Raw genomic sequence first — 57,671 nt, forward strand, 5'->3', positions numbered from 1 at the left:
GCAGAGGATATCCGGACAGGGTATTTGCCCGCACCCGCCACCAGCCCCGCGAAACCATGAAAAACGGGCCGGCGAAACGCCGGCCCGTACCGTTGCAGGGGCCTGAAACCGCTTATTCCCGCCGCACATCCAGCAGTTCGTGCAGCTGATTCAGCGTGGAATCGTCCTTGACCACGTGCTGCAGCCATTCTTCCAGACTCATCTCGGCCCAGCGCGCCGCGCGTTCGGCCAATAAGGCCACCGGGCTGTGCGGTTCGTTGCTGCGGAAGTAACGAGCGACTTCGCTCAACATCAGCACCGCTTCCTGGCGGCTGCGAATCTGGCCGTTGAAGGCGACGGGGGCCGTCGAAGCGGCGGGGGTGGGCGCGCTATAGCTTTGGGTCACGGCTTTTCTTTCCACGGCGGGTTCGACGGGAGCCGGCGCAACGCCGGCCGGCGCGGTTTGTTGACGGTAACGCAACACCAGATCCTGGCAGGCGTAGATGCCGTTGCGGATATCCGCCAGGCTGGGCGCTTCGCCGCCGAAGCGCTGGTCCACTTGCTCGTCCAGCGCTTCATAGCGGCCCAGCGCCTCTACCAGCGCTTCGGCCTGGCTCTGGAACCAAGCGTGGCCGGACAGGTTGGCGTTCTTTTCAAACTCGTCGCCGGAGAGCTTGCCCTCGGCGATGGCGGCGGCCTTGGCGTCGGCGTCTTTCAAGCCCAGGTTTTCCACGTCGCGCGATTGCTGCCAGTCGTTCCAGCCGTAAGCGCCGAACTCGGGCTTCAGCAACGGCACGTTGCGGATGGCCAGCCCCAGTTGCTGGTTCAGCCATTCCAGCTTGCCGACGCGTTCGTCCAGATCGTGCGGGTCCAGTTCCGGATAGCCGCTCTCCCAGTATTGACGCAGCCAGCCGTCCAGCGCGGCCAGGCCCAGGGCCAGACCGGAGATCCCGTTGGCCTGGACCTGGGCTTCCGCGTACCAGGCCAGCAGTTGCAGGTCTTTGCTGCTTTGACGCAACGCGTCTTCGCACAGGCGAATGACTTTGGGCCATTCCGCCGTTTTGAGGGTTTGCTCCCAATCGCCTTGCGACAAGCCCGGGTCGTCGCTGCGGCGGGCCTCGCGAATCTGGTCGAAGAGAGTGGAGTAAGCCAGGTCCTCGCCCGCCGGCGATGAACCGGGGATGGGAGCCAGCAGCTGCTCCACGGTTTGTTCGATGTTTTCCATGCTTGTGTGGCTTCTATATATAGAGAGGTTGCGATCAGCCCTTGCCGACTTCCGGCATGGTGGAGATCAGCGAGGCGCCGCAGCTGACTTTATGGCCTTCCAAGGCCACCGGCTTGCCGCCCACCACCCAGGTGGGGTCGCCTTCCACGATGGTGCAGTTGACGTGCCCTTGCTGCGGGCAGGTGACGGAGTCGCCCAGGCAGGCGACCTGCTTGCCGAACAAGGTGGTGCTGGAGGCGGCGCTGACGACGTTGCCGCCATGATCGGTGGGGTCGCCCAATCGGATCACGCGTTTCATGCGGTAGTCTCCTTGCGCGGCGGCCTGGCCATGGCCAGCGCCACGTGGTCGTTGCTGAATTGAGTGAGGACGGCCGGCGCGGCCAGCCGCGCGCTGTGGCTGACGACGGCGGCGGCCAGCATGGCGTCGGCGGCGACGCCGACGTCGCCCCAGTCCCGCGCCAGATTGCTGGCCTCCTCGATGGGGTGCAGTTCCACCTTGTGCCGGCTCAAGGCGCTGGCGATGGCCGCCAGGCGCACGCCGCCGCCGTCGACGTCGCCGCTGTTGTGGGTCAGCCAGGCCAGCTTGGCCGCCTGGTCGTTTTCCGGCTTGGCCTCCTCCGGGCTGAACGGGTAGTCCAGCAGCGCGGCGTTGACCAGGGCGTTGTCCAGCACCGCTTGCAGCTGGCGCGCCAATTGCAGCGCGCGCTCCTCCTGCACCGCGACGGCGCTGGACTGGCCCACCTGGGCCAGCACCGGCAACTGGGCCAGCCCGGCCTGATGACGGGCCGGCACCATGCCCCAGCTGCCGCTGGAACGGCTGAAGTCCTTTTCCCAGTAAGGCTGGTAAGGATCGGCGCCCTCGGCCACGGCGACCGGGCCGAGCTCGGGCTCCGGCAGCTGCTCGCGCAGGAACAGCAAAGCCGCCACCGCCAAGCCGGACTTGCCCAAGCGGCGTCGGCGCGCCGTCGCCGCGGCGTCCTGCGAGTCGTCTTCGTCGGCGCCTTGCAGCAGGAGCGGCGCATCGGCGCCGAGCACGATCACGCCCGGCAGTTCCGGCTCCTGTTGCAGCAGCTGCCGCGCGCGGTCCGCCACCGTGCCGGTGCCGGCCCCCGCCAGGAAGCGCGCCTCCGGCGTCGGCCAATCGTCTTCCAGCGTGTCGGCCATCGCCTCCGTCTGCCATTCCTTGGCCGCGGCGATCTGCTCGATGCCGGACTCGCTGGGCAGCACTTCCATCATCAACGGCAGCCAGGCCGCGCCGGGCGCGACCGCGTAGAGCTCCCGCAACGCCTCGACCACATGCGGCCGCAAGACTTGCAGCGCCTCGTCGGCGTCGATGTCCGCCGCGTCCAGGCACGACCACAGGCAGCCATCCGGCGCTTCAACTAGCCAGCTCGGCTCGCCGTTGGCCGGGACGGCGCGCGCCCACAGCCAGCGGCAGTCCACCGCCGCCTGGCGTTCGCGCAATTCTGCCAGATGCCGTTCGCGGGCGGCGTCGCGCGCGGACTGGCGCTCGGCCTCCGCCGCGGCCTCCTGGTCCGCCTCTTCCTGCTTGGCGCGCTTTTCCTTCAGATAGCCCCACAGCTTGACGCCGGCGCTAAGCAGCATAGGCGGCCCCAGGTGCAGCAGCAGGATGGCCGACGGGCTGATGCGCTGCCAGCTTTGCGGCAACACCAGCCACAGCAGCCCCCACCAGGCGACGGTGCTGACGCCGAACAGGCCCAACATTTTCCACATGGACGCGATTCCTCAGCTCAGCCGCACTTTGACCTGCTCGCCCTTGAGCGAAACGGCGATCTTCTTCACCGGCTTGCCGCTGGCCATGCGCGCCAGCAGATCGCTGGAGATCTGCGCCAGCAGGGTGCGGGTCAGGATGGCGTCGGCGTTGCGCGCGCCGCTGTCCACGTCCAGGCAGCGCGCCGCCATCTGTTCCGCCAGTTCCTCCGGGAACTCCACTTGCGCGCCGTGGTTGTCGGCGATGCGCTGACGAATCTTGTTCAGTTTGAGGCCGACGATGGCGCGCAGCACTTCATCGCTGATAGGCAGATAGGGCACGATGGTCAGGCGGCCGAGGAAGGCCGGCTTGAACACGCTTTGCAGCGTGGGCCGCAGGATCTCCACCAGGTCTTCCGGCGTCGGGTCGCGGGTTTCGCCCTCGACGGTGACGCCGTGCTCGCAGGCGCGCATCACCAGATCGGTGCCTGCGTTGGAGGTCAGCAGGATGATGGTGTTCTTGAAATCGACCTCGCGGCCTTCGCTGTCTTCCAGCAAGCCTTTGTCGAAGACCTGGAAGAACAGCTCCATCACGTCCGGATGGGCTTTCTCCACCTCGTCCAGCAGCAGTACCGAGTAGGGCTTGCGCCGCACCGCCTCGGTCAGCACCCCGCCTTCGCCGTAGCCGACGTAGCCCGGCGGCGAGCCCTTGAGGCCGGACACGCTGTGCGCTTCCTGATATTCCGACATATTGATGGTGATCAGATTGCGCTCGCCGCCGTACAGAGCCTCGGCCAGCGCCAGCGCGGTTTCGGTCTTGCCCACGCCGGACGGCCCCACCAGCAGGAACACGCCCTTGGGCTTGCCCGGGTCTTCCAGATTGGCCTTGGCGATCTGCACCCGCTCGGCGATCTGCTCCAAGGCGTGGTCCTGACCGATGACGCGCGCGCCCAGCAGCGAGGCCAGCTTCTGCACCTGCTCCAGCTCATTGCTGACCATACGGCCCAGCGGGATGCCGGTCCAGCCGGAAATCACGTCGGCGATCACACTCTCGTCCACGCACTCGAAAGCCAGCGGCTGGTGCTTCTGCAATTCGCGCAGCGCCTTGCGCTTGGTCTGCAGCGGGCTCAGCTTCTTGCTCTTGGCCGGCTTGGCCTCGGCCTGCTGCTGTTTCAGCTCGTCGATTTCCGCGATCAGCTTTTGCTGCTCGTCCCAGGCGGCGTGCAGCTTCTCCAGGTCCGCCTGCAGTTCGGCGCGCCGGGCTTCCAGTTCGGCAATGCGTTCGGCGTGGCCTTCTTCGCGCTGCAGCGCGGTCACTTCGCGGTCGATATTGTCTATCAGCACCGACACGTCCTCGATCGGGCCCGGCTTGCCGGCGCGCGACAAGGCGACGCGGGCGCAGGCGGTGTCGAGCACGCTGATGGCCTTGTCCGGCAGCTGGCGGCCGGCGATGTAGCGGCTGGACAGATGCACGGCGGCGGCCACCGCCTCGTTGAGGATTTCCACCTTGTGGTGCTCGGCCATCGCCGGGGTCAGGCCGCGCACCATCTGCACGGCGATTTCCGGCGCCGGCTCCTCCACCTTCACCACCTGGAAGCGGCGCGCCAGCGCGGCGTCTTTTTCAAAGTACTTCTTGTACTCGGCCCAGGTCGTCGCCGCGATGGTGCGCAGCTCGCCGCGCGCCAACGCCGGTTTCAACAGGTTGGCCGCGTCGTTCTGGCCGGCCGCGCCGCCGGCGCCGATCAAGGTGTGAGCCTCGTCGATGAACAGGATGATGGGCACCGGGCTGGCCTTGACCTCGTCTATCACCTGGCGCAAGCGGTTCTCGAACTCGCCCTTGACGCTGGCGCCGGCCTGCAACAGGCCCAGGTCCAGCGTGCGCAGGGTGACGCCGGCCAGCACCGGCGGCACTTCGCCGTGCACGATCTTGCGCGCCAGGCCTTCCACCACCGCGGTCTTGCCCACGCCCGGCTCGCCGGTGAGGATGGGGTTGTTCTGCCGGCGGCGCATCAGGATGTCTATCATCTGACGGATTTCGACGTCGCGGCCCAGGATGGGATCGATCTTGCCGGCCTTGGCCTGGGCGGTCAGGTCTATCGTGTATTTGTCCAGCGCCGGGCTGCCGCGCTTGCCGGCCGCGGGCGCGGCCATCGCCGGCGCGGCGTCCTCGCTCGCCGCCGGCGCGTTGGCCGAGGCCTCGCCGCCGTGCTGGCGCAAGGCGGCGTAAGCGCCCTGCAGCCGGCCGGCGTCCTGGCGCGCCAAGGCGGCGGAGCCGGATTGCAGCGCGCCGCGCAGCGCCTCGTCCTGCCACAGCGCCAGCAGCAGGTCCAAAGTGGACACGTCGGCCTGCCCTTGCTCCGCGCTGGCCAGCAGCCAGGCCTTCTCCAGCCACTTGGGCAGCCAGGCGGACAGCACCGGGTTGCGGGTGTTGCCGCTGCGGAAGGCGTCCAGCGCGGCTTCCAGCTCGCGCTCTATGCGCGGCAGGTCCGCGCCCAACGCATGCAGCGCCGCCAGCGCGGCGTTATTGTCCTGGTCGAACATCGCCAGCAGCGCGTGTTCGATCTCGATTTCAAAATGCGTGCGCGCCAGCGCGCGGCTGGCCGCCTGCTCAATCGCCTGGCGGGCGGTGGGGGTCAGCCTGTCGATCAGGGCTTTCAGGGATACGGACATATCGTTCCAATACGCTCAAAATGAAAAGTCGATTCCGCCCGCGCCGCTCAATGCAGCAGCGCGTAGCGCATGTCTTCCGGGTCTTGTTTCTGCGGGCCCAGCCAGCAATTGCCGCCCAGGCGCAAATCCGCCGGGCCGCCCAGCTGCGCCGCCGGCACGTCGCGCTTGTCCAGCACCAGGCTGACGTCCGCCGCCAGATTGTGGCCGACGGCGAATTGCAGCAGCGCCTGCAAGGCCTGCGCGCCGGGGCCGCCGGGCAGCAGGGCCTCGAACTGGGCGCGGCGCATGCTGCCCAGCCGCAGCTGCAGCTTGGTCTGGCGGTCCCAGACTCGGGAACCGGCGAACAAGGACACGCCCAGCTCGCTCTCGCTGTCGCCCAGCCGGCTTTGTTCCGCCGCCGGCACCTGCATCCACTGGCCGACGAACTGCTCCAGCGCGGCGTCCACGCCGAAAAAGCCCTGGATCAGCGTTTCCAGCGCCTGCGCCGACAAGGGCTTCTGGCTGAGCAGGCCGGCGTAATAGATGAACAGGTTTTCGTCCAGGCTCGCGTCCGGCCCCATCTGCTTGCGCAGCTGCGACAGGCCCAGGCCGCCCAGGTCCAGCAGATTGCGGGTGAAACCGTCGCGCTCGCCGGCCTCCACTTCCAGCCAATAGCGGTATTTGCGCCAGGCGCCGAAGAACAAGGCGGTGGCGCGATGGCTGAAGATGTCCAGGAAGGCGTGCAGCGATCCGTCCTTGTACTGCTGGCGACGCTCCAGCAGCAACTCGGTGTAACTGGTGGGCAAGGCGCCGCTGGGCCCGGTCAGCCCGATGAAGCTGACCGTCATTTCGTCGGTGGCGTCCAGCTGCTCCGGCTCCTTGGCCGGCTGATAACGGCTCAGTTCGCTGGGCGGGAAGGACAGCGAGGCCAGCGAGCGGAAACGCAGGCTGGCCGGCAGCCGGCCGCGGCGCTCGCCGCGCTTGCGCGCGGACAGGCCCAGGATGCGCACCGCCTGGAAGAAGCCGAACTGGCTGGCGTCGCGCGCCAGCTCCAGCTTCAGATCACGAGGGCTTCGCCGGCTCGGGCTGGCCATGAGGCAACCTCCTCGTCTTGTTGAACCGCATGCACCCGCAGGCGGGTGAAACTATTGGGCGCGCAATACAGCGCGAAGAAACGCTCCAGCACCGCGGCGAACAGATAGACGCTGCCGCCGACGTAGTAATCCGGGTCCAGCGTCAGGCGGATTTCGCTGCCGCGCACGAAGCCGCTGAAATCGCGGCCGGACACGCGGGTCACCGCCGGCTGGCTTTCAATCCCCACCACGCCCTGGATCTGGCGCACATTCACCGGGGAATCGGTCAGGTTGTACAAGGCCAGCATTTCCTGCAAGGCGGCGCAGCCGGAATCCACGATGGACATGTAGTTCAGCGACAGATGCGACACCAGCCGCCATTGCACCGCGCGGCCCAGCGGGCAGCGCTGGCTGGCGCTGGGCTTGCGCAGCAGGCGCACGCGCTTGACCACGGAATGGCCGGGCAGGGAAAAATCCGTCCGCTGGGTGGACTGGCTGCCGCCAAACGGAATCTGTTCCGGCAGATCGCGGTTGCTGCACAGCAGCTCCAGGCTCAGCACCTCGGTGGCCGGCCGCACCGCGTTGAACTCCAGGTCCGCCAGATGCAGCTCCAGATCGGTGCCCTTGTCGCTCTGGCGCGGCGACGGCTCCCGGCTGGCGTGCCAATAAAAGCGCGGCGCCTTCTTTTCGCTGCCGTGGCGTATCGCGTAAAACGGCGGCACCTCCTCGCTGCTTTCGCCGTCGCCGGATTTCTCCACCCTCACCACGCGCTTGATCTGGATCGCCTCGTAAGCCTGCTGCTTGCGCGCGTCCACCAGCACCGGATAGCTGGCTTTCTGGTGGGTGACGCGGATGGGCTCGCCCGGCTGGGTGAACAGATTGACGATGGGGGTGCAGCCCAGCTTCAGGTGCTGGGCCTGCAACTGGGTCTGCAGCCGGTTGTGGCGCTCGCTGTCCGGGTATTCGTCCAGCAGCAAGCGCAGCACCAGCTTCTCGCCGTCCAGCCGCGCCGCCGCCTTGTCCAGCTGCAGCAGATCGACGAACAGGAATTTGTCCGGATAGCAGAAGTACTCGGTCAGCAGCCGATAGCCCATGAAGGAGCGCTCGTCGTAGTCCAGCAGGCCCTCGTCGCGGCCGAAGCCCACCGCCCGCAGGCTGCTCGCCGGCAGTTTGCGCGTGCGCGCCGGGTCTTCGCTGCCGTCGCCCACGCTGACGCCCTGGACATTGGACAGCAGCATCTCGTACAGCAAGTGCATCAGCGCCGGTTCGCCGTCCAGGAAGAAGCGCAGCGATTGCAGGCCGATGGCGTTGACCGCCAGGCCGCCGTGGGTGTGGAACTCCAGCGTCAGCACCGCCGCCGCGTCCGGCGCCAGCTGGCGCAGATAGGGCGAGCCGCTGGTCAGCTCCAGCTTGGCCTCGGTCAGCGACAGCGGATACAGATCCACCGGATAAGCGCTGCGGAATTTGCACACCACGCCCTGCATCGCCGGCGCGTGCACCGGCTGGCCGCGCTCCACCCGGTAGCGCTTGGCGATCTCCGGCCGCTGCGGATCGCATTCGAACTGTACGATGGTGGCCGAGGGAATCGGCTGCAGATAGTGCGGATACAGCACATTGAGGAAGCTGGCGGCCACCTCCGGATATTCGTCGTCCAACTTCTTGTGGATGCGCGCGGCCAGGAAGGCGAAGGACTCGATCAGCCGTTCGGTGTGCGGGTCTTCACACTGGTCGCCTTCCATTTGCAGGCGGCCGGCGATCTTGGGATAGCGGCGCGCGAACTCGCCGGACAGCTGGCGCAGGTGTCCGAGTTCGCGTTCGTAATACGGCAATAAGGATTCAAGCATTAAGGCTCACGCGCAATTCATCAAATATTCATTTCAGCAGGCGAGCGCCGCCCGCCCTGTTTTAGTGTTTGTGCCCGGCCAAGTCTTCAGCCGCCCCAATACCGCAGCGGCAAACGCCAGTCCAGGCCATGCCGCCAGGCGTAGTACAGCCACAAGCCCACGGCGGTATACAGCAGCGGCAGCAGGTTGTAAGCCAGCAGTTCCAGCCAGGAACGCAGTTCCGACTCCCCGCTCGCTTGTCGGATCGCCTTGGGGAAGCGGCCCTCGTAGCTCAACAGCAGCGAGGCGTAATGACCCAGGCCCCAGATCACGAACACCGGCGTCAACGCCAGGCGCAACCACAAGAAGCTGCGCCCCAGATCGAAACCGCCCGGCAGGCTCAGTCGCGACACCGTCCACATGCTGCTCAAGGGATTCGGCCACTTGCTGCGCAGCCGCTTCGGCGCCGGCACCGCGTCCGCGCCGTCCTCCATGAAGCGGCGGATATATTCCCAGAACGACAGCAAATGCTGGTAGTCCCGGCTCGGCAAACCAATGAAAGCGCCATCCACGCCCAGCGGGCTGTGCGGATTGTCGGTAGACTCCGCCCGCGCCGCCAGCACCAGCATGCCGCCTATGCCCTGGTGATTCGGCATGTCCTTGGGCAGGCCAACATCAATCATGTCCCAATCGTAGGCTTTGACCCCGCCCAAAAAACCGGGCCGCAATAAATAAACTTTGCGCGTTTGACGGTTGAAGCGCACCACCAGTCGGCGCATGGTAAAAGCTTCCAGACGCCAAACCTTTAGTAAGTAGCGAAAAAAAATGAACCAAATAAGTGGGACAATGCACACCAAGACGGTTAGAGGAAAAAACAAATCCGCATCATAATAAGAGGCCCGACCACTCGCATCGACCCCTGTTATGGCTTCCCTTAAAATAGCAATCAAAAAATCAGCGCCACCAACAAGATAAAGGCAAACTACTCCCATAAGAAATGTAATCAGCCCTCTCTTTTCATCATTGTAAGTACAAAGATCCAAATAGGTTTTCGTTTTTCGATAGAGAGAACCATTATCATCCAATAACTCAGACCGGCTCTCTTTCACATCAATTTCACGGAAATCCGGGTCATAGCGTACACCCCGCGCCAGCATTTTCTTGGCGTCGTCCTTATTTTCTTCGGCAATGTCTTTCTGGATATCGTCAAACCAGGAGCCTGGCTTATGCTTGCGCCGTCCCATCGCCAGCGACCATTCCAAAAAATACATAAGCCTCTCTTCCTGTTTTCAAACCGCCATCATCATCCGGCTTTGCCTATAGCCCCAAATAAGACAGCGGCAAACGCCAGTCCAGACCGTGTCGCCAGGCGTAGTACAGCCACAAGCCCACGGCGGTATACAGCAGCGGCAGCAGGTTGTAAGCCAGCAGTTCCAGCCAGGAACGCAGTTCCGACTCCCCGCTCGCTTGCCGGATCGCCTTGGGGAAGCGGCCCTCGTAGCTCAACAGCAGCGAGGCGTAATGGCCCAGGCCCCAGATCACGAACACCGGCGTCAACGCCAGGCGTAGCCACAAAAAGCTGCGCCCCAGATCGAAACCGCCCGGCAGGCTCAGCCGCGACACCGTCCACATGCTGGTCAAGGGGTTGGGCCACTTGCTGCGCAGCCGCTTCGGCGCCGGCACCGCGTCCGCGCCGTCCTCCATGAAGCGGCGAATATATTCCCAGAACGACAGCAAATGCTGGTAGTCCCGGCTCGGCAAGCCCAGGAAGGCGCCATCCACGCCAAAATCCCGATAAGGATTTTCGTTTTCTTCCGTCTTAACCGCCAATACCAGCATGCCGCCTATACCCTCATGATTCGGCATATTTTTTGGCAAAATGGCGTCAACTTCCTCCCAGTCATAAGCTTTGACCCCGCCCAAAAAACCAGGTCGCAACAAATAGACTTTGCGCGTTTCTCTATTGAATCGCACCATCAATCGGCGCACAGTAAAAGCCTCTAAACGCCAAGCCTTTATTAAATAACGAAAAAAAACAAAATACAACAATGGAACAACGACACTAAATGCTACCAAAGGAAAAATCAAACTAGAGAGAGAAACGACCTCTCCACTCTCATCAAGTCCTGTTACAGCTTGCCGCAAAATAAAAACCAAAAAATCAACTCCACCTATAAGATAAAGACAAACTACTCCCATAAGTAAAGTGATCAAACCTCGTTTATCATCGTTGTAAGTACAAACATCCAAGTAAGCCTTTGTCTTACGGTAGATAGATCCATTGTCATCCACCACCTCTGAACGGCTTTCATGGATATCCGACTCTTTCGCCGTCCGCAAATGCCCTAGGCCTTGAGCGAACAGTTTTTTCTCATGTTTTTTTTCACGCTCGGCATTCTTCTTTTGTTGCTCATCCCATATCGATCCAGGTTTGTAGCGCTTGTGGTCCAAGACCACCATCCATTCCATCAGATACATCTCACTTTACCTCCAAGACGGCAGCATCCAAAGCCGCACCCTCTTCCACCGCGCTACCAAAACCCGCGGCCTTTCTATCCTTGCGCAGGCAGGATTTGTCACACCAGCTTTCCAACGCATTATCGCTAAACAACCAGATCGCCACAGTCAAACCTATGCCTACCACAGTGAATAAACGTGCGCCACGCAGTAGCAATAAGGCAATACGCTCCCCTGCCGCAAATTTGCTGACATTAAGCATCCCTTGCAATAAAGTCCGACCAAAATCACTTGTTGCACGTTTGAGCAACCACTCCAAAAATGGCCCAGAGGCTCCTAAGGCAATTCCGACACCAACCACGGCTCCAGAAGTGGAGACAATACCTCTAAGGAAATACACGGTTGCCAAATTAATATTTTTGGACTTTGCATCGTTAGCATTATCAAAGTCTACAATCGCACCAATTACACCCGCCACCGTACCCAAGCCGCCGGAAGCCAGCTTCAAGGCGCCGACGCCCACCTTGCTACCGCTGATCAGCGCCGGGTTGCGGCTCTCGCCTATCTTCTCGCAGACGCTGCCGGTCAGCTCCAGCATCACCGCGCCCAGGCCCAAGGCGGCCGCAGTCAGCTCCCAGGCCTCGCGCTGCGCCGGCTTTTCCCCCAGCTTGCCGGCCTTCATCATCACATTCATCATTTCCAGCATCGCCACCACCGAGCCGAAACGCAGGCCGTTCATGCTGTTGGATTTGCTGGCCGCGGTCAGCAGCTTATTGATCTGATTGCGCTGGGCCTTGGCCGCCGCCACGCTCTTGGCATCGAAGGCGTTGGGATTGGGGTAGGCCGCCGCCAGATCCTTGTTCATGATCTTGCCCAGCGACAGCGACAGCAGCCGGTGGACCACGCCGGCGCGCAGCACCTGCTTGTCCAGCAGCTTGCCGCCCGGCATCCGCGCCAGCCCGGCGTGGCCCAGTTGCAACAGCAGCAGGTTGACGCCGCCCAGGTGGGCGGTGCTGACGCCGCTGACATGGGCGACGGTTTCCAGCTTCTCGGCCAGGTCCTTGACCTTGGACCAGACATCGCTGATGCCCTTGCCGGCCTCCTGTATTTTTTCATACGGGGACAGCGCGTCGCTGAGCCCGCCTTTCGCCACATAGGCCTCGGTCGCGGTCTTATAGTTCAGCATTGCGGCTTTGAACACCATCGCGCTGGGCTTCAGGTCTTTTTGCTCGACCTGCTTGATCAGCCATTCCTGACCAATGTCGCAGCTATTGAGGCCGTGCACGCAAAAACCGACCTGCCCGGCGAAAGCGACGCCGCTCTCAAAGTGCTGGTCATCGTAAAACCCCAGGGTGTCGTGCAATAGCGGCGCGTTCAGCCACTGCATCAAGTCTTGCGCCCGCTCCTGGTTTTTCTGGTCGCAAACGTCGCCCAGCGCCTCGAAGCTCTTGAGCACCGCGTTGTAGGACGACTTGGGCCACAAACGCTTGCCATATTTCTCCCAAGCACCATCCCCTATACCCTTGGCGTACTTGCGCCGCCATTCCTGCTTTTTGCTTTCGTACTCTTCCCGGTTCTTGTAGATACTGTCATACGGGATGCCTCTCAAATCTGGAGCCCGGAACTTTGGGTTGTTTTTCGCCTCCTTGGCCAAGTCATCCAGGGCCACCCCCAGTTTGGGTTCGCGCCGACTGATGGCGCCGTTGCGCACCTGCTCCTCCGCAGCGTTGACCGAGCGGATGATGGCCATCAGTTGCTCGTTCTTGTAATTGGCGAACACGGTGCTCTCCGCCGCCATCACCGTGCAGAGCCGGGCGATGGACAGATTGCGCCAGCTGTTCAGTTCCTGGGCCAGACCCAGCGGGTCGTGCAGGACGATGGCCATGCCCTTTTTATTGAGCAGTTCCACGCCCAGGTTTTTCAGCCGCCCGGTATAGGGGTAAGGCTCATTCTTGACCAGCTTGGCTTCCGCGCCGAAGAAGGGGTGCATGTGGTTGTTGAAGCGCGGGGCCAGCTTGCGCTCGCCGCCTTCGATGGAGCGGAATTCCACCACCTTGGAGCGCAGGTCGCCCGGCTGCAGCGCATGCGGCTGCGTCACGGCCTTGGCCTGGAATTTTTGCAGCTTGTTATGCAGCTTGCTGTCGGATTCGATCTTGCTCAGCGCGGCCTTGGACAGCGGGTCCGGCAGGAACAGCACGCGGAATTCGCTGACATCCTGCGCTTTCTCGATGGAGATCATCGAGGCGTTGATGTCGTCGCCCTTGGTGGTGCAGGTAAACGGCGGGGGCTGCACCGCGTCGCCCAAGGCGATTCTGGCGATGTAGCCCTGGTGATTGACCGCCCAGGCGCTCTCCCATTTGAGTTTGCCCGAACGCTTGGTCATCACATACAGATAACCTTGGCGCAGCATGCGGACGGTGTAGGCGGCGGTGCGCAGCTTCTTGTCCGCCACGCCCTGGCCCAGGGTGCCGCTGAGTTCCGGAAACTCGGCGTGCCCTTCCTCGCTCGCCGCCACCGCATAGCGCAGCGGCAGCAGCATCAGCCCGGTCTTGCCGCAAAATTTGTTACCGCAGGGGGTTTTAGTGCTCACTTGATTGATTCCAGGTTTTCCGACGCTGCCTTGCGCCAACTTGCCTCAGGCCTTAAACCGACGATATTGGCCGCCGACATCACGCAAACGGCTGCTGCCTTGCTTTGTTCCAAAACTCCGCGCCGGCGAACAGCAGCCACTCCGTCAACGCCGGGGCTCTGTCTTGCCGGTACTGCTCCAGCTCCGCCGCCACGTCCGGATAGCGCTCTTCGCAGTCCCTTCCCAACAACCACCACAGCGCGACGCAGCCCGCGGCTTCATCCTCGGTGTCCACCCAGGGCAAGGCCGCGGCTTCGCGCAGCCAGCTCAGCGCGAGCGGGAAGTCCGGCCACTGCGCCGTCACCGTGTCGGGGTGCAGTTCGCTCAAACCCGCCACCGTGCGCAACAGCTTGTGGTAATGCGCGGCCCAGTCCAGCCGCGCCCAGTGCTCGGCGCGCAGCGACACCGCGCTGGCGCGGCCCTTGGCTTCGTCTATCGCCATATGCCGATACGCGGCCGGATGGGCCGGATAGCACCAATGATCGATAGGCCCCAGCAACTGATTCTTGTCCTCGCCGCTCAGGCTCTGGTCCAACAGGCTCGTAATCCTGGGGTCGTAGTAACGCAGATGATGTTGCCGTCCATCGGGATGCGGCTGGGCAAACAGGCGCTTCAAATGCCTAGCCACCTGCTCCGCCGGCTGCGCGGACCGAAGCCAGGCGCTGACCATGACGGCGCCGCCCTTGCGCAGCGAGTCGCCGATGTCGTCGGTCCCCCGACTTAGCCAGGCCTGGCGCTCCTCCGGTCCAAAGTCCACGGTTTGCGCCAGGTCTATCAGCAGCGGCGCCTGTTCCGGCGCATGGGCAAAAAACGCGTCGTTCAACACCGTGACCGCGGGCTCCGGAAAACAGGCCGCCAACTGCTCCGACGCCAGCGGGTCGCCCAGAGTCCGGTCCAACAGCAGATACCAGCCTTCCGGCGCATCCGCCTGCAAAATTTCATGCAAAGCCTGCATAGTTCCAATCTCTCATCCTGGCCGCAACGCTCAATCCGGATACGGCGCGCTCGCCGCGCCGGCGTGCGCGGCGTCCGCTGCCTGGTAGTTGCAGGGTTGCGGAGGTTTGAACGAAGGGGTGGGCAGACTGGTGCTGGCCGGCCCGCTCCAATCGTGGCTTCCGCCCTTGAAGCTGACCGTACCCGGCGCATGCAGCTCTATCTTGCCGTCCTTGATCCGCACATAAGCGCCGCCGCTGGTCAGCAGAATCTCCTTCTTGCCGTTCCACAGTTGCTGGCCCTTGATAGCGGTGATCTTGACGTCCTGGTCGCCGGTGACTTCTATGCTGTCGCTCTGCGCCTGCAGCTGCACCTTGCCCTTGGCGGCAATCAGCTTCAGCGCAATCTGGTCCTTGACCCCGGTGACGAACAGGCTGATGTGCTGGCCCACGTTATGGAGCCAGCGTCGGCCGCTGGTCTGGTTGGTGTCGCGCTGCGCCACCAGATCCAGGTTGGTGCCCGCCGCCAGAGTCTGGCTTTGCTGGCTCAGGCTGGCGATGCCGGCCGGGGCGGACAGCACAATCAAGGGCTGCTGGCCGGCTTGGTCTTTTGCGGTCTTGCCGTCTTTGTCGGTGTTGGAGCCGGCTTCCCAGGCTTTCAGCGCGGCGGCCTGATGTTGCAGGTGGCCTTCGGTTTTCTTGGCGGCTTTGGCGTTGTCCGGGCCAATTTCTTCCGGACCGGTTTCCATGGTGTCGGCCTGCTGGCCGGTGGCGGTGTCGCCCAGGCTCTGGCTCAGACCCAAGGCCGCGTCCAGCTGGCTTTGCGCCTGTTCGCGCGCCAGTTGCTTGCCGGAAGCGCTGTTCTGCGCTTCGGTGCTCAGCAGCAGGCCGTGGCCGGCGCGGATGGCGCCGTGGCTGTCTGTCCGCAGTTCGAAGCCGTCGCCGCGCGCTTCGGCCTTGCCGTTGCTGCGCGGGTGGGTCAGGAAGCCCTGGTTGAGCTGGGTTTTGCCGGGTTCGGAACTGAGTTTGGCTCTGACTTCGCCCGGGGTGTCGTCGAACAGCAGTTCGTTGTACTGGCCGCCCTGGTGTTCCTTGGATTTGATGCCGGACAGGGTTTTATTCGCCGGCAGCGCGCCGGCGCCGCTGAAGTCCGGCGTCGGGTGGCTGCCGTTGTAGAGCACGCCGGTGATCACCGGGCGGTCGATATCGCCTTCGATGAAGTCGACCAGCACTTCCTGGCCGATGCGCGGGATGAATTGGTGGCCCCAGCCGGCGCCGGCGCTGGGCATCACCACGCGCAGCCAGCAGGAGGATTTGTCGTCCATGCCCGCGCCTATGCTGGGGTGTTCGTCCATCCGTTGCCAGTGGAACTGCACCTTGATGCGGCCGTGCTGATCGGTGTGGACTTCCTCTCCTTGGGGGCCGACCACGGTGGCGGTCTGCACGCCGCGAGACTTGGGCTTGGCCAGTTCGGTGTGGGCATAGGCCGGGGTCAGCGGCACGCCGCGACGTTGGGCGTCGAAGTCGGCGCGGAAGGGTTGTGCGTCTTTTTTCTCACCCGCCAATGCTTTGAGGTCAGCCGGCAGGTTGTTGCGCGCGCTTAAGCTTTGGCGGGTGACGACGAATTCGCGCTGTTCGCTGCTGTCGCCGTCGTGGGCCGGGTGCTCGTCCAGGCGAAACCACTGGCCGGCGGCCAGGCCGCGCACGCTGCCGCCGCCGCTGAATTGTTTGGCGTTCAGATCATGCGCTTGCTGGCGCAGCTGGGCGTAGTGGCTGAGCTGGTCGGCGTCGCCGGCGTAGTACAGCGATTGTGGGTCGTAGTCGTGCAAGGAGGATTGCAGCGCCTTGCCGTTCTGGCCCTGGTCGATGCGGCTGTCGTCGCCGCTGTGCTGGGTGCTGACGGGCTGGTAGTCGAAGCTGGCCAGCGCCACCGCGCCGGGGACGATCTGGCGCTGGGCGTTCCACTCGGTCAGGCCGTCTTCGGCCTCGGTGGCGTCGCTGCGGTGGAAGCGCACCCGCTCGACGCCGGCCGGCGGCAGGCTATAGGGGTCGTCGAAGGCGACCAACTGCACTTGTGGTACCTCGCCATCGAGGTGATCGAAGCGCCAGGCATAGCCCTCTTCGTGCAGCAGCCTCACGATGAAGTCGTAATCGGATTCGCGGTATTGCAGACAGTAGCTGCGCGGCGTTGCCGCGCCGGTCTTGAAGTCCAGCGTCTGGACGCGGGCGAACACCGGGTTGGCTTGCTGATGCTCGGCCAGGATCTGTTTGACGATGTCCGGCACCGTCAGGTCCTGGAACACCCGCGAGCTGACGCGATGCCGCAGCAGCGCGAACGGCGGCTCTATGGTCAGCTGGTAGCGGCTGAAGCCGCCGTCCGAGCCCAGGCTTTCCACTTTCGATACCACGCCGCAACGCAGGCTCTCCGCGCCGGCGGCGTCGAGGATGCCGAGCCGGGCCGGCAGGCCGAGCAGGGTCTTGAGTTCGATCGCGCCGTCCGGTGACAGACAGGTGAGCTGGTAGGCGTAAGGCCGGGACACGCCTTCTTCGCCGGCCAGGCTGAGGGGCAGCAATTGCTCGGCCGCCACGCTGCCGTCGCCCAGGCTGAGGGTGAGCAGGCGCTGGTCCTGGTTGAAGGCGGAGGCGAAGCTGGCGAGCAGGGTGCTGAGGTCCATGGCGTTAACCTAATTCAAATCGACTGCGCAATTGGCGAGTCCTTAAGCAAACCCCGCGCTGCCACACCGGGTTTGCTTAAACACCCGAAAACGCCCGGCGGCCCGCTGACGCGGGGCGGCCAGGCGCCGGAATTCAGTTGGCGATCAGACGCACCGCGTGCAGCTGGCGCTCGGTGTCGTAACGCACGGTGATTTTATTGGCCGGCACGCCGGCGTCGGTCAGGAACTGCTTGACGGCGATGGCGCGGGTTTGCGCGGCGGCGCGGGCGTTGCCGATGTCGCCGCGGTAGCAGTGGCCGCGCACCAGGATGGATTTGGCGGTCTTGAGCTTGGGCAGCAGCAATTGCAATTGAGCCTCGCCCACCGGGGACAGTTTGGGGCTCATTTTTTCAAACGGGATCAGGTTGGGGTCTATGGCCATATTGGCGGCCACGGCCTTGTCCAGCGCGGCCTTTTCTTCCGCCGCCTTGATCACGGCGGGGTCGTTGGAGGCTTGTTGAGCGTTAGGATTGGTCTTGCAGCCCACCAGCGACAAGGCGAGCGCGGCGACCATCAGCAAACGTTTCATAGCATTACTTCCCGGATTGACTTTAAACATGGGCAAAGAACAGCCGGGAAACCGCTGCGCCGGGCCGGCGCGCGGCAGTTTCCCGGATGCCTAAAACCCGCCCGGAAGACGGGCGGGTCAGCTTTACAGCACCGCTAGGGAATTAGGCGATCGCCTTGTTGGCGGTCAGGTCCCAACCGGAGCTGACGTTGCCGCTGGTGCCGCCACCTTCGCGCTTCTGCTGGGTGTAGGTCCACTTGATCTTGCCGTAAGTGAAGCTCACTTTTTCGCTGGGGAAGCCGCTGTCGTTGGCGGAACCGTGCGGCTCAACCTTGGCGATCAGGACTTGTTCCATCTTGATCTCCATGTACTTCACCTTGTCGCCACCGGCACGGCACAGTTCGATGGTGATTTCCTTGATGTGCTGGCCCTTGCAGCAGGCTTCGTAAATCTTCGGGCTGGCTTTGTCCAGGAAGTGGGTGATTTCGTAAGCGCCGTGGTTCACGCGCTCGGCGGTGGCGCCGCCGGCGGAGCTGGCAGTGGCTTGCGCCGGCTGTTCCAGCTTGTGGGCAAAGGATTGGATCTCGATCCAGTCGGCGTGCTTCTCGTCGCTGCTTTCGCCAGGAATACCGTCAATTTTCAGGAATGCATCAAAAGCCATTTACTTCTCCTTAAACAAAGGTCAAAAATCGGAGGGCGCTCCCTCCCATTCCAAAAGACGCCCGCCTCCGCCGCCGCGCCGGAACGCGGCGGGCAAACGCGGACTCTCCAGCTTTAACCCGCCGGCTGCGGCAGTTCCGCCACCAGACGCAGGGAAATGGTCAGTTCATCCAGCTGGAAATGCGGCCGCAGGAAGGCGGCGGCGCGATAGACGCCCGGTTTGCCCGGCACTTCCACCACGTCGACGCGCGCTTCGCGCAGCGGGTATTTGGCTTTGGCTTCCTGACTGGCGGAGTCGTCCAGCAGCACGTATTGCGCCAGCCAGGTGTTCAGGAAGTCCTGCACGTTCTGGCGCGAGGCGAAGCTGCCGATCTTGTCGCGCATGATGGATTTCATGTAATGCGCGATGCGCGACACCGCGAAGATGTAGGGCAGCTGGGTGGACAGGCGCGCGTTGGCGTTGGCCGAGTCGGTGTTGTAGGTCTTGGCCTTCTGCACCGATTGGCCGCCGAAGAAGGCCGCGTAGTCGGTGTTCTTGCAGTGCACCAGCGAGATGAAGCCCAGATCGGACAGCAGTTTTTCGGTGCGGTCGGTGATCGCCACTTCGGTGGGGCATTTGAGCGCCACTTCGCCGTCGTCGGTCCTGAAGGTGTGGGCCGGCAGGCCTTCCACCAGGCCGCCGCCTTCCACGCCGCGGATGGCCGCCAGCCAGCCGTATTGGGCGAAGGCGGAGGTCAGACGCGCGGCGTAGGCGTAGGAGGCGTTGGTCCACAGGTATTTCTCGTGGGTGCTGCCGTCCACGTTTTCCTCGAAGTCGAATTCCTCCACCGGCACGTTGTCGCGGCCGTAAGGCAGACGGCCCAGCACGTGCGGCAACACCAGGCCGACGTAGCGGGAGTCTTCGGATTCGCGGAAGGATTTCCACTTGGCGTATTCGACGGTGTCGAAGATCTTGGCCAGATCGCGCGGCTTGCCCACGTCGGTGAAGCTTTCCAGGCCGAACAGGCCGGAGGCGGCCGCGGTGATCAGCGGCGCGTGCGCGGAGGCGGCCACGTGGGACAGCTCGTCCAGCAGGTAGAAGTCTTCCGGGTGGCGGGTAAATTCGTAATCGCCCACCAGGCCGGCGTAAGGCGCGCCGCCGAAGGTGCCGTATTCCTCTTCGTAGATTTTCTTGAACAAGGCGCTCTGGTCGAATTCCGGCGCCGCCTTGAAGTCCTTGACCAGGTCTTTCTTGGAGGCGTTGAGCACCTTGATCTTGAGCATGGTGCTGGTTTCGGACTCCATCACCAGGTATTTCAGGCCGCGCCAGGAGGCTTCCAGCTTCTGGAAGTCGTTGTGGTGCATGATCTCGTTCAGCTGGGAGGAGATCAGCGCGTCGATCTCGGCGATGCGCGCGTCTATGCTGGCGGACAGATCGCGCGATACGCTGACGCTGCCTTCCAGCACCTGGTCGACCAGTTCGCCGATCAGATCGCGGGTGTGGCCCTTCTCGTTGTCGTTGGTGGCGACGCGGCTTTGCTCGATGATGGAGTCGAGCAGGCTGCCGGCGGCCGCCGGCGCTGCGGCCGCGCCGGCCTCAAGTTGTTGTTCTGCGCTCATCTATCACTCTCCCGCTTTGTCCGGATGCGCAGCCTGGCTGATCGCCTTCAGCTTTTCGGTATCGCGCACCACTTCGTCCAACAGTTCTTCCAGCTTGTCGTTGCCCGCCATCTTGTTGCGCAGGTCGGCCAGGCGCTTGCGCGCGTCCAGCAGCTTTTTCAGCGGCTCGACCTGACCCACCACGTTCTGCGGCTCGAAATCCGCCAGCTCTTCGAAGTTCAGTTCCATCGCCAGCTGGCTGCCGTCGTCCTTCAGCTTGTTGTCCACCTTGATGGCCAGACGCGGCGCCATGCCCTTGAGCACTTCGTCGAAGTTGTCGCGGTCGATCTGAACGAACTTGCGTTCCTTCATCTTGGGCAGCGGTTCCTTGCTGTGGCCGGAGTAATCGCCCAGCACGCCCAGCACGAAGGGCAGCTCCTTGGTTTCGATGGCGTCGCCGATTTCAACGTCGTAAGTGATCTGCACGCGCGGCGGGCGTACCCGCGACAGTTTTTTCTGTGTGCTTTCTTTGGCCATGATGGTTCTCTCTCAAGTTCACAAAGCTCTGATGGGAGCGGCCTGCGCGAATGGCCGGCCGTTCCGGTGTTACGCCACTACTCAGGCCACGCTGCGCGACAGGCTGGACGCCACCTCGCGCAGCTGCGCCACCGAAATGGACGGATCGTTCAGCCTCCGCCCCAGGATGTAGGCCGCTTCGGCATAGGCCTGGTGGCTGCGCCACGGCGCCTGCGGCTCTGCCACGTCTACGATGAAACGGGCGTCCAGCTGCCCGCCCCAGCACTGCGCGACGATCTGCTCGTTCAAGTCTCCCGGCAGCAGCGCCAGGAAACGTCCTTCCGGCCGATGGATCAGCAGGCATTGCTCCGCCTGCCCGGCCTGGCCGGCGGTGGCCGCCTGGTACAGCGACAGCCAGGTGGCCGCGGTCAGCATGTCTTCGCCGTCGCAGTCAGGCAGCGGCAGCAGATAGGTCTGCGCGGTCAGGCTGCCCTGGAACTTGCGCAACAGCTGGTGATGGAAGGTGAAGGCCAGCAGCACCGTTTCCAGGTCCGGCAGGCCGCGGCTGCTCAGCAGCCGGCCCAGATGGGAGGCCGGGGTCACGCTCAGATGCCGCTCCAGCAGTTGCTGCGCCAGTTCCAGGTCCGCCACCGAGGAGATGCCGAACAGCGATTGCTCTTCTAGGAACTGGCGGCAGGCCAGCATTTCCACCGCGTTGTCGATGGCGCTGCTCAATTGCTCCTTCAGGCCGGAGAAGAACAGCTCGTTGGCCAGCATCAGTACGGACAGCGGCGGCAAGGCCGCGTCGCAAGGCATCAGCGAGGCCGCCACCAAGGGGTAATTGCGGCCGCTTTCGTCGCGGCTGGGCTGCATCACGCCCAGCGACAGCCACATCTGGTCCCGGCTGCGCAGCACGAAGCTGGTGCCCGGCATCGCGCGGTAGCGCTCCACCGCTTCCGGCCCGGCTTCCAGCCCGCCCAGGCTTTGCGCCAGCAGCTGGTCCAGCTGGGTGGCCGCCGGGTGGGTGGCGTTGACGCGGACGAAGTCGCCGCGGCGCGGCAATTTGCCGAAAATGCAGAATTGCGGGGGCGTTTCCTGCGCCCGCTTGAAATTGAACGCCATGACTGTGTCTCCCTTATAGCGTCACGCGCTCAGGCAAGGTCAGCTTGTAAAGCTTGTTCAGTTGCAGCGGATTGACGCCGCCAACCATGCGGAAATTGAATTTCACCGTCTGCGCCTCGCCGTCGGGCTTGCGCAGGTTCCAGGTGAGCTGGGCGGAGTCCGGGCTGTCCTGGCTGACCTTGGCGCTGGACAGCAAGCGCATCAGGCCCATGCGGCCCGGCTGATTGCCCACCACGCTGCTGGCGCCGCTGTAGGACACCACCTGGATGCGGGCGCCGGCGTTCTGGCCGTTGCCCGGCCAGGTGAACGGCTGCCAGGCCTGCGGGCCGTTGCGGTAGCGCAATTCCTGGCCGTCCACCTCGAACACGATTTCGGACAGGCCCGGCGTCGGCGTCGGCTGCAGTTCGAAACGGGTGTTCTCGCCGTCCTGCAACTGGGCGTTGGCCAGCGCGGACAGGCTGCTGACGCTGGACAGGAAGGCCGGGTTGAACTTGACCCCCATATTGCCCCAGGCGCGCGGCACCAATTGGTCGCCCTTCTTCTGCACCAGGCCGTTCAGGTATTTGTTGATGAATTTGTCCAGCGTGCCGTCGTTGGCTTTGACGAAGCGGCTGATCTCCGCCACCGAGGCGCTGTTGCTGGAGTCCGCAAACGGGTATTTGCCGGCCAGCTGCTTCCACTGCGGCAGCACCTCGTTGACCCAGGCTTGGTTGATATCGTTGGCCACCGGCCCCAGCAGGGCGTTGTAGGACTGGGTCAGCGGGCGCACCAGCATCGGGCGCACCATCTCGCCGGTTTCCGGCGTGACCTGGCTCAGCAGGGTGTTGTCGACGAAGGAGGCGGTGTCGCCCAGCTCGGAACCGGAACCGCCCAGGGTCGCCTGCAAGGCGGCGCGGGCTTGCGGGCCGGGTTCGTCGGTGCTGGAGATCGCCGCCAGCTTGGCTTTCAGCTTGGCCAATTGGTCCAGGTAGGCGTTGATCGGCGGGTTCTCGCCCTTGACCAGTTGCGCCACGCCGGCGAACTGACGGCCCACTTCGCCGTACAGCTTGGCCTTGTCCGCCTGGGCCGGCGCGCTGCCGCCCTTGAGGAATTCAGCGGTTTTTTCCAGCATCGACTGCTTGGCGTTTTCCAGCGAGCGGTTCAGCTCCGACGGGTTGTCCCAGGCGGTTTCCATCGCCGCGCGCGCCAGCACCAGCTTGATCGGCGAGCTTTGCTTGTCGGACAGCCTCGCCATCGCGGACGCGGACTGGGCCGGATTGGTGAAGTCGCGGGTGGTGACGCCGATCAGGAATTTCTTCCAGGCGGCGGCGTATTGGCCGCGGTACAGGGCTTCCAGCGCGGCGCGGTTTTTCTCCACGTCGCCGTCTCGTCCCAGATTGTCCTGGGTGGACGAGGCCAGCACCCAGTCGTCGCTGCGGATTTCGCCCTTGCTGGCTTCGTCGATCGCGGCTTTGACGTAACCGTTCCAGGCTTCGCGGGTGTAGGCGCCCTCCACCATCTGGCTGCCGGCCATCACGTCCAGATCCCGGTTGTCCAGAATCCGCGCCACGGTCAGCGGCGCGAAGCGGGTGTTGGCGCGCGCCTTGATTTCATTGAACACCCGCTCTTGCGCGGACAGGCGCTTGAAGGAGCCGCGCAGCACGTCGCGCGCCTCGCCCACCACCTTGGCGTTGTTGTCGATCAGCGGCAGGTCCGCTTCCTTGATCTGGCTGACGTAGAAAGCCACCAGCTTCTCGGCCACCGCCATCACTTCTTCCACCGAGTACTGGCCGCGCTGGCTTTCCAGATAGGGCCGCCAGTAGCGCGGCAGCTGGTCGATCAGATGCGCCTCGTCCATGCGCTTCTGCTCGTGCAGCATCAGATAGGTTTTCAGCGCGTTGTAGCTGGCGTCCAGCTGCTGCGGGTTGCGCTGCGGAGCGGCTGCCGCCTCGCCTTGCGCGGCGGAGGCTTCCAGCTTGGCGGTGGTGGCGCGTTGCGGCCAGTCCAGCGCGCTCAGCTTGATATTGGGCAGGCCGCCGCGCGGCGCGTGCTTTTTAGGCTTGGGCTTGAACGGCGCGGGCGCCGGCGCCGCCGGCTTGGGCGGCTCGCTCACCACCGGGGCGGGCGTCGGAGCCGGCGGCTCCGGCTTCAGCGCCACCAGCGTGGTTTCCAGATTGCGCTGCACCGGGCGCAGCATCACTTCCTTCAGCCCGGCGAAATATTCGCGGCGCAGCTGCGGCTCCAGCTCCTTGCCCTGGTACAGGCCCAGGCCCACTTGCCACGGCGCGCCGTTTTTGCGGTAGGACTGCAACTCTTCCAGGCGCTTCTGCAAGATCTGCAGCGAGCGCAGCTTGTCGTACAGCTGGCCGCTGGCGGCCAGCTTTTGCGCCTGCGCGCGCTCGGCCTTCACCTCGTCCAGCAGGTGCTGGTTGCCGATGAAGGACCAGGTCCAGAAGCTGGCCAGCGCGGCCAGCGACAACACCCCGGCGGCCATGCCGAACAAACGCCAGCGGCTGCCGCTGGGCTTGGTCTGCCGCGAAATCAGATGTTGATCCTGGAACAGCACGTCGCGGAACAGATTGCGCAGGAAGTAGCTGTAGGACGCCGGCGCCTGCTTCATCTCCTGGCCGCCCTGGCTCAGGTCGAACTGGCCTTGCACGCGGTTGGCGGCCACGATGCGCGGCACGCCCTCTTGCAGCGCGCTGGTGAAATAGAAACCGCGCAGCAGAGGCCGCGCGTGGTAGGGGTCTTCTTCGTGCAGCAGCTTGACGAACTTGACCACCGCCTCTTTCAGGCCGTGGAATTCGATCGGGAAAGCGAAGTGCGCCGGCTTGGCCTGATCGCCGCGGTACTGGATCAGCTTTTCCTCGCCGGCCTGCACCAGGCCGCGGTACAGCAGTTCGAACTGCTGGCCGGTCACATTGGCCACGTCGAAGCCGGTGCCCTGGTCCGCGCTCAGTGTCGCGCCCCAGACCCTGGCGCGGTCTTCGTCGCTGGCGTCCTGGAAGAACTGGGCGAAGCCGCCCAAGAGGTCCAGCTTGGTGAACACCAGATAGATGGGCACCAGGAGGCCGAAGGTGTTGCACACCTCGTGGATGCGCTCGCGGATCTGGCGCGCGTACAGGGTGAAGCCTTCGCTATGGTGCTGCGCCAGTTCCGGCAGGCTGATCGCGATCAGAATGCCGTTGACCGGCGCCTTGGCGCGGTGCTTTTTCAGCAGCTTGAGGAATTCCAGCCACTCCACCCGGTCCTCGCTCTGAGTCGCGTAGCGGCCGGCGGTGTCCAGCAGCACGCCCTCGGTGGAGAAGAACCAGTCGCAGTTGCGGGTGCCGCCCACGCCCTGGATGCCGCTCTTGTCGCTGAACGGGAAGGTCAGGCCGGATTGCAGGATGGCCGAGCTCTTGCCCGCAGCCGGATGGCCGATGATCATGTACCAGGGCAGCTCGTACAGCGCGGCGCTGCCGCTGGCGGTGCCCAGCTTGGATTTCTTCAGGGTGTCGATGGCGCCCAGCAGCCGCTGGCGCAGCAGGGTGACCTCGGCGCGCTTGTCGGAGCTGGCGTTGATCACCGCCTCGTCCGCCTGCTTGCGCAGCATGCGCTCCAGCAAACCGCCGGCGCGGCGCGCCAAGACCTGGCCCACCAGCAGGGTCAGCACCCATAACAACATGACGCCGATAATCCAGCCCAAACGGGCTTCCAGCGACTCCAGGCCCAACCACGGTCCCAGGAACCAGATCAAAGCGATCAGGATCAGGAACCCGATTGCCGAAGCCACTTTGGCGTGACGCAGCCAACCTTTCATAAACACCCACCACCTTCTTGAAAACCGTTATTTTTTGAGCAGGGATTTCAGCGAGCCTGAGCGCTCGATATGCCCGAAATCCTTGAAACTCCAGTTGCCGCCCCAAGTCAGGCCGGCCGCCGTCGCCTCTTCCCCCAGCGCGTTGTAAGCCTGCATCGCCCAGGGATCGCGTTCCGATATCACTACCTTGCCTTCGCGGATGGGCGCCAAGTCCACCGCCAGGCCGTATTGGTGCTTGCTCTGTCCGCCCTTGGCCTTGGTCACCAGCGTGGTCTGGCCGGCCAGCGAGTCCTGGCGCTCCGGGCTGCGGTAGCCTTCCAGCAGCACCATGGGGAAGCCCCTGGCCTTCATTTTTTCCATCACCCGCAGCACCACCTGCACAAACTCGGGATTCAGCTTGCTCCAGTCCCGATCCGCATGTCCCAGGCTGGGCCGCTCCGCTATGACATTGACAAAAGCTTCAGGTGGAAGCGGTGGCGGAGGCACCAGTTTTTCTTCCAACAGCGTTTGCTTAATTCTTATGCCTTGAGCATACTCCGCCGCCTCGAACTCCGGGCTGCGGTGAAAACGGTTCAGTTTCAGCGTGATCGCCACCGCCAACGCCACCAGCAGCAGCGACACCACCGGCAGCCACACCCGCCAGTAACGCGCGGCGGCGCTGGGCGCGCGGCGCGTCACGCGCAAAAAAGCGGCGCTTGCCGCCGGCTTTTCAGTCAGTTTCTCAGGCCCTGCGGCCGTGGCTCCGGCCAAAGCCTCCGCTCCGGACAGAACGGGCTTTGGCGAGCGGCTTCCTTCCAAAATGCGAGGCTGTCCCAAGAAGAATTTCCAGCCCAACCAGGACAGGAGCAAAACGATGCCAAGCACCAAGACCGGCAAGATATAGTTCAAATGCATTTTGACGCGAGACGATAAATGACATTACAATTTAAATCAATAGCTTGAGCTACCCGATCTCGGATTTTCGCTACCGTGTGCAAATCAATTTGCGGCGGGGCATGCATTCCAATTAAACCAAAAATTTGGGATACTTTCGATAGCAGATAGTCACAAATCCAATCGTTAGGAACCGCCGTCATGATGAAAAAACGCCCCAGCTGGCAACGGGCCCGCTCCCTATTTTACGCCATTGCCATAGCCTCTCTGACCGCTTGTTCCAGCACCAAGACCATAGACATCAAAGCTGAGGGCAGCCCGTCGCTAAACCGCGACGCCAAAGGCAAACCGCTGTCCGTGGTGGTGCATGTCTACCAGCTGAAAAACCAGCAGGCTTTCAACCGCCTGACCATGGAGGCGCTGTCCAGCGGCAAACCTGAATCAGAACTGCTGGGCGACAGTCTGATCAACAGCAAAGAACTGACCTTTTTGCCAGGTGGTAAAGTGACGCTGGAAGACGTCACCATTGAAAAAGACGCTCAGTTCATCGGCGTCGTCGGCTTTTTCCGCCGCCCGGACGCCCACTTCTGGCGCCTGCTGTACGACGCCGACGCCGTCCGCAGCAAAGACCTGAGCTTCCGCGCCGCGGACTGCCACCTGGAAGCCATCAAACCCAAAGCGTTGACCATGCCCGGCCAGCCAGCGTCCGCCAAGGCGGACTGCGCAGCCAGCCGAAACTGAGGCCCGCCGCGGCGCCGGGCAACGCTGAAAATTAACAAACTCTTTTGCATGACAAGGGCGGCGCTCTTGCTGCAAAATGTCGCGCATTTTAGCGATCGTGTACACAGTTTGAACAGGGTGTTATTACCGGATGCGGACAGTCTTGGCCATGACGTGGCTCAAAGCCCGTTCGCTCCTTCGCCCACCGCGGCCTGGCCCGGCTGACAAGCCGATGAATTTTCAGGCGCAATTGAAATTGACGTAGGTATCCAGACAAGGTGTATCAGTAATGCAACAAGCCAAACGAGTGCTCTGGGGCGAAGGCATGTTCCTGCGCCCGCAGCACTTTCAGCAGCAAACCCTCTTGCTGGAACAGCATGTCGCCGCGCGGCAGCAACTGAGCCAGCGTCACAGCTGGGGCCTGCAGCACATCGCCTTGGACGAACAGGCGCTCAAGGGCGGCACCGTCCGCATCGACGGCCTGTCCATCCTGTTCCGCGACGGCACGCTGTACCAGGCGCCGGCCAGCGCGCCGCTGCCGCTGTCCCGCGACCTGAACACCTTGCCGCAAGCCGGCATCAAGACCACGCTTTACGCCTGTCTCGCCCATATGCAGCCCTACGGCGGCAACACCCGGAACGGCGAAGCCATGTCCCGCCCCGCCCGCTTTCAAAGCGCCAGCGCGGAAGTGGCCGACCTCTACACCCAGGCGCTGGACGCCGACCTGTCCACGCTGGAGTTGGACGTGCGGCTGATGATCGAAGAGGAAAACCGCGACGGCTACGACGCCATTCCGCTGTGCCGGCTGGAGAAAGACGCCACCGGCCAGTGGGCGCTGGGCGGCGGCTTCATCCCGCCGCTGGCCACCGTGGAAGGCTCGCGCGAGGTCAGCCACATGCTGCGCCGCCTGCTGGACATCCTGCTGGTCAAGAACCAGGCGCTGTCCGGCGGCCAGCGCGAACGCGCCAAGAACGTGATGGAGTACAGCTCCAGCGACATCAGCTCCTTCTGGCTGCTGCACACCGTCAACCGCAACTTCGCCAAGCTGCGCCACCTGTCGCTGTCCAGCCCGCTGCACCCGGAAGAGCTGTACCTGGCGCTGGCCGAATTCTGCGGCGAACTGCAAACCTTCTCCACCCATTACACCCTGTCCGACATCCCGGCCTATCGCCACGACGACCTGCACGCCGTGCTGGCGGCGCTGGACACGCAGATCCGCGAACTGCTGGAAACCGTGATCTCCTCGCGCTACGCCATCATCCCGCTGCATTCGCCCAAGCCGTCCTTCTACATCGGCCGGCTGGAAAGCGACCGCCTGCTGGAAAACGTCGATTACTACCTGTCGGTGCAGAGCGAGTTGCCGGCCAGCCAGATCATCGACAGCGTGCCGCTGAAGATGAAAATCGGCGCGCCGGACGACGTGGAGAAAATCCTCAACTCCGCGATGCGCGGCGTGGCGCTCAGCCATGCGGCGCAAACCCCGTCCGCCATTCCGGTGCGGGTGGGCAACCACTATTTCGCGCTGGAACCGCATGGCGAGATCTTCGGCCGCATGCTGCAATCGCGCAGCATCTGCATCTATATGCCGCAGACGCTCTCCAATCTGACGCTTGAACTGATCGCCGTATTCCGCTGAGGCCGCCATGAACCAAACCGCCGCAACCCTACAAGAACGCCCGCTGGCCGTGGCCTCCGCCTCGGCCCCCACCCTGCGCGAAATGCTGGAAGACGGCATCTACCTGCTGTTCCTGCTGCGGGACGGCAACGCCCCCAGCAGCGCGGTGGAGTTCAACCGCCGCGTCGACCAGTTCCTGAACCAGTACGAGCGCAACGCGCGCAACTTCGGCAAGGACCAGAACGCCATCAACCACTCCAAGTACGCGTTTTGCGCGCTGATGGACGAGATCATCCTGTCCTCGGAGTTCGACATCCGCGACGAGTGGGAGCGCATGCCGCTGCAACTGCGCTTGTTCGGCGAGCACCTGGCCGGCGAAGGCTTCTTCAACCGCCTGGAGCAGCTGCGTTTGGACCCGGCCGCCCATATCGAGCCGCTGGAAGTGTTCTACACCTGCCTGCTGCTGGGCTTCCAGGGCAAATACCTGCTGGAAGGCCAGGAAAAGCTGGGCTATCTGACCCACAAGCTGGGCCAGGAAATCCAGCAAGTGCGCGGCGGCAAGGCCGAGTTCGCGCCCAACTGGCAGCTGCCGCAACGCTTCCAGGCCTTTGTCCGCCATGAACTGCCGCTGTGGCTGTACTTCGCGCTGCTGGCGGTGGTGGGCGCCGGCATCTTCGTCGCCTACCGCTGGCTGCTGTCCAACCAGCTCCAATCCATCTTCGGCCTGTAAGCATGCAGAGCAGCCGCCACGCCCAGATCCTGCCGTCGGTGCTGGACCGGCTGCTGGACGACCAGCCGGACAACAGCCACGGCGCGGAAACCATGTTGTACGAACTGCCGCAGATCAAGCGCTCGTTGGCGCGGGATCTGGAAGCGCTGCTGAACACCCGGCTCGCGCCGCTGCAGGAACTGTTCGACATGTACCCGCAAGCGCACGACAGCATGCTGAGCTTCGGCATTCCGGACCTGTCCGGCATCAGCCTGCTCAACCCGCAAGACCGGGAACTGCTGCGCGAACAGCTGCGCCGCGCCATCGAAGTGCACGAGCCGCGGCTGTCCCGCGTGCGGGTGAATCTGGACGCACCGCGCGAGATGGAACGCCACCTGCGCTTCCGCGTCGACGCGGTGCTGAAAGTGCATCCGCACCGGCCGCCGGTCACCTTCGACGCCACCCTGCAACTCTCCTCCAACGTTTACAAGGTACAAGGCTGACCCAGCCTGACAGCGCCCTATGGACCTCAGCACCCTGCTCGCCAGCTTCGCCTCTGCCTTCAACCAGGACCAGCGCCTGCTCACCCTCAGCCTGGGCGACGGCAGCGTGGCGGCCGAGCAATTGCTGCCCCTCAGCCTGGCCGGCGAGGAAGGCGTGTCCCGGCCTTACGCCTACCAGCTCACCTGTCTGTCTCCGGACGGCGCGATCGAACTCAAGACCCTGCTCGGCCTGCCGGCCCGGCTCGGCATCCTCGACGCCGCCGGCGCGGAGAGTCTGCGCTGCGGCGTGGTATCGAAAGTGGAAAGCCTGGGCTCGGACGGCGGTTTCAGTCGCTACCAGCTGACCATAGAGCCGCCGTTCGCGCTGTTGCGGCATCGCGTCAGCTCGCGGGTGTTCCAGGACCTGACGGTACCGGACATCGTCAAACAGATCCTGGCCGAGCATCAGCAGGCCAACCCGGTGTTCGCCCGCGTCCAGACGCTGGACTTCAAGACCGGCGCGGCAACCCCGCGCAGCTACTGTCTGCAATACCGCGAGAGCGATTACGACTTCATCGTGCGTCTGCTGCACGAAGAGGGCTATGCCTGGCGCTTCGATCACCTCGATGGCGAGGTACCACAAGTGCAGTTGGTCGCCTTCGACGACCCCTATAGCCTGCCGCCGGCGACGGTCGAGCGCGTGCGTTTCCACCGCAGCGACGCCACCGAGGCCGAAGACGGCCTGACCGAGTGGAACGCCCAGCGCCAGATCGTCCCCGGCGCGGTGGCGCTGGCCAGCTTCGACTACCAGCCCGTCAGCACCCAGCACAGCGGCGACGACAGCCGCATCGACCAGGGCCAGAACGGCAAGGCGCTGCAGTCTTCTTTGCACGACTACGACCCGCAGTCGCTGTACTACGCCGGCGACGCCGACCAGCTCAGCCACTACGCCCAGCTGCGCCAGCAGGCGCATGACCTGAACGCCAAACAATTCAGCGGCGGCGGCTCGGTGCGCGGCCTGGCCGCTGGCCAGTGGTTCCGCCTGGACGAGCACCCGGCCCACGACGGCGACAGCAGCGAGCAGCGCGAATTCGTCGTTACCCGTCAAAGCTTAAGCGCGCGCAACAACCTGCCAGCGGATCTGAAAGCCTTCCAAGACGGCAAAGAGGCGCAACCGTTCCGCGCCGACTTCGACGCCCAACGCCGCGGCGTGCCGCTGACCCCGGCCTATGCCCACACCGAGCTGGCCAAGCCCAAGTCCCGCGGCGTGCAGACTGCCACCGTGGTCGGCCCCCAAGGTGAAGAGGTGCATACCGATCAGCACGGCCGCATCAAGGTGCAATTCCACTGGCAACGGATGGACGAGCACCCGAGCATAGGCGCCAACCTCGACGACAAATCCTCCTGCTGGTTGCGGGTGGTGATGCCCAGCGCCGGCGCCGGCTGGGGCCACCAATTCATCCCGCGCATCGGCCAGGAAGTGCTGGTCGACTTCATCGAAGGCGATATCGACCGCCCGGTGATCACCGGCGTGCTCTACAACGGCAGCCACCCGACGCCGGACTTCAGCGGCGCCGGCGCGCTGCCGGCGAATAAAACCCTGTCCGGCATCAAGTCCAAGGAACACCAGGGCGGCCAGTACAACGAACTGCTGTTCGACGACACCCCCGGCGAAGTCAGAGCCAAACTCAGTTCCGAACCCGGCAAGACCCAGCTTAACCAGGGCTTCCTGACCCACCCGCGCAGCAACGGCAAGGCCGAAGCGCGCGGCGACGGCTTCGAACTCAGAACCGACAGCCACGGCGCCATCCGCGCCGGCCATGGCCTGCTGCTGAGCACCGAAGCGCAGAACGGCGCTGGGGGCAAGCAACTGGCGCGCGAACAGGCGCAAAGCCAGCTGGACGCGGCCCTGGGCCTGAGCCAGAGCCTGGGCGAAACCGCCACCGGCCAGCAGGCCGACACCATGGAAACCGGGCCGGAAGAAATTGGCGCGGACAACGCCAAAGCCGCCAAGAAAACCGAAGGCCACCTACAACACCAGGCCGCCGCGCTGAAAGCCTGGGAAGCCGGCTCCAACACCGACAAAGACGGCAAGACCGCAAAAGACCAAGCCGGCCAGCAACCGCTGATCGTGCTGTCCGCGCCGGCGGGCATCGCCAGCCTGAGCCAGCAAAGCCAGACCGTGGCGGCGGGCACCAATCTGGACCTGGTGGCGCAACGCGACACCAACCAGACCAGCGGCCGGCGCTGGCTCCATAACGTGGGCCAACACATCAGCCTGTTCGTCACTGGGGTCAAGGACCAGATCGCGCTGAAGCTGATCGCCGCCAAAGGCAAGATCCAGGTGCAGGCGCAGAGCGACAGCATTGAAGTCACCGCGGACAAGGACGTGACCGTCACCGCCTGCAAGGGCAAGGTGGAAATCGCCGCCGGCCAGGAAATCCTGCTCACCAGCGGCGGCGGCTATATCCGGCTCAAGGGCGGCAATATCGAAGTGCACTGCCCGGGCGAAGTCAGCGTCAAAGGCGCCAGCCACGCGCTCACCGGCCCCGCCAGCCTCAGCACGCCCACGCCCACCTTCAACAAGCCGGGCATGGGCAATCTGCAAGTAATCCATGAATTCGCCAACGGCTACTCCATGAATCAGGGCAAATTCGTGGTCACCGACGCGCTGGGCGTCAAACACCACGGCGTGCTGGACGAGGCCGGCAAGGCCATGGTCAACGGCCTGCCCACCGGGCCGGCACAAGTGCAGTTCCTGGGCCGCCCGCACAAAGACAAGGCCGACATCTTCCCCTTTGTGCCGCAGCCGGAAGTGGCGCTGCAGCAGGCCGGCGAGGCCGTCAAACAGCAGGCGATGCAGCAACTGGGCAGCACGCTGGGCAAAGTCAGCCCTCAGCTGCAAAACACCTTGGGCCAAGCCCAAGCCATGGCCGCGCAAGCGCAACAGGCGCTGGCCTTGGCGCGCAATCCGCAAAGCGCCATCCCCGCGCTGGCCGAACGCGCCGGCGGCATGCTGCCCAAGCTGCCTGGCCTACCCGGTCTGCTCAAAGTTTAATCAGCCCCATTATCGATATTTTCAGAGTTGAATTGTCATGACCGCACCTGTCGCTGTTCTCGATGCAACCCCGGCCAACGCGGCCAAAGCGCTGGCCCAAACCGGCCAGTCTTTTGATAAATGGCTGCAAGACATCAGCGGCGGTTACCTGACGGTTGAATCGCTAAAAACCCTGGGCACCGCCATTCCGGTGGTGGGCAACCTGATCTCGGTCGGCGACGTCGTGGTGGACGTCATGGACATGAGCGAGAAAAGCCGCAAGCGCCAGGAAGTGGACATCTTTGACTGGATGTTCCTGGGCGTGGACCTGATAGGCGTGGTGCCGGCCGCCGGCAGCATGTTCAAACTCAGCACCCGCCCCACCTTGAAACTGTGCGCCACCAGCCTGCGCCGCGCCGGCAAGGATATCGCCAAGGATGCGATTGAAGGCGCGCTGGTGGGGCAATTGATCACCCTGCTGCCGGACCGCTTCCGCAACACCCCGGCCAAGTGGGTGGATTATGTGGAAACGCATATCGACAGCAATCTGCAGAAATGCAGCGCGGAAGGCGCCAAGTACCTGAAAGAACTGGCGGACCTGCTGATCAGCGTCGGCGACGGCAAGTTCGGCCAGTTCGCCGCCAAACACACCTCGGCCAAGCCCGTCGCCTACAACCTGGAAAAAACCAACTCCGGCTTCTGGGGCACCATCGCCGCCCATATGGACGCGCTGAACAAGGCCGCCGACGGCGCCAAGAAACAGGCGGTGGCCGGCATGGCCGTCACCGCCGCCCATGCAGTGGACAAACTCACCGGCAAATCCCCTGCCCTGCGCGCGCAAATGCGCGCCATTGGCCTATCGCTGGCCAAATGGGCCGGCGAACTCAAGGCCAAGCTGGAAAAAATGCTGGCGGAGAAGCTGAAACCGATGCTGGCCAAACTGCGCAAGGCCTTCATCGACCACATCGCGGCCAAAAGCACCGCGGTCAAACAAGGCCTCAGCAAGGTGAGCAAGAAGGTACAGCAAGTGCCCAAGGAGGTAATGAGCCGCTTCAAGGGCGGGGGCAAGGGAGGCAAATGCAATTACCGCTCCAAACATTCCATCAACTACCTCAACGGCGTGGAAACGCTGATCCATACCGACTTCAGCCTGCCCGGCGTACTGCCGATACAGTGGGACCGCGTCTACCGTTCCGACTTTGCCGCCAACGACGCCGCCGGTCCGCTGGGCGCGCGCTGGGCGATGCCTTACGGCATGCGCTTTGAACGAGACGGCGACGCGCTCAAATACTACGACGACGCGGGCCGCGAGCTGGAATACGCGCTGCCGCCGGTGGGCGAATCCCTGAAAGACGAGCTGGAAGGCCACACCCTGACCACGCTGTCCGACACCCTGCTCTCGCTCAGCTTCGGCCACGACCTGGTGCAGCTCTACGAACGGCACGGCCAGCAATACCTGCTGGCGCTGATCAAGGACCGCGCCGGCAACAGCATCGCGATGAACTTCCGCGACGGCCGCCTCAGCCAGCTGGTCAGCAGCGCCGGCTACGTGGTGGGCCTGGCGCATGACAAGCACGGCCGCATCAGCCGCATCAGCCTGCAAGACCCAGAAACCGGCCTGCCGCTGCGCGAGCTGGCGCAATACCAGTACAGCGATATCGCGGCGCTGGCCGGCGACGCCGGCGACCTGCTCGCCGCCAACGATGAAAACGGCCAAAGCTGGAACTACCAATACCGCCGCCACCTGATTACCCGCTACACCGACCGCACCGCTCGCGGCATCGCCCTGGAATGGGACGGCGACGGCCCCAACGCCCGCGCCGTGCGCGAATACGCCGACGACGGCAGCCTGGACATCCGCCTGGCCTGGGACGACAACATCGACCTCACCTACGTCACCGACGCCTACGGCCGCACCACCGAATACTATTTCGACGAAGCCGGCTATCCCTACCGCATCATCTTCCCGGACCACAAGGAAGAATGGCTCAACTACGACGCCAAGAAGCGGCTGATCAGCCACATCCACCCGGACGGCTCCCAGGACAGCTACGAATACGACGCCCAGGGCAATATGGTGCTGCACGAGCGCCGCGACGGCAGCGACGTCGCCTTCGCCTACGACGCCCAGGACAATCTGCTGGAGATCACCGATCCGCTGGGCGAAAAATGGCTGCGCGCTTATGACGACAAGGGCCAGCTGATCGAGGAAACCGACCCGCTGGGCCACAAGACCAAATACGCCTACAACGAGCAAGGCCTGCCGGTGGCCATCACCGACGCCAAGGGCGGCAAGAAGCAGATTGCCTACCGCCCGGACGGCCTGCTGCAGAGCTATACCGACTGCTCCGGCAGCGCCACCCAATGGCAGTACGACGAACGCGGCCGCGCGCAGCTGATCGTCGACGCCATGGGCAGCGCCACCCGCTATCAATACGCGGCCAACGGCACGCTGCAAGCCATCGTCCAGCCGGACGGCCAGACCATCCAGCTGGAACACGACGCCGAAGCGCGCCTGCTCAAACTGACCGACCCGCTGGACCGCGCCACCCATTACGACTACGACAAGGCCGGCCGGCTGCAAACCCGCACCGACGCCAACGGCCACAGCCTGGCCTACAAATACGACAAGCTGGGCCGGCTGACCGCGCTGCGCAATGAAAACCACCGCCAGTATCTGTTCGAATACGACGCCGGCGGCCAGCTGATTTCGGAAACCGGCTTTGACGGCAGCGCCACCCGCTACCACTACAACGCCGCCGGCCAGCTGGAAAAACAACAGGAAGGCGATGTCGCCACCCTCTACCGTTACGACCGCGCCGGCCGCCTGATCGAGCGCAGCGCGCCGGGCAGCCTGGAAAGCTTCGGCTACGACCCCGCCGGGCGGCTGTACCAGGCCAAGAACCGCTACGCCAGCCTGCGCTGGATCTACGATCCGGTAGGCAATGTCATAGAAGAACACCACGGCTACAGCGTGGCCGGCGTCAAGGAAACCTACCGCTGGCAACATGAACACGACCCGCTGGGCAACCGTGTCGCCAGCGTGCGCCCGGACGGCCGCCGCGTGGACATCCTCAGCTACGGCAGCGGCCACGTGCACGGCCTGCTGTTCGGCCAGCGCGACATCGTCAACCTGGAGCGCGACAAGCTGCACCGCGAAACCCAGCGCGTGCTGGGCAATGCGCTGCAACAGCACCAGAGCTACGACAAGGCCGGCCGCCTGGCCAGCCAGCGGCTGATGGGCGCCACCCAGTGGAACCGCCAATACCAGTACGACGTCGCCGGCCAGCTCACCGGCATCGCGGACAGCCGCGCCGGCCAGCTCAATTATCGCTACGACCCGGTGGGCCGCCTGCTGGAAGCCGCCACCCCCAAGGGCGTGGAAAGCTTCCGCTTCGACCCGGCCGGCAACCTGCTGGACAACGCCCCGGCCGCCGACGGCCACCAGGACAACAGCCTGCTGGGCAACCTGCTCAGCCAGTACGCCGGCCGCCACTACCGCTACGACAGCCGCGGCAATCTGGTGGAAAAACGCGTCAACGGCGCGCTCACCAAGCTGGAGTGGGACAGCCACAACCGCCTGTCCCGCCTGACCGCGCCGGACGGCCAGAACACCGACTACCACTACGACCCGCTGGGCCGCCGCATCGCCAAAACCCAGGCCGGCCAGACCACGCTTTACGGCTGGGACGGCGACGTGCTGGCCTTCGAAACCCGCGACGAACAAGCGGTGCACTACCTGTTTGAACCGGACAGCTTCGTGCCGCTGGCCCAAGTCCACACCGAAGCCGTGCGCGGCGTCAAAGTGCCGCGCTGGAGCCAGCACCGCCCCTACGACTCGGACCTGGACCCGTTGCGCAAACCGGCGCCGGAACCCAGCGAACCGACGGCGGTGTACTACTACCACACCGACCACCTGGGTACCCCGCAGGCGCTGACCGACGAACAAGGCGCGTTGGCGCTGGAGATGGACTACCAGGCCTGGGGACAAGCGCGCGAAATCATCGCCGACGCCGCCAACAAGGCCGGCATCCGCAATCCCTTCCGCTTCCAGGGCCAGTATCAGGACGAGGAATCCGGACTGCACTACAACCGTTATCGCTACTATGACCCAGAAATTGGACGCTTTATTTCGCGGGACCCGATTGGGTTGATGGGCGGACTAAATTTACATACGTACACGGAGAATCCAATATTATGGACAGACCCGCTAGGCTTAAACCGTAAGTCCCAACCTAATTCGGCCGCAGTTGCCGCGGACAAGGCAAGAGATGACGCGGGGAAAAAGTACGGCCGTAAGCATGCAACATACATAGGAGGACATAAAGATGATCAAGTTACAGCAGGCCGATCAAGTAATCCGATGGGTTGTGCAGAAGACGATGTAAGCAGGCAATTGGGAGATGACTCAAACATGAGTAACGCCTATGGGTGGAGAAGGAATAAAACCACTGGAGAGTTGGAGTGGACTCGCATACCCGTATGTGTTCGATGCCAGTCAAAATATAACAAATCTCAATTCCCTGAAGATGTAACTTTTGACCCTAATGGAGCTTGGAGCAAATGAAAACTCTCGTCGAAATGGAAATCAAAAGAATTCCATGGTCTAGTCTAAGAGAGATCGACGGCAACGCCACAAACATTGAATTCGCTTTACTAAACCTGCTTAACTGTACATCCGCAGAAGAAGCCGAAAACATATACTGGCAACTTGAAAACAGAATAGTTGTTCAAGGCCAGCTTTTTCAAGCCGCTGAATTTGTAGTCCCTGTTATTATCGCTGCGTTATTTGAAAACAAAGCCCGATACATAAAAATTAGCCTACTTGATCTGTTATATCAAATTATTACAGGAGTCCCGCATGAAGACGAAATAAAACAAGGGAATATCAATTTAACGGAAAAATGTATAAAAAGTGCGAGAGAAGGGATTTTCGTTTTATACCACGAGCTAATCAATGGCGAAAAAGAATGCGCAAAAGACATTATAGAGATAATTGACACAGACAGGAGCAGAGTTGATTATTTTTTAGATGAAAATTTTGAAGTTTAACTGCCACACTGAACAAATAAAATCCATCAAAAGAACTCAGAAAAATCAAGAGTTAAACCACTCTTCTACTTACCTTAAAAGTACCGGCCAAAATAGTTATTAGCTTTAAGCTAGAAACACATGTAGATGCCACCTGCGGCAATAGATATTTCTTGAAAATCGCCCCCAGGCATGCAAAGCAAACCCGCGTGAAACCCAGCGAATCCACAGCAGGGAACTACTACCACGTCGAGCACCTGACAAAGCCAGTAGGCACAACATGACATATAGCATATACGAACTTATTTTTCTCATAAGCTCAGACTGCTTCAATCAACACATATTTAACAGCCAAAGCACGCACACTGCTGAGGCAATACAGAAAATAGCACGGAATATAACCCCACTCATCATGGAGGGTGGCGAAGACTATTTCGACGATGTCGATTTTTCAAAAAAACAAATTGATTTTATTGAAAATAAATTCACCTCCGAATTAGAAAATAACATCAACGACAAAGCAGCGACATCAAAAGTATATATTTTAAAAAACATTATTGACAATGAAAACGAATACAGAAGAATCGCTGAGAACACTCTAATCAGCATTTGCGCCCACATCTATTGGCTCAACACCTCGAACCTAACACAAGCAATCAGTAACTCCCTTTTTAACACGATAGAAAAAGTAGAATCGTTAGGACTAACAACCACAACACCTCCACAGTTAGACTGGAGTACCATTAAAGACATATGGAACGCCTCAGAAACACCATGGGACAGTTATTTAAAAAAAATAACATCTGAGGTGCCCGACTCTCTCTGCAGCGCCTTCAATTACTTAACAAACAATGATACCCAGTTGGATTTTCTTATCCAATGGAAAGAACACTTAAGTGAAAAGGAGTTCAGCGAATTAAAAACCTTTTTAGCCGTCGAAGGCGAACAAGAACTCAAAGACATCAATTCAAAAGCCTTTGAAGAATATAAAAAAATAATTTCACTCATATAATTCAATTCAACTCAATGAATTTTCATACATCAGCCAGGCCGTAACAAGTAGAAGATTTGGCATTTATTCTTAGAAACCGGTTCAACCCAGCGGACGCCTGCAATGACAAGCTTTAATTTGCATGACCAAAGCGGGACTCTAATCGGCAGCATTATCACAACATCCCTCGACGGGAAGCTCATACTGGGAGCCCTCACACCCAGCCCGTATTTCTCATTGTACAAAAACCTATTCAACGCATTTGAGCACGCAGCAAACAATCAGCTTTTTTCCGACATCAACCGATTGGAAAATGAAATACAAGAGCACAATTTTTACTTGATCGGCCCACTACAAAAACTGGATAGAGTGGGAATAACAGACTTGTAGATCATGGGCAATGACGTGAGTTTTCGATTAAAAACCCAAGCACCTTAAAGGTGCCTCGACTACATGAGTTGATGGCCCTACGAACCACAAGGATGTGGAATTTCGTCGCACGCCACCCAAGTGCCCCCAAAGCCCCATCCGGGGCTTTGGTCGTTTGGGAGAGTTAAGCCAATTCCTGCATTTGCACCGTGGTCTGCTGCAAGCGGCGGGCAAAGGGTTCCAGCAGGCAATACATCTGCTCGCACTCCAGCGTGTCCAGGTTGAATTGGTCCAGCATGGCCGCCAACGCGCTCAAAGCGCTGCTGACCTGACCGAGTTCTAGGTAGATCAGATAGACGCTGTGATGGAAGTGCTCACCGTATTCGTCAAGCTGCTGCAACAGCCGGTCAATCGGATTTAGTGAAGCATTCTGCTAACGTAAGGTTTACAGCAATGAGATGTGGATGGCTTGAGTAGCGCCGGTCATGGTAACTCCTTAGAATGGCAATGTGCCTCACTCTCATAAATATTACAGGCCTCCGAGGAAATCATGAATCTAATAAACCAAATTACTCACAATAAGTTTCTAACAGAGCTATTTCCTTCAGGCCTTACAGACCCTGTTTTAATTGGTCAAATCAATCTAGACCTTGGTGGCAAACTATATTTAAACATACACACCAGGCAAAAACCTGAAATAGAAGTTTTAAAATGGGGAACCTGGGGAAAAGACTACAACACAATTGTTGTAAAGCTATATACTAGGGCAAGAAAGAATTTTCACATAACCGACTGGAACAATGTAACGTACAGCCAATTAATTATTCAACAAAACAACGACCACATACTACTAAAACAAACACACGACTCATTTCAACTTGAATTAGAACTTACAGGTTTAATATTTCAAGAGTGCTCTACATATACTGATGACTTGGACATTGAGGGCAATGAATGAACAGCACCACAACCTTTTTACATAAAACACCTTACAACCTTCAATCAATCATTAAATTAACCGTCATTTTATTGCACCTCCAAATTTGGAGCTATCAAAAAAACAGCTAATAGGACTACCTATACGACCAGCCACGTCCCCCGTCGGAGCGACGTCATCGCAAAAACTGGTGAGCTTGACCATGCTAAATTGCTAGAATACTGTGCATTACTTCTCTATCGTCCCTAGCTACGCAACGAGCAAATCGCACTACCCTAGGATTAAAGATGACAGAAAATACGATCCTTTATCACAAAGCTCAATTCCATCAATTCAAAAAGTTTTCCAGCACCAGAATTGAGAGCATCTGCGCACCAGAGACGGCTGAGTTCTCTTTGGTCATGGCTAAAAATAAAAATGGCAACATTGGATTTGATCAGAGTGAAGAAGGCCATGCCTTCATAAAATCCTTGATTGAAAATTGTTACTTCTTAAACATAAAAAATGAGCTTTACCCTCCACAGGACACACCAATTGCCTACGTACCCCAATTTCTATTCAGAGATAAAGATGGAAAATTTGAGAGGCTGCATAAAGAACACAAAAAATACAAAAACGAGTTAAAGAAATACGAAATACTTTCTCGTCATCGCACAATTTCTCCTCCGACAAAATCAGCCCTTGCCATTTTTTTAGACGATCCAACACTAAGCATTAATAGCGACACCTACGAGCTACTCACAAGCTCGTGCCACTACATTTGCATAGCAAAAATATCAGGGGAATATGGACATGGTGCTTTTGATGTATTCGCCAATGATCTTGACTTCTTTTTTAAAGAATTAAAAATCCTTGCCGCTGGAAAATTCAAAATCATGGCAATTGATAATAACTTAAAACTCATCAAGCACTAGTTTTAACAACGTTCATCCAATCCATAAGCTCAACAGCCACACCTAAAACACAGACCTCCAACAATAACCGTGGCGGCAAGATAGAAAACATATCAAGCCGACCTCCAACAAAGAAGGCAAAAACTCAAACCCCAAAGGCCAGACATAAGTCACAACCACAAAAAGTCTCAAGTTCAAAATGGATAAAACATGCCGCTTCTAAACTGTGCACAACACAGCTGGTCAGGCACTGAAAGTGTCAGCAATAGAGCTGCCAACGCCATAAAAAAAAATACGCTCGAAAAAATACTATACTCAAGCATTGTTTTTGAAGAAATCGAATTCCCCCTCGTGGTCATCGAGGGAGAAACCATATATGACATCACCTTTTCTTCCTCCCAAATCAAAATAGAAGACGAAAGCACATTAAACAATATATTGGAAACATTAAAGCCAATGTGCTACAAATGCGTAGAAATTTATAGGGAAGCTGGAAATGGACTGCAAGGCCTGGAATCAAGCACAGAGAATCCTAACGGCGATATCAATCCGCTAGCGCAAAAAGCAAACTAGCACTGTTGCCGACCAATGCAACAATACCGAATCGAATCCAAGCCGCAACCAGCCCAAAGCCCCATCCGGGGCTTTGGTCGTTTGGGAGAGTTAAGCCAATTCCTGCATTTGCACCGTGGTCTGCTGCAAGCGGCGGGCGAAGGGTTCCAGCAGGCAATACATCTGCTCGCACTCCAGCGTGTCCAGGTTGGATTGGTCCAGCATGGCCGCCAACGCGCTCAAAGCGCTGCTGACCTGGCCGAGTTCCAGACAGATCAGTTGAGCGCTGTGATGGAAGTGCTCGCCGTATTCGTCGAGCTGCTGCAACAATGGGTCAATCGGGTTCAACGAGGGATTTTGCTGACGCAAGCTTTTCAGTTGGAACAGCAAGGTTGATAGTGACGGGATGTGGGAAACTTGAGTGGCGCTAGTCATGGCGACTCCTTCTTGAGCATTATGCCCGCCCTCCGACGCTAAGCGGAGGCGGCGGGAACATGGCAGGATTAGCGTTACCGGCAAGAAGGATCCGGCGCGTGCAAGCACGCTCCCACCATGACCCGCCCAAGAGTAGACGCATCTATGGTGTGTTCGGACATGAGATGCCGCATGTGCGGCTGTCCGCCTTCTTGCCTCGGAACGCTAATTCCGGTGCTGATGCACAGCACGGTCGGATTATCACGTGCTTGGAGCAGAGAGGCAAGGCGCTGGCGTCGTTCCGCTGCACCCTCCCAGATCGACGCTAGCTCAACGGCGGCAATGAGCGCCACGCTTTACGGCGGAGATAGAAAGGTGCTGGTCATTTCCATCCCCATAACCACACTCCTTCCCCTGGATTTGACCAGTACCCGCCCGTCCCCTCCCCCATCTGTCACACCAGCATGAAGTCTGCTACGCTGCCTATCCATTTCGACTCTGCGTCCTGCAGGATTTCATCATGCTCAAGTTTGATGTTCTGATCATCGGCAGCGGTCTGGCCGGGATGACCTTGGCCTTGCACCTGGCGGAAAGCCGCAAGGTGGGCCTGATTACCAAGCGAGATTTGCTGGAGGGCAGCTCCACTTACGCCCAGGGCGGCATCGCCGCGGTGCTGGACACCGAGGATTCGGTGGAGGAACACATCCGCGACACGCTGATTGCCGGCGCAGGGCTGTGCAACGAGGAGGCCGCGCGCTTCATTGTCGAGCACTCCAAGGAGGCCATTGATTGGCTGATTGCGCTGGGCGTGCCCTTCACCAAGGATGAAACCCACCGCACCGGCTATCACCTGACCCGCGAGGGCGGCCACAGCCACCGCCGCATCATCCACGCGGCGGACGCCACCGGCGCGGCGGTGACCAGCACGCTGGGGCAGAAGATCAAGGCTCACCCCAATATCACCGAGCTGGAAGAACATATCGCCATCGATCTGATCACCTCGCGCAAGCTGGGCCTGCCTGGCAACCGCGCTTACGGGGTGTACGCGCTGGACAAGCAGGCGGACCAGGTGGTGACCATTGCCGCCAAGCACACCATTCTGGCCTCCGGCGGCGCCGGCAAGGTTTACCTGTACACCACCAATCCTGACACCGCCACCGGCGACGGCATCGCCATGGGCTGGCGCGCCGGCTGCCGGGTGGGGAATATGGAATTCATGCAGTTCCACCCCACTTGCCTGTATCACCCGCACAGCAAGTCTTTCCTGATCACCGAGGCGGTGCGCGGCGAGGGCGGCATCCTGAAGCTGCCGGACGGCACCCGCTTCATGCCGGAGCACGATCCGCGCGCCGAGCTGGCGCCGCGCGACGTGGTGGCGCGCGCCATCGACTTTGAAATGAAGAAGCACGGCCTGGACTGCGTCTACCTGGACATTTCCTATAAGCCGGCCCATTTCATCCGCGAGCATTTCCCCAATATCTACGCCCACTGCCTGGAGCTGGGCATAGACATCACCCAGCAGCCCATCCCGGTGGTGCCGGCGGTGCATTTCACCTGCGGCGGCCTGGTCACGGACCTGACCGGCCACACCGATGTGGACGCGCTGTACGCAGTGGGCGAAGTGGCCTGCACCGGCCTGCACGGGGCCAACCGGCTGGCCAGCAATTCCCTGCTGGAGTGCCTGGTGATAGGCAAGGCGGCGGCGGAGGACATCCTGGCCGCGCCGGAGATCAAGCTGCCCAAGATCCCGGACTGGGACGACAGCCAGGTGACGGACCCGGACGAGGAGGTGGTGATTTCCCACAACTGGGACGAGCTGCGCCGGGCGATGTGGGACTATGTGGGCATTGTGCGCACCAATAAGCGGCTGATGCGGGCGCAAAACCGCATCCGCCTGCTGTCCGAGGAGATCAACGAGTATTACCGCCATTTCCACGTCAGCAACGATCTGATCGAGCTGCGCAATCTGGTGCAAACCTCGGAGTTGATCGTGCGTTCGGCTCTTCTGCGCAAGGAGAGCCGCGGCCTGCACTACAGCCGCGACTATCCGGAAAAGCTGGAGCAGGCGCAGGAGACCATCCTGACGCCGGACGGGCCGGCCGCCGGCGGCTGAGCGGCGGCGGCCCCCAAGACTTAGAACGTGTTTACGATCTCGCGAGCTAAGGCGAGACAAGGCGGAAACGAGCGAAAAAGCGGAATGTACACGTGGTACATGAGCATTTTGAGCTTGGTTTCAACGCCGCATCGCCGACGCGCAGCAGATCGTAAACAGGTTCTTACACGCCGCCCAAGTAATCCATCTTACCCAGCGCCACGCCGTTGTGGCGCAGGATGGCGTAGGCGGCGGTGAGGTGGAAATAGAAGTTGGGCAGCACAAAGCCCAGCAGATAGCTCTGGCCGCTGAAGCGGATTTCATCGCCTCGCACTTTCAGCACCACTTCCCGCGCCTCGCTGCCATCGATCTGGGCGGCGTTGAAACCCTGCAAAAACGCCACGGTCTTGGCGATGCGCTGTTGCAAATCGGCAAAGCTGGCTTCGTCGTCGGCGTAGCTGGGCACTTCGACACCAGCCAGCCGCGCGGCGCAGCCTTTGGCGCTGTCGCTGGCGATCTGCACCTGGCGCGTCAGCGCGAACATGTCCGGCGCCAGCCGGGCGTTCAGCAGCACGTCCGGCGCGATATTGCGCGCGGTGGCGTCGGCGGCGGCCTTGTCCAGAATGGCGGACAGATTGTTCAGGCCCCGGATCAGCGCCGGGACGGAAGCTTGGTACATGGAAACGGACATGGGCGGGCTCCTGTCGGATGCGGGAAGACGGACGCGGCGGAGATTCGGCGCGCCGCCACAGCATAAGCCAATCCGGCTCCGGCCGGGGAAATGCGCAGGGCCGGCAGCGGCTTGTTCAAAACGGAGCGCCCTCACCGCCCCCTGCCCTCCCAGGCGGGGCTCTCACTTGACCAGCGGCAGGGTGAACCAGAACGCGCAGCCGCCGGCCACGGTGCTGTTGGCGCCGAATTCGCCGCGATGGAATTCCACGATGGAGCGGCAGATGTTCAGGCCTATGCCCATGCCTTCCGGCTTGGTGGAGTAGAACGGGGTGAACAGATTGCTCTTCATCGCCTCGGACAGGCCGGGGCCGTTGTCCACCACTTCCACCCGCCAGAAGGCGCTGCCGATGAAGGTGCGCACCTTGACCCTGGGGCGCTTGGTCTGCGCTTCCTGCATCGCTTCAATGGCGTTTTTCATCAGATTGAGCAGCACTTGCTCAATCAGCACCGGGTCCATGTCCAGCAGGCAGCGCTCCAGGTCTTGCTCCACTTGCAGCTGGACCCCGGCCTTGACCGCCAGGCCTTCCGCCAGGCCGACGGCGCGCAGCACCACCGGCCCCGGCTCCACCCGCTGCAATTGCGGCTCGTGCTTTTTGACGAAGGCGCGGATGCTGCTGACGATCTGGGCGGCGCGCTTGGCCTGGCCGGCGATTTCCTGGATCGCTTCGCGCACGCCGGCCGGCAGTTCCAGCTCCGCCGGCAGCCGGCGGCTGACGCCGGCGGCGTAGGTGTTGATGGCGGTCAGCGGCTGGTTCAGTTCATGCGCCAGCGTGGAGGCCATCTCGCCCATGGCGATCAGCCGCGAGGTGTTTTGCAGCCGCTCCTGCTGCGCCAGTTCGCGCCCTTCGCGCGCCTTGTCTTCGCTGACGTCGGCCAGGATGGCCAGCCAGGCGGATTCGCCGTTGACCCAGTCTATGCGGCGGCGGTGCATCTGGAACCAGCTGTCGCCGCCGTCGGTGGTGAACTCCAGGCCGTATTCGTCCTGTTCCGGCTGTTCCTGCAAGCCGGGCAGCAGCACGCAGCAGGGGCCGTCCGGTTCTTCCGCCAGCCACAGCCGGGCAAACGCCGGATTGGCGTACAGCAGCAGGCCGCCGTTTTCCTCCATCACGCAAACGCCGGCCACCAGGCCGTTGAGCACGGTGAGGAAGCGTTGGTGGGAGGCGTTGAGCGCCAGCCGCTGCCGCTTGCGTTCGGTGATGTCGAACAGGGACGCGATCCAGCCGCGCTGGCTGCCGTCGGCTTCCACCAGCGGGGTGGCGTAGAGCCGCACTTCGATGAATTCGCCGTCCTTGCGCGCAAAGCGCAGTTCGAAGCCCTGCTCCGGCTGGCGGTGGTCGCGCACCGCGGCGATCGCCGCGGTCATGGCTTCGTGGTCTTCCGCCGGCCAGAACGGATGCGGCGGCGCCTGGCCCACCAGTTCGTCCGCGCTGAAGCCCAGCATGTCGCAGAAGGCGCGGTTGACGCGCACGATGCGCCCTTCGTCCTCCAGCGCCACCAGGCCGCTTTTCATGCAGTCTTCTATCGCTTGGCGCAAGGACACTTCCTGGGCCAGCGCCTGTTCGGCGTGCGCGCGCTCGCGCACGTGGCGGCGGATGCGCCAGGCGGCGTACAACAGCGCGCTGACCAGCAGCACGATCAGGCCGGACAGCACCGGCAGGGTCAGGCCCAGGCCGGCGCGGTAGCTGACCGCGTGCAGGTAGAGGCCGTAGCCGGGCGGGTCGAAGCTGGTCTGGTGCGAGATGGTGCCGGGGCGTTCCGCCGGGTCGAACTTGCTGGCCAGGGTTTTGCCGCTCAGGTCCTGGATGCTGATGTAGTTCTTGGAGGCTATCCACCACGGCACCTGGTTGAACAGCAGCAGGTCCAGCTGGTAGGTCAGCCTCAGCCCGCTCTGGGCCTTGCCGTCGTGGACGATGGGCACGGCCAGGTCGAAGCGGTATTTGCCGTCGCCGCCCTGATAGGGCGCGCCGTAGCTGGGACGCAACAGCCGGTTGGCCCGCCACAGCGCGTCGAAGGTTTCGCCAAACAACACGCGGCCGTCGCGACGGGTGCCGTGCTGATCGCGCAACACCTTGCCGTCCAGGTCCACCTGTTCGATGGACAGCAGTTCCGGGTTGCTCCGCAGGTAGAACGCGGCCTGACGCGCAAAGCGCGGGCTGTCGACATTGCCGATCTCGATGTCCCGCGCCAGGTTCTCGGCCCATTCCTGCTGCCCTTCCAGATACATGCGCAAGGACTGCTCCAGCCACAACACTTCCTGGATCAGATTGTCTTGCTGTTCGTCGCGCCAGTCGCGGTACACCAGGTAGAACAGGCTGCCCAGCGCCAACAGCAGGGCCAATAACAAGGCGCTGACGCTGAGCCAGAGCATGCGGGGGGATCGGCGGGAGAAAGTGGTTTTTATCTGCATGAAATGTTAGGGAAAATCCTGATGCTGAAGTCCCTAATGGCCGGGAGAAGAAACTGCTCCTACTTTACACCGTAAAACCCGACTGTCCAGAAGGATGGCATAACAGAGCGCGACGCCGGCGGCACAATACGGCTGCCACAGCAGAACGCGCCACCCCGCCTAAACGCAAAACAGCATTTGGAGAGAGATATGAAACTGAAATTCGCCGCCTTGGCCATCCTGGCCGGCAGTCTGTCCGGCGTCGCCTGCGCCGCCGGGGAAATCGTCATCAAGTTCAGCCACGTCGTCGCTCAGGACACGCCCAAGGGCAAGGCCGCCGAGTACTTCAAGAAGCTGGCGGAGGAACGCACCAAGGGCAAGGTCAAGGTGCAAGTTTACCCCAACAGCCAATTGTACAAGGACAAGGAAGAGCTGGAAGCGCTGCAGTTGGGCGCGGTGCAGATGCTGGCGCCCAGCCTGGCCAAGTTCGGCCCGCTGGGGGTCAAGGAGTTCGAAGTCTTCGACCTGCCTTATCTGTTCGACAACTACGACGACTTGCACAAAGTCACCCAGGGCCCGGTGGGCCAGCAGTTGCTGGGCAAGCTGGACAGCAAGGGCATCAAGGGGCTGGCGTTCTGGGACAACGGCTTCAAGCACTTTTCCGCCAATAAGCCGCTCAAGTCCCCGGCCGATCTCAAGGGGCTGAAAATGCGCATCCAGTCGTCCAAGGTGCTGGACGAGCAGATGCGCGCGCTGGGCGCGCTGCCGCAAGTGATGGCCTTCTCCGAGGTGTATCAGGCGCTGCAGACCGGGGTGGTGGACGGCACCGAAAACCCGCCGTCCAATATGTACACCCAGAAAATGCACGAGGTGCAGAAGCATATGACCACCACCGCCCATGGCTATCTGGGCTACGCGGTGATCGTCAACAAACGCTTCTGGGACGGCCTGCCCGCCGACGTGCGCGCCCAGTTGGACAGCGCGATGCGCGACGCGACCAAGTACGCCAACGACATCGCCAAGAAAGAAAACGACGCCGATCTGGCCAAGATCGCCAAATCCGGCAAAACCGCCATCTACAATCCCACGCCGGCAGAACGCGAGGCCTTCAAGAAGGCCTTGCTGCCCGTCCACGCCAAGATGGCGGAGCGGATCGGCCCCGCGCTGATCAAGACCATCTACCAGCAAACCGGCTTCTCCGCCAACTAAAGCGCCGCTGCCGCGACGCCGCCAAGCGACCGCGCGCCCCGCGCCGTCGCGGCGGCCGGCGCGCGGCCGTCCGACCTCCCTTCCCGGAGACGCCCGATGCTGAAATTCCTGGATCACCTCGAGGAGTGGCTGATCGCGAGCCTCATGGCCGCCGCCACCCTCATTACCTTTGTCGCCGTTGTGCACCGCTACGCGGCGGGCACCGAGCTGCTGCATCCGCTGGTCAGCCACATCAATCTGGCCTGGTCGCAGGAGCTGACCATTTACCTGTTCGTGTGGATGGCCAAGTTCGGCGCCGCCTACGGCGTGCGCACCGGCATCCACGTAGGCGTGGACGTGCTGATCAACCGGCTGCGAGACAAGAACCGCGCCCGCTTCATCGTGTTCGGCCTGCTGGCCGGCGCGCTGTTCACCGCCATCGTCGGCACCTTGGGCGCCGCCTTCGTCTGGGAGATCGCCCACACGGACCAGACATCGGCCGACCTCGAAGTGCCGATGTGGATCGTCTACCTGGCGGTGCCCTGCGGCTCGCTGCTGATGTGCTTCCGCTTCCTGCAAGTGGCCTGGGCCTTCGTCAAAACCGGCTCCCTGCCCAAGCACGACCACGCCCACGTGGAAGGCATGGACGATGAGGGCGGGGTGGACAACTGGTACGCGCTGGACGACAACCTCCATCCGCACGACGTTTCCCGTCGAGGAGACAAGAAATGAATGCGCTCATCATTTTCAGCCTGTTGCTCGTCCTGATGCTCTCCGGCATGCCCATTTCGATTTCCCTGGGCCTGACGGTGCTGACCTTTCTGTTCACCATGACCCAGGTGCCGATCGAGGCGGTGGCGCTCAAGCTGTTCACCGGCATCGAGAAGTTCGAGATCATGGCGATTCCCTTCTTCATCCTGGCCGGCAACTTCCTGACCCACGGCGGCGTGGCCAAGCGCATGATCAATTTCGCCACCAGCCTTGTGGGGCATTGGCACGGCGGCCTGGGCCTGGCCGGGGTGCTGGCCTGCGCGCTGTTCGCCGCGGTGTCCGGTTCCAGCCCGGCCACGGTGGTGGCCATCGGCTCCATCCTGCTGCCGGCCATGGTCAAGCAGGGCTTTCCCAACCGCTTCGGCGCCGGGGTGATCACCACCTCCGGCGCGCTGGGCATCCTGATCCCGCCCTCCATCGTGATGGTGATGTATTCCGTGGCCACCAACACCTCGGTGGGCCAGCTGTTCATGGCCGGCGTCGTGCCCGGCCTGATGCTGGCCACCTTGCTGGGCTTCACCACCTGGTACCGCGCGCGCAAGTTCGGCTACCCGCGCCTGGCCAAGGCCAGCTGGGGCCAGCGCTGGCGCGCTTTCCGCAAATCCATGTGGGGCCTCTTCCTGATCGTGGTGGTGATAGGCGGCATCTACAGCGGCATCTTCACCCCCACCGAGGCCGCCGCCATGTCCGCGGTCTACGCCTTCATCGTGGCCGTCTTCGTCTACAAGGACATGACGCTGAAACAGGTGCCCAAGGTGTTGCTGGATTCGGCCAGCATGTCCGCCATGCTGCTCTACATCATCACCAACGCGGTGCTGTTCTCCTTCCTGATGACCAGCGAGGGCATTCCCCAGGCCATGGCCGGCTGGCTGATCGACGCCGGCCTCGGCCCCATCGCCTTCCTGCTGGTCGTCAACATCCTGCTGCTCCTGGCCGGCAATGTGATGGAGCCCTCCTCCATCGTCCTGATCCTGGCCCCCATCCTGTTTCCGGTGGCCGTCGCGCTGGGCATCAACCCGGTTCACTTCGGCATCCTGATCGTCGTCAACATGGAGGTGGGCATGTGCCATCCGCCGGTGGGATTGAACCTTTACGTCGCCTCGGGGATCACCAAGATGGGCATCACCGAACTGACGGTGGCGGTCTGGCCCTGGCTGCTGACCATGCTGGGCTTCCTCGTCGCGGTGACCTATGTGCCGGAAATCTCGTTGTGGCTGCCGCGCGCGCTGGGCATGCTGAATTAGCATGCGCCCAACGGGCATGAAAACGCGATGGCATGGGCCATCGCGTTTTTTGTCCGACAAGGCGATAGCCCCGCTCGCCGTTAAGCCCGTATAATGTGTAGTTACTCTCTTACACCAACCAACCACCTAAAGATCAACCTCAGGAGTCCCAGAGAATGGACGAGCAATTGCGCCAGAGCGCACTGGAATACCACCAGTACCCCAACCCGGGCAAAATCCAGGTTGCCCCGACCAAGCCTCTCACCACCCAACGCGATCTCGCCCTGGCCTACTCCCCCGGAGTGGCGGCCGCCTGCGACGCCATCGTGGAAGATCCGCTGAACGCCTACAAATACACCGCGCGCGGCAATCTGGTCGCGGTGATCTCCAACGGCACCGCGGTACTGGGCCTGGGCAATATCGGCGCGCTGGCCGGCAAGCCGGTGATGGAAGGCAAGGGCGTGCTGTTCAAGAAGTTCGCCGGCATCGACGTGTTCGACATCGAGGTCAACGAGCTGGATCCGGACAAGCTGGTGGACATCATCTGTTCGCTGGAGCCCACCTTCGGCGGCATCAACCTGGAAGACATCAAGGCGCCCGAGTGCTTCTACATTGAGAAGAAGTGCCGCGAACGCATGAACATTCCGGTGTTCCACGATGACCAGCACGGCACCGCCATCGTGGCCGCCGCCGCTGTGCTCAACGGCCTGCGCCTGGTGGAAAAGGACATCGCGCAAGTGCGCGTGGTGGCTTCCGGCGCCGGCGCCGCCGCCATCGCCTGCCTGGATCTGCTGGTGGCCCTGGGCGTGAAGCGCGAAAACATCACCGTCTGCGACTCCAAGGGCGTGATCTACGAAGGCCGCGACGAGAAGCTGGACGAGTCCAAGAAGCGCTACGCGATCAAGGACAACGGCCAACGCAAGCTGGCCGACGCCATGACCGGCGCCGACATCTTCATGGGCCTGTCCGGTCCCAAGCTGGTGTCCCAGGACATGGTCAAATCCATGGCCCGCGCGCCGCTGATCCTGGCCATGGCCAACCCGGAGCCGGAAATCCTGCCGCCGCTGGTCAAGGAAGTGCGTCCGGACGCCATCATCGGCACCGGCCGTTCGGACTACCCGAACCAGGTCAACAACGTGCTGTGCTTCCCCTTCATCTTCCGCGGCGCGCTGGACGTGGGCGCCACCACCATCAATGAAGAGATGAAGCTGGCCACGGTGCGCGCCATCGCCGATCTGGCGCTGGCCGAGCAGAACGACGTGGTGGCCACCGCCTACGGCGACCAGGAACTGTCGTTTGGCCCGGAATACGTGATTCCGAAACCGTTCGACCCGCGCCTGATCGTCAAGATCGCCCCCGCCGTGGCCAAGGCCGCGATGGATTCCGGCGTCGCCACCCGCCCGATTCAGGACTTCGACGCCTACGCCGATCAACTGGCCCAGTTCGTGTACAAGACCAACTTGTTCATGAAGCCGGTGTTCGCCCAGGCCAAGAAGGACCCGAAACGCGTGGTGCTGACCGAGGGCGAGGATGAGCGCGTGCTGCACGCTACTCAGGAAATCGTCACCCAGGGTCTGGCCAAGCCGATCCTGATCGGCCGCCCCAGCGTCATCGACATGCGCATCCAGAAGCTGGGCCTGAAGCTGGTGGCCGGCAAGGACTTCGAGATCGTCAACAACGAATCCGATCCGCGCTTCGCCGAGTACTGGAAAGAGTACTACCAGCTGACCAAGCGCAAGGGCGTGTCGCAGGAACAGGCTCGCCGCCGCGTGATCGGCAACACCACGCTGATCGGCGCGATGATGGTGCGCCGCGGCGACGCCGACGCGATGATCTGCGGCACCTACGGGCCGTACCGTCAGCACTTCGACATCGTCGAAACCGTGCTCGGCTACAACAACCCGGAGCAAGTGGCCGGCGCGATGAACGCGCTGATCCTGCCCACCGGCAACATCTTCATCGCCGACACCTACGTCAACGCCGACCCGAGCGCCGAGCAACTGGCCAGCATCACCCGCATGGCCAGCGAGTCGATCAAGCGCTTCGGCATCGCGCCCAAGGCCGCGCTGCTGTCCAACTCCAGCTTCGGCACGCTGAACAGCGCGTCGGCGCAGAAGATGCGCGCCGCCTTCGACCAGATCCGCTCGGCGCAGCCGGATCTGGAAATCGACGGCGAAATGCAGGGCGACGCCGCGCTGGTGGAAAGCATCCGCAACCAGGCGATGCCGGACAGCACGCTGAAAGGCTCCGCCAACCTGCTGATCATGCCTAACGTGGAAGCCGCCAACATCAGCTACAACCTGTTGCGCGTCTCCGCCTCCGACGGCGTGACCATCGGCCCCATCCTGATGGGCATGAGCAAGCCGGCCCACATCCTGACCCCGATCGCTTCGGTGCGCCGCATCGTCAACATGGTGGCCCTGGCCGCCGTGGACGCGCAGAACAGCAAGTAAGCGTCGGCCTGGATGTAAAGGCATATACTGAACGGGCAAGCGCAGCTTGCCCGTTTTTTCTTCGCCGAGGGAACAGCCCATGAGCAACGAATTCAACCCCAACGATCCCTTCGCCCTGTTCCGCCAGTTCTGGCAAACCGCCACCCCGCCGGGCATGCAGCCGTTTCTGCCGCCGATGAGCGAGGAGGAGATAGACCGCAAGCTGGCCGAATTGCGCGTGGTGGAAAGCTGGCTGACCATGAATATGGGCATGCTCAGCATGCAGATCAAAGCCCTGGAAATGCAGAAGTCCGCGCTGCACTCGATGCGGCCGAAAGACCCGCCGCACAACTGAGGCCGCCCCCGCCCCCGCGCGGCCGCGCTCAAGTTTGCTTGGCGCGCAAACAACGCTACACTCTACCGTCCGGCCGCGGATCTTCCTGGCAGAAGCCCGCGGTCGCCATGCCTCAAGGTGATGAACGGGACGGCTCGCCCTCCCCTTTCCCATAACAATTAACGACCAATTTTCCGCGGACTCCATGCGTTTCTCCACTCCTTACGCCGCGCAGCCCGCAGATTCCGGCCTGCCTTCCATCCCCGTCTGGCTGTTCTTGCTTATCGCCGTCGCCTGGCTGCTGCCCGGCCTGGTAGGCCATGAGCCCTGGAAGCCGGACGAAGCCTATACCTTCGGCCTGGTGCGCCATGTCGCGGAGACCGGCGACTGGATCGTGCCGACGCTGGCCGGCGAGCCCTTCATGGAAAAGCCGCCGCTGTTCTTCATCAGCGCCGCCTTCACCATGCAATTGTTCGGCGGCTGGCTCAGCGCGCCGGACGCCGCCCGCCTGGCCGCCGGCGGCTGGATGGCGCTGGCGCTGGCCGGCACCGCCGTCTCCGCCGGCGCCTTGTACGGCCGGCGCGCCGCGGCCTGGGGCGCCTTGCTGCTGCTGGGTTGCCTGGGCCTGCCGATGCGCGCCCATCAAATGATCACCGACACCGCCCTGCTGGCCGGCATGGCCTGGGGGCTGGCCGGACTGGTGCTGCTGCGCCGACGCGCCTTGCTAGGCGGCGCGCTGCTGGGCCTGGGCGGCGGCGCCGCCTTCTTGAGCAAGGGCCTGCTGGGCCCCGGCTGCCTGGGCCTGACCGCCTTGCTGCTGCCGCTGCATCCCGATTACCGCAACCGCCGTTACGCCGGCGGCCTGCTGCTGGCTGCGCTGATCGGCCTGCCGCTGGCCGCGCTGTGGGGCTTGAGCCTGTACTTGCGCGATCCGGCCTTGTTCCAGCTCTGGTTCAAGGTGAACAACTTCGGCCGTTTCGACGGCAGCGCCCATCTGGGCCCCAAGGCGCCGCGCCTGTTCTATGGCCGCACCCTGCCCTGGTACGGCATCCCGGTGTTGCCTCTGGCGCTGTGGGGCTTGTGGCGCGGCCGCCGGCAATGGACCCGAGCCTGGCCCGCCGCGCCGGCCTTGCTGTGGCTGGTGACGCTGACGGTCTTGTCGCTGGCGGGCGACGCCCGCGAGCTGTACGCGATGCCCTTGCTGTTGCCGCTGGCGCTGCTGGCCATCGCCGGCTTGCGCGCCGGCGACGCCCATCGCGGCTGGCGCGCCTTGTCCGGCTTCAGCCTGCTGCTCTGCCTGACGCTGGGCGCCGTGGTGCTCGTCGTCGCCTGGGTGCTCTCCACCGGCGAACCCGCGCAATGGGCCAGCCATCTGCTGCACCGCAAGTTCACCGACTGGCATCCGCAGTGGCATCCGTGGACCTGGCTGGCCTTCGGCCTGATCGCCGGCGGCGTGATCTGGCTATGGCGACGCTTCCCGACCGACACCGCCCCTGGCTTCGCCTGGCGCTGGAGCCTGACCATCGTGCTGCTGTGGGGCGGCCTGGCCACGCTGTGGCTGCCGGCGCTGGATCACGGCATGCGCTATCGCGAAACCTTCGCCCCGCTGCGACCCGTCCTCGCCGACATCGGCCGACAGGGCGAGTGCGTCGCCAGCGTCGGCCTGGGCGAGCCGCAACGCGCGCTGCTGGACTACTACGCCGACTACCGCACGCTGCGGCTGGAAAGCGCGCCGCTGGCCAAAAACTGCCGCTGGCTGCTGGTCCAGTCCCTGCACGACCAGTTGCCGCCCTACCTGGCCGGTCTGAAGCCCGCGGAAAGTTTTCAGCGCCCGGGAGACCCCAAGGAGCGCTTCCGCCTTTACCGGCTGGAGCAACCACTGGGCCAGCTGTTGAAGGCCAAGAAATAATTACAACGGAATCAATTTCCGACGAAATTGTCACAATTCGTCACAATTTGCCCAATATTCCTTAACAATCACAGCGCCGCGATAACGTAGCCTTAACCCTTTTTTTCTTGAGGTTATGGTATGTCGGCGCTGAACGCGGTGGATTTGTTCTGGTCCCTTGCCAGCGGGCGCTTCTCCCGCGAGGACGGATTCGACGAGGGGAAGAACCGCTGCAAATTCGCGCTGCGCGGACTGTTGACCTTGCCCTGGACGCTGCGCTGGCTGGACAGCTGGGGTCAACCCGCGCTGCGCCGCCATCTTCAGGCCAACCCGCGGCTGGCCTGCAAGCTGCACCGTCCTTATCTCTACCGCTCGCTTGGCCCGAGCGGCAAGCTGGCGGCCCTGCGCGAGCACTATCAGGCGCTGGCGGAACGGGTGTCCCCCGCCGCCTACCGCAGCCTGCTCAGCGACGCCGGCCTGACGCTGGCCGAACTGCAGGGCAAAAACGAGGCCGCGATCACGGCGCTGCTGACGCATCGCCACAGCTTCGACAAGGAAGGCGAGTTGTCCTTGCAAATCTGCTCGGAAGAGCGGATCGCCATCGCCACGCTGACCTTCACCATCACCCGCCGCCAGGGCGAAACCGCCATCATCATCGGCGGCTTGCAAGGCCCGCGCAAACCTCATGGCGCCGACGCCGTCCACCAGTTGACCAAGCAAAGCCACGGGCTGTTTCCCAAACGTCTGGCGGTGGAAGCCTTGGTCGCGCTGGCCCGGGAAATCGGCGCCAGCCAGGTGCTGGCGGTCAGCAAGTGGCAGCACATCTACAGTTCCTGGCGCTATCGTCGCCAGTTCTTCGCCGATTACGACAGTTTCTGGGACACCTTCGACGCCCAGCCCACCGCTTGCAAACGCTTCTTCAGCCTGCCGCTGCAACTGCCGCGCAAGCCGCTGACCGAAATCGCCAGCAAGAAGCGCGCGGAATATCAGCGCCGCTACGCGCTGCTGGACGAGCTGGTCGACCAGAGCCGCCGCGCCGTCACGCTCCGGGCCGCCGCAAACTGAAAGCGGCTTCCGCGCGGCTGAACTCGTCGCCGCCCAGCTTGCCCACCAAGGCCAGCGCCTTGCTCGCCACGCGGCCGTCGCGCCAGGCCTCGTCCGCCACATGCACGTGGCGCACCTCCCCCAGCACCAGATTGCCGGCCCCCGCGCCGTCGCCCAAGGCCAGGCACTGGTTCAGCACGCACTCGAAACGCAGCGGCGCCTGCTCCACGCCCGGCGCCCTCACCTGCCGGCTGCGGGCCTTGCCCACGCCGGCCAGATCGAACTCGTCCACCTCCGGCGCATAAGGGCCGCAGCTGAGGTTCATCGCCTCCGCCAAATGCTCGGGCACCACATTGACCACGAACTCGCCGGTGGCGCGAATATTGGCCAGGGTATCCTTCTCGCCGCCGCCGGCCGGCGTCAGAATGCTCAGCGCCAGCACCGGCGGCTTCACGCTGGCCACGGTAAAGAAGGAAAACGGCGCCAGATTGGCCACGCCCAGCAAATCCTGAGTGCTGACCCAGGCAATGGGCCGGGGCTGCACGCTGCCCACCAGCAAGGGGTAGACCGCCTCCGGCGGCAAGGTCTTGATGTCGCAGTCCATATCGATTCCTCCTTGATGCCATCATTCTAATGCTGCATAGCAACAAAATACTAGTGCCGCCAAATGCGCCCGGCGATGGTGTCGCAACCGCTCGGCAGGTAAAATGGCGCGATGAACTCACCTCGTTTTATCCATCTGCGCCTCCATTCGGAATTCTCCATCACCGACGGCATCGTGCGCCTGGATGACGCCATCAAGCGCGCCATCCAGGACAATATGCCCGCGGTGGGCATGTCCGATCTGATGAACATCTTCGGCATGGTCAAGTTCTACAAGGGCTGCCGGGACAAAGGCGTCAAGCCCATCGTGTCCTGCGATGTCTGGCTGGAAAACGAGGAAGACCGCGACAAGCCCTACCGTCTGATGCTGACGGTCAAGAACCGCCAGGGCTACGGGCGCTTGTGCGAACTGCTGGCCGACGCCTACACCCACAACCAGTACCGCGGCCGCGCCGAACTCAAGCGCGCCTGGCTGGAAAACGGCGACAACAGCGGCCTGATCTGCCTGTCCGGCGCCCATCTGGGCGACGTGGGCCAGGCCTTGCTGATGGGCCAGCGCGACGAAGCGCGCCGCCGCGCCGAATATTGGGAACGCTGCTTCCCGGACAGCTTCTATCTGGAGCTGCAACGCCTGGACAATCCGCAGGTGGAGCACGCGCTGCAAGCCTCGCTGTGGCTGGCCGGCGAGACCGGCCTGCCGGTGGTGGCCACCCACCCTATCCAGTTCATGGATCCGGACGACTTCAAGGCCCACGAGGCCCGCGTCTGCATTGCCGAAGGCTTCACCCTGGGCGACAAGCGCCGGCCGCGCAGCTTCGAGGCGAACCAATACTTCCTGTCCACCGAACAGATGCTGGAGCGCTTCGCCGATATTCCCGAAGCGCTGGAAAATTCGGTGGAAATCGCCCGCCGCTGCAATATCAGCGTGCAGCTGGGCAAGAACTACCTGCCGCAGTTCCCCACTCCGGACGGCATGACGCTGGACGACTACCTGGTGCA

At 62.3% G+C, this 57,671-nt stretch carries 43 protein-coding genes (1 of these 43 running past the window's edge); 20 read left to right on the forward strand and 23 right to left on the reverse strand.

All coding sequences use genetic code 11. From position 1 onward, the window contains the following. Positions 1-112: 112 nt before the first annotated feature. The 18 genes from tssA to JW897_RS23275 all read right to left on the reverse strand — a co-directional run bounded on the left by tssA (position 113) and on the right by JW897_RS23275 (position 26,034). Positions 113-1,204: a type VI secretion system protein TssA gene (gene tssA / locus JW897_RS23190; protein ID WP_081576475.1), complete on the reverse strand. Its 1,092-nt coding sequence runs from the start codon at positions 1,202-1,204 to the stop codon at positions 113-115. Positions 1,205-1,238: 34 nt separating this feature from the next. Continuing rightward, complete coding sequence (locus JW897_RS23195; protein ID WP_019103381.1) at positions 1,239-1,502, reverse strand: PAAR domain-containing protein; 264 nt, start codon at positions 1,500-1,502, stop codon at positions 1,239-1,241. After that, positions 1,499-2,938 carry a hypothetical protein gene (locus tag JW897_RS23200; RefSeq protein ID WP_205467816.1) on the reverse strand — a complete coding sequence of 480 codons (1,440 nt, stop codon included), beginning with the start codon at positions 2,936-2,938 and terminating at the stop codon, positions 1,499-1,501. The genes JW897_RS23195 and JW897_RS23200 overlap by 4 nt, the downstream gene beginning before the upstream one ends. A 12-nt stretch (positions 2,939-2,950) precedes the next feature. Next, on the reverse strand, positions 2,951-5,584 hold the full coding sequence (gene tssH, locus JW897_RS23205; protein WP_205467817.1) for a type VI secretion system ATPase TssH: 2,634 nt from the start codon (positions 5,582-5,584) through the stop codon (positions 2,951-2,953). A 47-nt stretch (positions 5,585-5,631) separates the two neighbouring features. Next, positions 5,632-6,657 carry a type VI secretion system baseplate subunit TssG gene (gene tssG / locus JW897_RS23210; protein WP_019103378.1) on the reverse strand — a complete coding sequence of 342 codons (1,026 nt, stop codon included), beginning with the start codon at positions 6,655-6,657 and terminating at the stop codon, positions 5,632-5,634. Beyond that, positions 6,621-8,480, reverse strand: coding sequence for a type VI secretion system baseplate subunit TssF (gene tssF / locus JW897_RS23215; RefSeq protein ID WP_205467818.1), 1,860 nt, complete (start codon positions 8,478-8,480; stop codon positions 6,621-6,623). The genes tssG and tssF overlap by 37 nt, the downstream gene beginning before the upstream one ends. Before the next feature lie 86 nt (positions 8,481-8,566). Further along, positions 8,567-9,730, reverse strand: coding sequence for a DUF6708 domain-containing protein (locus tag JW897_RS23220; protein ID WP_082159139.1), 1,164 nt, complete (start codon positions 9,728-9,730; stop codon positions 8,567-8,569). Positions 9,731-9,776: 46 nt separating this feature from the next. After that, positions 9,777-10,937: a DUF6708 domain-containing protein gene (locus JW897_RS23225; RefSeq protein WP_082159138.1), complete on the reverse strand. Its 1,161-nt coding sequence runs from the start codon at positions 10,935-10,937 to the stop codon at positions 9,777-9,779. 1 nt (position 10,938) lies between these two features. Further along, complete coding sequence (locus JW897_RS23230; RefSeq protein ID WP_048415592.1) at positions 10,939-13,506, reverse strand: T6SS effector BTH_I2691 family protein; 2,568 nt, start codon at positions 13,504-13,506, stop codon at positions 10,939-10,941. 79 nt (positions 13,507-13,585) lie between these two features. Then, complete coding sequence (locus JW897_RS23235; RefSeq protein ID WP_205467819.1) at positions 13,586-14,500, reverse strand: DUF4123 domain-containing protein; 915 nt, start codon at positions 14,498-14,500, stop codon at positions 13,586-13,588. Positions 14,501-14,530: 30 nt separating this feature from the next. Continuing rightward, the gene (locus tag JW897_RS23240; protein ID WP_205467820.1) at positions 14,531-17,152 is read right to left on the reverse strand and encodes a type VI secretion system Vgr family protein; all 2,622 of its coding nucleotides are present in this window, start codon (positions 17,150-17,152) and stop codon (positions 14,531-14,533) included. Between the two features lie 133 nt (positions 17,153-17,285). Then, positions 17,286-17,720: an OmpA family protein gene (locus JW897_RS23245; RefSeq protein WP_019100066.1), complete on the reverse strand. Its 435-nt coding sequence runs from the start codon at positions 17,718-17,720 to the stop codon at positions 17,286-17,288. A gap of 142 nt (positions 17,721-17,862) precedes the next feature. Beyond that, positions 17,863-18,360: an Hcp family type VI secretion system effector gene (locus JW897_RS23250; RefSeq protein ID WP_019100067.1), complete on the reverse strand. Its 498-nt coding sequence runs from the start codon at positions 18,358-18,360 to the stop codon at positions 17,863-17,865. Positions 18,361-18,473: 113 nt separating this feature from the next. Next, positions 18,474-19,958 carry a type VI secretion system contractile sheath large subunit gene (gene tssC / locus JW897_RS23255; protein ID WP_043594333.1) on the reverse strand — a complete coding sequence of 495 codons (1,485 nt, stop codon included), beginning with the start codon at positions 19,956-19,958 and terminating at the stop codon, positions 18,474-18,476. Between the two features lie 3 nt (positions 19,959-19,961). Further along, positions 19,962-20,474, reverse strand: a complete 513-nt coding sequence (gene tssB, locus JW897_RS23260; RefSeq protein ID WP_043594331.1) for a type VI secretion system contractile sheath small subunit — start codon at positions 20,472-20,474, stop codon at positions 19,962-19,964. Between the two features lie 81 nt (positions 20,475-20,555). Beyond that, the gene (gene tagF, locus JW897_RS23265) at positions 20,556-21,575 is read right to left on the reverse strand and encodes a type VI secretion system-associated protein TagF (RefSeq protein WP_205467821.1); all 1,020 of its coding nucleotides are present in this window, start codon (positions 21,573-21,575) and stop codon (positions 20,556-20,558) included. 13 nt (positions 21,576-21,588) lie between these two features. Next, a complete protein-coding gene (tssM, locus tag JW897_RS23270; RefSeq protein ID WP_240352349.1) occupies positions 21,589-25,356 on the reverse strand; it encodes a type VI secretion system membrane subunit TssM in 3,768 nt (1,255 codons plus the stop codon). A gap of 27 nt (positions 25,357-25,383) precedes the next feature. Then, positions 25,384-26,034 carry a M15 family metallopeptidase gene (locus tag JW897_RS23275; RefSeq protein ID WP_231589353.1) on the reverse strand — a complete coding sequence of 217 codons (651 nt, stop codon included), beginning with the start codon at positions 26,032-26,034 and terminating at the stop codon, positions 25,384-25,386. A gap of 396 nt (positions 26,035-26,430) precedes the next feature. Between JW897_RS23275 and tssJ the strand changes: the two genes are divergently transcribed. The 8 genes from tssJ to JW897_RS23315 all read left to right on the forward strand — a co-directional run bounded on the left by tssJ (position 26,431) and on the right by JW897_RS23315 (position 38,835). Beyond that, complete coding sequence (tssJ, locus tag JW897_RS23280; protein ID WP_205467823.1) at positions 26,431-26,970, forward strand: type VI secretion system lipoprotein TssJ; 540 nt, start codon at positions 26,431-26,433, stop codon at positions 26,968-26,970. Positions 26,971-27,238: 268 nt separating this feature from the next. Beyond that, positions 27,239-28,585 (forward strand): type VI secretion system baseplate subunit TssK, encoded by a 1,347-nt coding sequence (gene tssK, locus JW897_RS23285; RefSeq protein ID WP_048416123.1) that lies wholly within the window; start codon positions 27,239-27,241, stop codon positions 28,583-28,585. Between the two features lie 7 nt (positions 28,586-28,592). Continuing rightward, complete coding sequence (gene icmH / locus JW897_RS23290) at positions 28,593-29,294, forward strand: type IVB secretion system protein IcmH/DotU (RefSeq protein WP_081548565.1); 702 nt, start codon at positions 28,593-28,595, stop codon at positions 29,292-29,294. 2 nt (positions 29,295-29,296) lie between these two features. Further along, the gene (gene tssE / locus JW897_RS23295) at positions 29,297-29,776 is read left to right on the forward strand and encodes a type VI secretion system baseplate subunit TssE (RefSeq protein WP_048416125.1); all 480 of its coding nucleotides are present in this window, start codon (positions 29,297-29,299) and stop codon (positions 29,774-29,776) included. A 19-nt stretch (positions 29,777-29,795) separates the two neighbouring features. Next, positions 29,796-32,813: a type VI secretion system Vgr family protein gene (locus JW897_RS23300; RefSeq protein WP_205467824.1), complete on the forward strand. Its 3,018-nt coding sequence runs from the start codon at positions 29,796-29,798 to the stop codon at positions 32,811-32,813. Between the two features lie 37 nt (positions 32,814-32,850). Next, the gene (locus JW897_RS23305) at positions 32,851-37,359 is read left to right on the forward strand and encodes an RHS repeat-associated core domain-containing protein (protein WP_205467825.1); all 4,509 of its coding nucleotides are present in this window, start codon (positions 32,851-32,853) and stop codon (positions 37,357-37,359) included. Beyond that, the gene (locus JW897_RS23310; RefSeq protein WP_205467826.1) at positions 37,356-37,844 is read left to right on the forward strand and encodes a hypothetical protein; all 489 of its coding nucleotides are present in this window, start codon (positions 37,356-37,358) and stop codon (positions 37,842-37,844) included. The genes JW897_RS23305 and JW897_RS23310 overlap by 4 nt, the downstream gene beginning before the upstream one ends. Before the next feature lie 259 nt (positions 37,845-38,103). Next, the gene (locus JW897_RS23315) at positions 38,104-38,835 is read left to right on the forward strand and encodes a hypothetical protein (RefSeq protein ID WP_205467827.1); all 732 of its coding nucleotides are present in this window, start codon (positions 38,104-38,106) and stop codon (positions 38,833-38,835) included. 532 nt (positions 38,836-39,367) lie between these two features. Here the strand turns inward: JW897_RS23315 and JW897_RS23320 are convergent. After that, positions 39,368-39,583 (reverse strand): hypothetical protein, encoded by a 216-nt coding sequence (locus tag JW897_RS23320; protein ID WP_205467828.1) that lies wholly within the window; start codon positions 39,581-39,583, stop codon positions 39,368-39,370. Between the two features lie 150 nt (positions 39,584-39,733). Between JW897_RS23320 and JW897_RS23325 the strand changes: the two genes are divergently transcribed. The 3 genes from JW897_RS23325 (at position 39,734) to JW897_RS23335 (ending at position 41,586) form a co-directional block, all read left to right on the forward strand. Further along, positions 39,734-40,141, forward strand: a complete 408-nt coding sequence (locus JW897_RS23325) for a hypothetical protein (RefSeq protein ID WP_205467829.1) — start codon at positions 39,734-39,736, stop codon at positions 40,139-40,141. 266 nt (positions 40,142-40,407) lie between these two features. After that, positions 40,408-41,034 carry a hypothetical protein gene (locus tag JW897_RS23330; protein WP_205467830.1) on the forward strand — a complete coding sequence of 209 codons (627 nt, stop codon included), beginning with the start codon at positions 40,408-40,410 and terminating at the stop codon, positions 41,032-41,034. 189 nt (positions 41,035-41,223) lie between these two features. After that, positions 41,224-41,586 carry a hypothetical protein gene (locus JW897_RS23335; RefSeq protein WP_205467831.1) on the forward strand — a complete coding sequence of 121 codons (363 nt, stop codon included), beginning with the start codon at positions 41,224-41,226 and terminating at the stop codon, positions 41,584-41,586. 90 nt (positions 41,587-41,676) lie between these two features. Here JW897_RS23335 and JW897_RS23340 read toward each other — a convergent pair whose 3' ends face one another. Then, on the reverse strand, positions 41,677-42,000 hold the full coding sequence (locus JW897_RS23340; RefSeq protein WP_156187861.1) for a hypothetical protein: 324 nt from the start codon (positions 41,998-42,000) through the stop codon (positions 41,677-41,679). Between the two features lie 499 nt (positions 42,001-42,499). Here JW897_RS23340 and nadB point away from each other — a divergent pair, with 499 nt between their 5' ends. Continuing rightward, complete coding sequence (gene nadB, locus JW897_RS23345) at positions 42,500-44,092, forward strand: L-aspartate oxidase (protein ID WP_205467832.1); 1,593 nt, start codon at positions 42,500-42,502, stop codon at positions 44,090-44,092. A 163-nt stretch (positions 44,093-44,255) separates the two neighbouring features. Here nadB and JW897_RS23350 read toward each other — a convergent pair whose 3' ends face one another. Next, positions 44,256-44,762: a DUF1993 domain-containing protein gene (locus JW897_RS23350; protein WP_205467833.1), complete on the reverse strand. Its 507-nt coding sequence runs from the start codon at positions 44,760-44,762 to the stop codon at positions 44,256-44,258. Between the two features lie 162 nt (positions 44,763-44,924). Beyond that, entirely contained in the window at positions 44,925-47,171 is a 2,247-nt protein-coding gene (locus tag JW897_RS23355) for a PAS domain S-box protein (protein WP_240352351.1), read from the reverse strand. Between the two features lie 228 nt (positions 47,172-47,399). Here JW897_RS23355 and JW897_RS23360 point away from each other — a divergent pair, with 228 nt between their 5' ends. From JW897_RS23360 to JW897_RS23390, 7 genes are all read left to right on the forward strand, one after another. Next, a complete protein-coding gene (locus JW897_RS23360) occupies positions 47,400-48,398 on the forward strand; it encodes a TRAP transporter substrate-binding protein (RefSeq protein ID WP_048414454.1) in 999 nt (332 codons plus the stop codon). A 96-nt stretch (positions 48,399-48,494) separates the two neighbouring features. Next, positions 48,495-49,109, forward strand: a complete 615-nt coding sequence (locus tag JW897_RS23365) for a TRAP transporter small permease (RefSeq protein WP_048414455.1) — start codon at positions 48,495-48,497, stop codon at positions 49,107-49,109. After that, on the forward strand, positions 49,106-50,392 hold the full coding sequence (locus JW897_RS23370; protein WP_205467835.1) for a TRAP transporter large permease: 1,287 nt from the start codon (positions 49,106-49,108) through the stop codon (positions 50,390-50,392). Before JW897_RS23365 ends, JW897_RS23370 begins: the two co-directional genes overlap by 4 nt. Before the next feature lie 155 nt (positions 50,393-50,547). Then, positions 50,548-52,824, forward strand: a complete 2,277-nt coding sequence (locus JW897_RS23375) for an NADP-dependent malic enzyme (RefSeq protein WP_048414457.1) — start codon at positions 50,548-50,550, stop codon at positions 52,822-52,824. A gap of 79 nt (positions 52,825-52,903) precedes the next feature. Next, positions 52,904-53,158: a PhaM family polyhydroxyalkanoate granule multifunctional regulatory protein gene (locus tag JW897_RS23380; protein ID WP_019102797.1), complete on the forward strand. Its 255-nt coding sequence runs from the start codon at positions 52,904-52,906 to the stop codon at positions 53,156-53,158. 184 nt (positions 53,159-53,342) lie between these two features. After that, complete coding sequence (locus JW897_RS23385; protein ID WP_205467836.1) at positions 53,343-55,046, forward strand: ArnT family glycosyltransferase; 1,704 nt, start codon at positions 53,343-53,345, stop codon at positions 55,044-55,046. Between the two features lie 120 nt (positions 55,047-55,166). Beyond that, positions 55,167-56,090 carry a VirK/YbjX family protein gene (locus tag JW897_RS23390; RefSeq protein ID WP_205467837.1) on the forward strand — a complete coding sequence of 308 codons (924 nt, stop codon included), beginning with the start codon at positions 55,167-55,169 and terminating at the stop codon, positions 56,088-56,090. Here JW897_RS23390 and JW897_RS23395 read toward each other — a convergent pair. Then, on the reverse strand, positions 56,065-56,673 hold the full coding sequence (locus JW897_RS23395; RefSeq protein ID WP_048414460.1) for a flavin reductase family protein: 609 nt from the start codon (positions 56,671-56,673) through the stop codon (positions 56,065-56,067). The two genes, JW897_RS23390 and JW897_RS23395, sit on opposite strands and share 26 nt — an antisense overlap. Positions 56,674-56,784: 111 nt before the next feature. Between JW897_RS23395 and dnaE the strand changes: the two genes are divergently transcribed. Next, positions 56,785-57,671, forward strand: the beginning of a protein-coding gene (dnaE, locus tag JW897_RS23400; protein ID WP_205467838.1) for a DNA polymerase III subunit alpha. 2,563 nt of this gene lie beyond the right edge of the window; the window shows 887 of its 3,450 coding nt (coding positions 1-887); it begins with the start codon at positions 56,785-56,787; its stop codon lies off the right edge, out of view.

Source organism: Chromobacterium alkanivorans, from assembly GCF_016937655.1.
GTDB lineage: Bacteria > Pseudomonadota > Gammaproteobacteria > Burkholderiales > Chromobacteriaceae > Chromobacterium > Chromobacterium alkanivorans.

Coding starts and splice junctions, on each gene's coding strand:
- tssA (WP_081576475.1), bottom strand. CDS start 1,204: ATGGAAAACATCGAACAAACCGTGGAGCAGCTGCTGGCTCCCATCCCC.
- JW897_RS23195 (WP_019103381.1), bottom strand. CDS start 1,502: ATGAAACGCGTGATCCGATTGGGCGACCCCACCGATCATGGCGGCAAC.
- JW897_RS23200 (WP_205467816.1), bottom strand. CDS start 2,938: ATGTGGAAAATGTTGGGCCTGTTCGGCGTCAGCACCGTCGCCTGGTGG.
- tssH (WP_205467817.1), bottom strand. CDS start 5,584: ATGTCCGTATCCCTGAAAGCCCTGATCGACAGGCTGACCCCCACCGCC.
- tssG (WP_019103378.1), bottom strand. CDS start 6,657: ATGGCCAGCCCGAGCCGGCGAAGCCCTCGTGATCTGAAGCTGGAGCTG.
- tssF (WP_205467818.1), bottom strand. CDS start 8,480: ATGCTTGAATCCTTATTGCCGTATTACGAACGCGAACTCGGACACCTG.
- JW897_RS23220 (WP_082159139.1), bottom strand. CDS start 9,730: ATGTATTTTTTGGAATGGTCGCTGGCGATGGGACGGCGCAAGCATAAG.
- JW897_RS23225 (WP_082159138.1), bottom strand. CDS start 10,937: ATGTATCTGATGGAATGGATGGTGGTCTTGGACCACAAGCGCTACAAA.
- JW897_RS23235 (WP_205467819.1), bottom strand. CDS start 14,500: ATGCAGGCTTTGCATGAAATTTTGCAGGCGGATGCGCCGGAAGGCTGG.
- JW897_RS23240 (WP_205467820.1), bottom strand. CDS start 17,152: ATGGACCTCAGCACCCTGCTCGCCAGCTTCGCCTCCGCCTTCAACCAG.
- JW897_RS23245 (WP_019100066.1), bottom strand. CDS start 17,720: ATGAAACGTTTGCTGATGGTCGCCGCGCTCGCCTTGTCGCTGGTGGGC.
- JW897_RS23250 (WP_019100067.1), bottom strand. CDS start 18,360: ATGGCTTTTGATGCATTCCTGAAAATTGACGGTATTCCTGGCGAAAGC.
- tssC (WP_043594333.1), bottom strand. CDS start 19,958: ATGAGCGCAGAACAACAACTTGAGGCCGGCGCGGCCGCAGCGCCGGCG.
- tssB (WP_043594331.1), bottom strand. CDS start 20,474: ATGGCCAAAGAAAGCACACAGAAAAAACTGTCGCGGGTACGCCCGCCG.
- tagF (WP_205467821.1), bottom strand. CDS start 21,575: ATGGCGTTCAATTTCAAGCGGGCGCAGGAAACGCCCCCGCAATTCTGC.
- tssM (WP_240352349.1), bottom strand. CDS start 25,356: ATGAAAGGTTGGCTGCGTCACGCCAAAGTGGCTTCGGCAATCGGGTTC.
- tssJ (WP_205467823.1), top strand. CDS start 26,431: ATGATGAAAAAACGCCCCAGCTGGCAACGGGCCCGCTCCCTATTTTAC.
- tssK (WP_048416123.1), top strand. CDS start 27,239: ATGCAACAAGCCAAACGAGTGCTCTGGGGCGAAGGCATGTTCCTGCGC.
- icmH (WP_081548565.1), top strand. CDS start 28,593: ATGAACCAAACCGCCGCAACCCTACAAGAACGCCCGCTGGCCGTGGCC.
- tssE (WP_048416125.1), top strand. CDS start 29,297: ATGCAGAGCAGCCGCCACGCCCAGATCCTGCCGTCGGTGCTGGACCGG.
- JW897_RS23300 (WP_205467824.1), top strand. CDS start 29,796: ATGGACCTCAGCACCCTGCTCGCCAGCTTCGCCTCTGCCTTCAACCAG.
- JW897_RS23305 (WP_205467825.1), top strand. CDS start 32,851: ATGACCGCACCTGTCGCTGTTCTCGATGCAACCCCGGCCAACGCGGCC.
- JW897_RS23310 (WP_205467826.1), top strand. CDS start 37,356: ATGAAAACTCTCGTCGAAATGGAAATCAAAAGAATTCCATGGTCTAGT.
- JW897_RS23315 (WP_205467827.1), top strand. CDS start 38,104: ATGACATATAGCATATACGAACTTATTTTTCTCATAAGCTCAGACTGC.
- JW897_RS23325 (WP_205467829.1), top strand. CDS start 39,734: ATGAATCTAATAAACCAAATTACTCACAATAAGTTTCTAACAGAGCTA.
- JW897_RS23330 (WP_205467830.1), top strand. CDS start 40,408: ATGACAGAAAATACGATCCTTTATCACAAAGCTCAATTCCATCAATTC.
- JW897_RS23335 (WP_205467831.1), top strand. CDS start 41,224: ATGCCGCTTCTAAACTGTGCACAACACAGCTGGTCAGGCACTGAAAGT.
- JW897_RS23340 (WP_156187861.1), bottom strand. CDS start 42,000: ATGACTAGCGCCACTCAAGTTTCCCACATCCCGTCACTATCAACCTTG.
- nadB (WP_205467832.1), top strand. CDS start 42,500: ATGCTCAAGTTTGATGTTCTGATCATCGGCAGCGGTCTGGCCGGGATG.
- JW897_RS23350 (WP_205467833.1), bottom strand. CDS start 44,762: ATGTCCGTTTCCATGTACCAAGCTTCCGTCCCGGCGCTGATCCGGGGC.
- JW897_RS23355 (WP_240352351.1), bottom strand. CDS start 47,171: ATGCTCTGGCTCAGCGTCAGCGCCTTGTTATTGGCCCTGCTGTTGGCG.
- JW897_RS23360 (WP_048414454.1), top strand. CDS start 47,400: ATGAAACTGAAATTCGCCGCCTTGGCCATCCTGGCCGGCAGTCTGTCC.
- JW897_RS23365 (WP_048414455.1), top strand. CDS start 48,495: ATGCTGAAATTCCTGGATCACCTCGAGGAGTGGCTGATCGCGAGCCTC.
- JW897_RS23370 (WP_205467835.1), top strand. CDS start 49,106: ATGAATGCGCTCATCATTTTCAGCCTGTTGCTCGTCCTGATGCTCTCC.
- JW897_RS23375 (WP_048414457.1), top strand. CDS start 50,548: ATGGACGAGCAATTGCGCCAGAGCGCACTGGAATACCACCAGTACCCC.
- JW897_RS23380 (WP_019102797.1), top strand. CDS start 52,904: ATGAGCAACGAATTCAACCCCAACGATCCCTTCGCCCTGTTCCGCCAG.
- JW897_RS23385 (WP_205467836.1), top strand. CDS start 53,343: ATGCGTTTCTCCACTCCTTACGCCGCGCAGCCCGCAGATTCCGGCCTG.
- JW897_RS23390 (WP_205467837.1), top strand. CDS start 55,167: ATGTCGGCGCTGAACGCGGTGGATTTGTTCTGGTCCCTTGCCAGCGGG.
- JW897_RS23395 (WP_048414460.1), bottom strand. CDS start 56,673: ATGGACTGCGACATCAAGACCTTGCCGCCGGAGGCGGTCTACCCCTTG.